56 protein-coding genes, 1 tRNA gene and 1 pseudogene (1 of these 58 running past the window's edge) are annotated in these 57,671 nt (G+C 33.9%); 14 read left to right on the top strand and 44 right to left on the bottom strand.

Features of this window, described 5'->3' with window-relative positions; genetic code table 11:
- The 6 genes from rrp4 to ACKI2W_RS01115 all read right to left on the bottom strand — a co-directional run.
- On the bottom strand, nucleotides 1-936 hold the 5' portion of the coding sequence (gene rrp4, locus ACKI2W_RS01140; RefSeq protein WP_407378658.1) for an exosome complex RNA-binding protein Rrp4. Its footprint begins 60 nt before the window's first position; only the first 936 of its 996 coding nucleotides appear in the window; the start codon lies at nucleotides 934-936; its stop codon lies beyond the left edge, outside the window.
- 27 nt (nucleotides 937-963) lie between these two features.
- Nucleotides 964-1,662, bottom strand: a complete 699-nt coding sequence (locus ACKI2W_RS01135) for a ribosome assembly factor SBDS (RefSeq protein ID WP_407378657.1) — start codon at nucleotides 1,660-1,662, stop codon at nucleotides 964-966.
- Nucleotides 1,663-1,696: 34 nt separating this feature from the next.
- Nucleotides 1,697-2,479 carry an archaeal proteasome endopeptidase complex subunit alpha gene (gene psmA, locus ACKI2W_RS01130; RefSeq protein ID WP_407378655.1) on the bottom strand — a complete coding sequence of 261 codons (783 nt, stop codon included), beginning with the start codon at nucleotides 2,477-2,479 and terminating at the stop codon, nucleotides 1,697-1,699.
- Nucleotides 2,480-2,695: 216 nt separating this feature from the next.
- Nucleotides 2,696-3,052, bottom strand: coding sequence for an Rpp14/Pop5 family protein (locus tag ACKI2W_RS01125; protein WP_407378653.1), 357 nt, complete (start codon nucleotides 3,050-3,052; stop codon nucleotides 2,696-2,698).
- Nucleotides 3,049-3,759, bottom strand: coding sequence for a ribonuclease P protein component 3 (rnp3, locus tag ACKI2W_RS01120; RefSeq protein WP_407378651.1), 711 nt, complete (start codon nucleotides 3,757-3,759; stop codon nucleotides 3,049-3,051). The genes ACKI2W_RS01125 and rnp3 overlap by 4 nt, the downstream gene beginning before the upstream one ends.
- A gap of 69 nt (nucleotides 3,760-3,828) precedes the next feature.
- Complete coding sequence (locus ACKI2W_RS01115; RefSeq protein ID WP_407378649.1) at nucleotides 3,829-4,422, bottom strand: zinc ribbon domain-containing protein; 594 nt, start codon at nucleotides 4,420-4,422, stop codon at nucleotides 3,829-3,831.
- A 384-nt stretch (nucleotides 4,423-4,806) separates the two neighbouring features.
- Here ACKI2W_RS01115 and ACKI2W_RS01110 point away from each other — a divergent pair, with 384 nt between their 5' ends.
- Nucleotides 4,807-5,091: a winged helix-turn-helix domain-containing protein gene (locus ACKI2W_RS01110; protein ID WP_292876215.1), complete on the top strand. Its 285-nt coding sequence runs from the start codon at nucleotides 4,807-4,809 to the stop codon at nucleotides 5,089-5,091.
- A 2-nt stretch (nucleotides 5,092-5,093) separates the two neighbouring features.
- On the opposite strand, the gene ACKI2W_RS01105 is transcribed toward ACKI2W_RS01110, so the two are convergent.
- The 16 genes from ACKI2W_RS01105 to ACKI2W_RS01030 all read right to left on the bottom strand — a co-directional run bounded on the left by ACKI2W_RS01105 (nucleotide 5,094) and on the right by ACKI2W_RS01030 (nucleotide 20,939).
- Nucleotides 5,094-6,083, bottom strand: coding sequence for a zinc ribbon domain-containing protein (locus tag ACKI2W_RS01105; protein ID WP_407378646.1), 990 nt, complete (start codon nucleotides 6,081-6,083; stop codon nucleotides 5,094-5,096).
- Nucleotides 6,084-6,983: a double zinc ribbon domain-containing protein gene (locus tag ACKI2W_RS01100; protein ID WP_407378645.1), complete on the bottom strand. Its 900-nt coding sequence runs from the start codon at nucleotides 6,981-6,983 to the stop codon at nucleotides 6,084-6,086. It abuts the gene before it with no gap.
- 11 nt (nucleotides 6,984-6,994) lie between these two features.
- Complete coding sequence (locus tag ACKI2W_RS01095) at nucleotides 6,995-9,256, bottom strand: OB-fold nucleic acid binding domain-containing protein (RefSeq protein ID WP_407378643.1); 2,262 nt, start codon at nucleotides 9,254-9,256, stop codon at nucleotides 6,995-6,997.
- A 10-nt stretch (nucleotides 9,257-9,266) separates the two neighbouring features.
- Nucleotides 9,267-9,665: a hypothetical protein gene (locus ACKI2W_RS01090; protein ID WP_407378641.1), complete on the bottom strand. Its 399-nt coding sequence runs from the start codon at nucleotides 9,663-9,665 to the stop codon at nucleotides 9,267-9,269.
- A gap of 185 nt (nucleotides 9,666-9,850) precedes the next feature.
- Nucleotides 9,851-10,216, bottom strand: a complete 366-nt coding sequence (locus ACKI2W_RS01085) for a desulfoferrodoxin family protein (protein WP_407378639.1) — start codon at nucleotides 10,214-10,216, stop codon at nucleotides 9,851-9,853.
- Between the two features lie 54 nt (nucleotides 10,217-10,270).
- A complete protein-coding gene (gene nifU / locus ACKI2W_RS01080) occupies nucleotides 10,271-10,639 on the bottom strand; it encodes a Fe-S cluster assembly scaffold protein NifU (RefSeq protein ID WP_407378638.1) in 369 nt (122 codons plus the stop codon).
- 11 nt (nucleotides 10,640-10,650) lie between these two features.
- On the bottom strand, nucleotides 10,651-11,835 hold the full coding sequence (locus ACKI2W_RS01075; RefSeq protein WP_407378636.1) for a cysteine desulfurase family protein: 1,185 nt from the start codon (nucleotides 11,833-11,835) through the stop codon (nucleotides 10,651-10,653).
- A 28-nt stretch (nucleotides 11,836-11,863) separates the two neighbouring features.
- Nucleotides 11,864-13,162, bottom strand: coding sequence for an O-acetylhomoserine aminocarboxypropyltransferase/cysteine synthase family protein (locus tag ACKI2W_RS01070; RefSeq protein ID WP_407378634.1), 1,299 nt, complete (start codon nucleotides 13,160-13,162; stop codon nucleotides 11,864-11,866).
- 253 nt (nucleotides 13,163-13,415) lie between these two features.
- Nucleotides 13,416-14,756, bottom strand: coding sequence for a cysteine--tRNA ligase (gene cysS, locus ACKI2W_RS01065; protein WP_407378632.1), 1,341 nt, complete (start codon nucleotides 14,754-14,756; stop codon nucleotides 13,416-13,418).
- A 33-nt stretch (nucleotides 14,757-14,789) separates the two neighbouring features.
- Nucleotides 14,790-14,861 (bottom strand) — tRNA-Cys (locus ACKI2W_RS01060).
- 70 nt (nucleotides 14,862-14,931) lie between these two features.
- A complete protein-coding gene (locus ACKI2W_RS01055; protein ID WP_407378630.1) occupies nucleotides 14,932-15,309 on the bottom strand; it encodes a transcriptional regulator in 378 nt (125 codons plus the stop codon).
- A 12-nt stretch (nucleotides 15,310-15,321) separates the two neighbouring features.
- The gene (cysE, locus tag ACKI2W_RS01050; RefSeq protein ID WP_292798978.1) at nucleotides 15,322-16,020 is read right to left on the bottom strand and encodes a serine O-acetyltransferase; all 699 of its coding nucleotides are present in this window, start codon (nucleotides 16,018-16,020) and stop codon (nucleotides 15,322-15,324) included.
- A gap of 130 nt (nucleotides 16,021-16,150) precedes the next feature.
- Entirely contained in the window at nucleotides 16,151-17,098 is a 948-nt protein-coding gene (cysK, locus tag ACKI2W_RS01045) for a cysteine synthase A (protein ID WP_407378628.1), read from the bottom strand.
- A gap of 123 nt (nucleotides 17,099-17,221) precedes the next feature.
- A complete protein-coding gene (gene nth, locus ACKI2W_RS01040; protein WP_407378722.1) occupies nucleotides 17,222-17,845 on the bottom strand; it encodes an endonuclease III in 624 nt (207 codons plus the stop codon).
- A complete protein-coding gene (aroA, locus tag ACKI2W_RS01035) occupies nucleotides 17,845-19,161 on the bottom strand; it encodes a 3-phosphoshikimate 1-carboxyvinyltransferase (protein ID WP_407378626.1) in 1,317 nt (438 codons plus the stop codon). Before aroA ends, nth begins: the two co-directional genes overlap by 1 nt.
- A gap of 74 nt (nucleotides 19,162-19,235) precedes the next feature.
- Entirely contained in the window at nucleotides 19,236-20,939 is a 1,704-nt protein-coding gene (locus ACKI2W_RS01030; protein ID WP_407378624.1) for a hypothetical protein, read from the bottom strand.
- 95 nt (nucleotides 20,940-21,034) lie between these two features.
- On the opposite strand from ACKI2W_RS01030, the gene ACKI2W_RS01025 reads away from it, so the two are divergent.
- A complete protein-coding gene (locus ACKI2W_RS01025; RefSeq protein WP_407378622.1) occupies nucleotides 21,035-21,598 on the top strand; it encodes a sugar O-acetyltransferase in 564 nt (187 codons plus the stop codon).
- A gap of 574 nt (nucleotides 21,599-22,172) precedes the next feature.
- On the opposite strand, the gene ACKI2W_RS01020 is transcribed toward ACKI2W_RS01025, so the two are convergent.
- From ACKI2W_RS01020 to ACKI2W_RS01010, 3 genes and pseudogenes are all read right to left on the bottom strand, one after another.
- Nucleotides 22,173-24,254, bottom strand: a complete 2,082-nt coding sequence (locus ACKI2W_RS01020) for a lectin like domain-containing protein (protein ID WP_407378720.1) — start codon at nucleotides 24,252-24,254, stop codon at nucleotides 22,173-22,175.
- A gap of 45 nt (nucleotides 24,255-24,299) precedes the next feature.
- Nucleotides 24,300-24,845: pseudogene (locus ACKI2W_RS01015) on the bottom strand (C1 family peptidase); the annotation flags it as partial.
- Between the two features lie 18 nt (nucleotides 24,846-24,863).
- Entirely contained in the window at nucleotides 24,864-25,190 is a 327-nt protein-coding gene (locus ACKI2W_RS01010) for a hypothetical protein (RefSeq protein ID WP_407378620.1), read from the bottom strand.
- 166 nt (nucleotides 25,191-25,356) lie between these two features.
- Between ACKI2W_RS01010 and ACKI2W_RS01005 the strand changes: the two genes are divergently transcribed.
- Entirely contained in the window at nucleotides 25,357-26,217 is an 861-nt protein-coding gene (locus tag ACKI2W_RS01005; RefSeq protein ID WP_407378619.1) for a hypothetical protein, read from the top strand.
- Between the two features lies 1 nt (nucleotide 26,218).
- Here the strand turns inward: ACKI2W_RS01005 and ACKI2W_RS01000 are convergent, their stop codons facing one another.
- A complete protein-coding gene (locus ACKI2W_RS01000; RefSeq protein WP_407378617.1) occupies nucleotides 26,219-28,933 on the bottom strand; it encodes a valine--tRNA ligase in 2,715 nt (904 codons plus the stop codon).
- Nucleotides 28,934-29,075: 142 nt separating this feature from the next.
- On the opposite strand from ACKI2W_RS01000, the gene ACKI2W_RS00995 reads away from it, so the two are divergent.
- The 3 genes from ACKI2W_RS00995 to ACKI2W_RS00985 are packed head-to-tail and all read left to right on the top strand — an operon-like array spanning nucleotide 29,076 to nucleotide 33,108.
- The gene (locus ACKI2W_RS00995) at nucleotides 29,076-30,785 is read left to right on the top strand and encodes an ABC transporter ATP-binding protein (RefSeq protein ID WP_407378615.1); all 1,710 of its coding nucleotides are present in this window, start codon (nucleotides 29,076-29,078) and stop codon (nucleotides 30,783-30,785) included.
- Nucleotides 30,782-32,587: an ABC transporter ATP-binding protein gene (locus ACKI2W_RS00990; RefSeq protein ID WP_407378614.1), complete on the top strand. Its 1,806-nt coding sequence runs from the start codon at nucleotides 30,782-30,784 to the stop codon at nucleotides 32,585-32,587. Before ACKI2W_RS00995 ends, ACKI2W_RS00990 begins: the two co-directional genes overlap by 4 nt.
- Nucleotides 32,584-33,108: a MarR family winged helix-turn-helix transcriptional regulator gene (locus ACKI2W_RS00985; protein ID WP_407378613.1), complete on the top strand. Its 525-nt coding sequence runs from the start codon at nucleotides 32,584-32,586 to the stop codon at nucleotides 33,106-33,108. Before ACKI2W_RS00990 ends, ACKI2W_RS00985 begins: the two co-directional genes overlap by 4 nt.
- A gap of 10 nt (nucleotides 33,109-33,118) precedes the next feature.
- Here ACKI2W_RS00985 and ACKI2W_RS00980 read toward each other — a convergent pair whose 3' ends face one another.
- Nucleotides 33,119-34,018 (bottom strand): hypothetical protein, encoded by a 900-nt coding sequence (locus ACKI2W_RS00980; protein WP_407378612.1) that lies wholly within the window; start codon nucleotides 34,016-34,018, stop codon nucleotides 33,119-33,121.
- Nucleotides 34,019-34,293: 275 nt separating this feature from the next.
- Between ACKI2W_RS00980 and ACKI2W_RS00975 the strand changes: the two genes are divergently transcribed.
- Nucleotides 34,294-34,653 (top strand): hypothetical protein, encoded by a 360-nt coding sequence (locus ACKI2W_RS00975; protein ID WP_407378611.1) that lies wholly within the window; start codon nucleotides 34,294-34,296, stop codon nucleotides 34,651-34,653.
- 25 nt (nucleotides 34,654-34,678) lie between these two features.
- Entirely contained in the window at nucleotides 34,679-36,337 is a 1,659-nt protein-coding gene (pheT, locus tag ACKI2W_RS00970) for a phenylalanine--tRNA ligase subunit beta (RefSeq protein ID WP_407378609.1), read from the top strand.
- 40 nt (nucleotides 36,338-36,377) lie between these two features.
- Here the strand turns inward: pheT and ACKI2W_RS00965 are convergent, their stop codons facing one another.
- The 5 genes from ACKI2W_RS00965 to ACKI2W_RS00945 form a co-directional block, all read right to left on the bottom strand.
- Nucleotides 36,378-36,614: a hypothetical protein gene (locus tag ACKI2W_RS00965; RefSeq protein WP_407378607.1), complete on the bottom strand. Its 237-nt coding sequence runs from the start codon at nucleotides 36,612-36,614 to the stop codon at nucleotides 36,378-36,380.
- A gap of 135 nt (nucleotides 36,615-36,749) precedes the next feature.
- Entirely contained in the window at nucleotides 36,750-36,896 is a 147-nt protein-coding gene (locus ACKI2W_RS00960; protein ID WP_407378605.1) for a hypothetical protein, read from the bottom strand.
- Nucleotide 36,897: 1 nt separating this feature from the next.
- Entirely contained in the window at nucleotides 36,898-37,296 is a 399-nt protein-coding gene (locus ACKI2W_RS00955; protein ID WP_407378603.1) for a secondary thiamine-phosphate synthase enzyme YjbQ, read from the bottom strand.
- Nucleotides 37,297-37,350: 54 nt separating this feature from the next.
- On the bottom strand, nucleotides 37,351-37,905 hold the full coding sequence (locus ACKI2W_RS00950; RefSeq protein WP_407378601.1) for a hypothetical protein: 555 nt from the start codon (nucleotides 37,903-37,905) through the stop codon (nucleotides 37,351-37,353).
- A 53-nt stretch (nucleotides 37,906-37,958) separates the two neighbouring features.
- A complete protein-coding gene (locus tag ACKI2W_RS00945) occupies nucleotides 37,959-39,161 on the bottom strand; it encodes a right-handed parallel beta-helix repeat-containing protein (protein ID WP_407378599.1) in 1,203 nt (400 codons plus the stop codon).
- A gap of 309 nt (nucleotides 39,162-39,470) precedes the next feature.
- On the opposite strand from ACKI2W_RS00945, the gene ACKI2W_RS00940 reads away from it, so the two are divergent.
- Nucleotides 39,471-42,842, top strand: a complete 3,372-nt coding sequence (locus ACKI2W_RS00940) for a right-handed parallel beta-helix repeat-containing protein (protein WP_407378598.1) — start codon at nucleotides 39,471-39,473, stop codon at nucleotides 42,840-42,842.
- 162 nt (nucleotides 42,843-43,004) lie between these two features.
- Nucleotides 43,005-44,456 (top strand): zinc ribbon domain-containing protein, encoded by a 1,452-nt coding sequence (locus ACKI2W_RS00935; protein ID WP_407378596.1) that lies wholly within the window; start codon nucleotides 43,005-43,007, stop codon nucleotides 44,454-44,456.
- On the opposite strand, the gene ACKI2W_RS00930 is transcribed toward ACKI2W_RS00935, so the two are convergent.
- The 6 genes from ACKI2W_RS00930 to ACKI2W_RS00905 form a co-directional block, all read right to left on the bottom strand.
- A complete protein-coding gene (locus tag ACKI2W_RS00930; RefSeq protein ID WP_407378594.1) occupies nucleotides 44,453-44,671 on the bottom strand; it encodes a hypothetical protein in 219 nt (72 codons plus the stop codon). The genes ACKI2W_RS00935 and ACKI2W_RS00930 overlap by 4 nt on opposite strands.
- Before the next feature lie 8 nt (nucleotides 44,672-44,679).
- The gene (gene rpiA, locus ACKI2W_RS00925) at nucleotides 44,680-45,366 is read right to left on the bottom strand and encodes a ribose-5-phosphate isomerase RpiA (protein WP_407378592.1); all 687 of its coding nucleotides are present in this window, start codon (nucleotides 45,364-45,366) and stop codon (nucleotides 44,680-44,682) included.
- A gap of 14 nt (nucleotides 45,367-45,380) precedes the next feature.
- Complete coding sequence (locus ACKI2W_RS00920) at nucleotides 45,381-45,818, bottom strand: UPF0179 family protein (RefSeq protein WP_292799020.1); 438 nt, start codon at nucleotides 45,816-45,818, stop codon at nucleotides 45,381-45,383.
- Nucleotides 45,819-46,862: an NAD(P)-dependent glycerol-1-phosphate dehydrogenase gene (locus tag ACKI2W_RS00915; RefSeq protein WP_407378590.1), complete on the bottom strand. Its 1,044-nt coding sequence runs from the start codon at nucleotides 46,860-46,862 to the stop codon at nucleotides 45,819-45,821.
- Between the two features lie 74 nt (nucleotides 46,863-46,936).
- A complete protein-coding gene (locus tag ACKI2W_RS00910) occupies nucleotides 46,937-48,160 on the bottom strand; it encodes an ATP-binding protein (RefSeq protein WP_407378588.1) in 1,224 nt (407 codons plus the stop codon).
- Between the two features lie 103 nt (nucleotides 48,161-48,263).
- A complete protein-coding gene (locus ACKI2W_RS00905; protein WP_407378586.1) occupies nucleotides 48,264-48,629 on the bottom strand; it encodes a hypothetical protein in 366 nt (121 codons plus the stop codon).
- 114 nt (nucleotides 48,630-48,743) lie between these two features.
- On the opposite strand from ACKI2W_RS00905, the gene proS reads away from it, so the two are divergent.
- Genes proS through thiD form a run of 3 tightly spaced genes read left to right on the top strand, consistent with a single transcriptional unit; the run spans nucleotide 48,744 to nucleotide 51,569 of the window.
- Nucleotides 48,744-50,150, top strand: a complete 1,407-nt coding sequence (gene proS / locus ACKI2W_RS00900; RefSeq protein ID WP_407378585.1) for a proline--tRNA ligase — start codon at nucleotides 48,744-48,746, stop codon at nucleotides 50,148-50,150.
- A gap of 9 nt (nucleotides 50,151-50,159) precedes the next feature.
- The gene (gene cofC / locus ACKI2W_RS00895; RefSeq protein WP_407378583.1) at nucleotides 50,160-50,831 is read left to right on the top strand and encodes a 2-phospho-L-lactate guanylyltransferase; all 672 of its coding nucleotides are present in this window, start codon (nucleotides 50,160-50,162) and stop codon (nucleotides 50,829-50,831) included.
- A 3-nt stretch (nucleotides 50,832-50,834) separates the two neighbouring features.
- Nucleotides 50,835-51,569 (top strand): bifunctional hydroxymethylpyrimidine kinase/phosphomethylpyrimidine kinase, encoded by a 735-nt coding sequence (thiD, locus tag ACKI2W_RS00890; RefSeq protein ID WP_407378581.1) that lies wholly within the window; start codon nucleotides 50,835-50,837, stop codon nucleotides 51,567-51,569.
- 26 nt (nucleotides 51,570-51,595) lie between these two features.
- Here thiD and ACKI2W_RS00885 read toward each other — a convergent pair whose 3' ends face one another.
- The 4 genes from ACKI2W_RS00885 to ACKI2W_RS00870 all read right to left on the bottom strand — a co-directional run bounded on the left by ACKI2W_RS00885 (nucleotide 51,596) and on the right by ACKI2W_RS00870 (nucleotide 55,634).
- Nucleotides 51,596-52,342: an ABC transporter ATP-binding protein gene (locus tag ACKI2W_RS00885; protein WP_407378579.1), complete on the bottom strand. Its 747-nt coding sequence runs from the start codon at nucleotides 52,340-52,342 to the stop codon at nucleotides 51,596-51,598.
- 9 nt (nucleotides 52,343-52,351) lie between these two features.
- Entirely contained in the window at nucleotides 52,352-53,092 is a 741-nt protein-coding gene (locus ACKI2W_RS00880) for an ABC transporter permease (RefSeq protein ID WP_407378577.1), read from the bottom strand.
- 105 nt (nucleotides 53,093-53,197) lie between these two features.
- Complete coding sequence (locus ACKI2W_RS00875; protein WP_407378575.1) at nucleotides 53,198-55,339, bottom strand: heavy metal translocating P-type ATPase; 2,142 nt, start codon at nucleotides 55,337-55,339, stop codon at nucleotides 53,198-53,200.
- Between the two features lie 25 nt (nucleotides 55,340-55,364).
- Nucleotides 55,365-55,634 carry a DUF6110 family protein gene (locus ACKI2W_RS00870; protein ID WP_407378573.1) on the bottom strand — a complete coding sequence of 90 codons (270 nt, stop codon included), beginning with the start codon at nucleotides 55,632-55,634 and terminating at the stop codon, nucleotides 55,365-55,367.
- 371 nt (nucleotides 55,635-56,005) lie between these two features.
- Between ACKI2W_RS00870 and ACKI2W_RS00865 the strand changes: the two genes are divergently transcribed.
- A complete protein-coding gene (locus ACKI2W_RS00865; RefSeq protein ID WP_407378571.1) occupies nucleotides 56,006-56,950 on the top strand; it encodes a CPBP family intramembrane glutamic endopeptidase in 945 nt (314 codons plus the stop codon).
- Between the two features lie 37 nt (nucleotides 56,951-56,987).
- Here the strand turns inward: ACKI2W_RS00865 and ACKI2W_RS00860 are convergent, their stop codons facing one another.
- Both ACKI2W_RS00860 and ACKI2W_RS00855 read right to left on the bottom strand, forming a co-directional pair.
- Nucleotides 56,988-57,317, bottom strand: coding sequence for a carboxymuconolactone decarboxylase family protein (locus ACKI2W_RS00860; RefSeq protein ID WP_292798269.1), 330 nt, complete (start codon nucleotides 57,315-57,317; stop codon nucleotides 56,988-56,990).
- A 180-nt stretch (nucleotides 57,318-57,497) separates the two neighbouring features.
- Nucleotides 57,498-57,671: DUF86 domain-containing protein (locus ACKI2W_RS00855; RefSeq protein WP_407378719.1), on the bottom strand; the 174-nt coding region annotated here is incomplete at its 5' end.

Raw genomic sequence — 57,671 nt, 5'->3', positions numbered from 1 at the left:
ATCTTTATTCTGATTTTTCTTTTTTAACTCTTCTATAACTTCATAAAAATCAGGCTTATCCTCAGCATCGTTTTCTTCTTCAGCTTCAACTTCAGCATCATCAGTTTCATCTTCAATCTCTTCGGATTCAACTTCATCTTCGGGAATTTCTTCACTTTCAGCTTTTAGTTTAGCTTCAGCCTCTTCCTGTTCCAATTCTTCCTTAAAGTTTTGAAGTTTAGGTTTTTCCAATACGAATTCCTCTTCGCTTTCTTCAACAGGCAATTCGCCATCGATAGCTAAACATAATTTATTTTTAATCTTATTGGTTAAACCTGAAGTATGAGCTTCAACCTCAATAGTACGGATAATTTCTCGAGTAAGCTGTTCCATGTCCTCATTTCCTTTAACCCAAACAAGACCATTCTGACCAACAACGATTTTACAATTGGTTTTGTTCTTGATCATGTTAATCATGGAACCTTTTTTACCAATCAGCCTAGGCACTTTTGTCGGGGAAATCTCTACAATGATTCCTCCCTTAAACTTACCTAAACCACGGCCTTTCAAACCAAGTTTGGCTTTTTTAACTTCATCGACATCGATTACTCTTAAGAAAAGCACATCTCCGACATCATATACTTTATTAAGTTCTTTTTTATCCCTACCGAACACTTCAAAAGCAGGTAAAATTCCGGAGTATGGAGAATTAATGTCTACATCCCACATTGAGAATCTAACATCATTAATCTTACCGATTACAACATCTCCTTTCTTAGGAACATATTTGCTTTTGAGAGGGATTACTCTAATTTTCTTATTTCTTAGAGAAACTAATCCGATTAAAGAAGAGCATATTTTGCCATCTTCTTTAAAAGTTCCTCTTCCTGGATAATAGTCATCGTCAGCTAATATTTGTCCAGGAATTACTAAATTTTTATCTTCCACATATATCATAAATATCCCACTCTATGAAAATGATTATTAAATAGTTTTTGTCTCAGCTTCACCACCGGAAATTTCAGCCATCTTAGCAGTGAACGAATTTTGAAGACCACCAGGCATTTCAACAATACCAATCCAAGATCCATCCTGTTGCCATTCCTCATTTATAATATCACCAAATCCATGAATAACAGAATAAGCACTACCTGCAGCAGAACCCGGTAAGCGAACAGCAACTTTAACTCTTTCAAATTTAATTGGAATAAGTGGTTTGATGGCTTTAAGGGCTGTCTGAACCTGCTGATTTACAGAAATGAATGGGTCAAATCTAACTTTTGCCTCATCACAAGCATTTTCAATTCTTTGAACCGGATGAGGAAGGCCGTTTTGAGGATTGATAGCCTCTTTAGCAATAGTATTTATGACCAGTTTCCTTTTATCAGCCTGCATTTGTCTTTTTTGGTCTGCAGTTAATTGAACAGTTCCTTTTTCAAGAATGATTTTAGAAACTTCAATAGGATCTGTAGTTTCAAAAATTTTATTCATAGCTTCATCAGAAGCTTTATCTCCTTTTTTGGAGTCTTTAAAGATTTCTACAACAGCTAAAAGATCTTCAATGGCAACATCCTGTCCATCAGGATTTCTAAATTCAGCTGCCAAATCAGGGTCAACCAATATCTCAAAATGTTCACCACTATATTCATATTTAGCTATTATTGCTTCATCCACATTTACCATTGAAATATCTCCCAACTAATAAATTAAAAAATATTTATTCTTCATCACTTTCTTCGGATTCTTCAGCATCTGCTTCCTGTTCATCTTCTTCATCTTCACAAAGAACATCTTCAATGTAAGAAGCAACATCATCTTTAGAAAGTTTTACGTATTTACCATCTTCTTTTTTAATGACAGCTATTTCAACATTATCTGAAGTAGTATCATGTTCTGTAGATTCATTGATCGCTTTAATAGCTAAAGCAATAGCGTCATCAATGGATAAATCATCTTTGTATTCTTCTTCAAAGATTTCCATTGCAGAAGATCTTCCAGAACCGATAGCAGTTGCTTTATATTCGATTAAAGCTCCACTAGGATCTGTTTCGAATAATTTGCATTTGTCATTATATACTCCACCAATAATTAAAGCAGAACCGAATGGCCTTACTCCACCGTTTTGGGTATATAACTGTAACATGTCACATAACTTTTTGGATAAAGTATCTACCCTAATTGGTTCGCTGTAAGTGATTTTATTTATTTGAGCTTCAACTCTTGCCCTTTCGACCAATGCCCTTGCATCAGCTACAAGACCGGAAGTTGCAGCACCAATATGTTCATCTATTTTGAATAATTTTTCAATAGATGAGGATTCTACTAAGGTAGAAGTAGTTCTTTTATCCACTGCTAAAACAATACCGTCAGGGCATTTAATACCTATAGAAGTGGTACCTCTTTTAACAGCTTCTCTTGCATATTCCACTTGGAAAAGTCTTCCATCTGGGCTAAATACTGTAATAGCCCTATCATATCCAGCATTTTGTAAAGGTTGCATAATATTACCTCACATTTAATAAATATTTATAAATATCAATTTTAAATTCAACAACTAAAAAATACAAAATTAAAACCAAATCTCCATGAAAAGGTACTTTTAATTTTAATCACGTAATATAATTAAAATATTTTTTTCTTTTTTCCATAAATCCAATTGTTATTTATATATTTAATATATTAATAAAGTTTTCTATTTTAAAATAACAAAAAGTAATTAAATGAATTTATAGCATCCTTTTATGGTGCCTGAAATACCGATGCATGAAATTGAAATCTGCTTTCTATTGAAATTATTAACCAAAGCCAAACTGGATCTGACTTCATCTTCAAAATCTCTCTGACATCTCAAAATTGCCTTATATCCATTATAATATAAAATATCAGAATTTTCAATAAGCTCAATAGTCCACAAATTGAATTGGGCAGTGTTATTCTCTCCCTGAAAACGAACACAAGCTTCCCATGCAATTGAAGTAAAATCGTTTTTAGTCAATTCATCTTCTGATTTGATATCAAAAACAAGATAGTGATTATGTTTTCTTTGGGATTTTGGAAGAACCTTAAGCTTCATTGGTCAACCACCTTAACGCCTGATAAAATCAAGTTTTTTCGTTCATCATTAAATTTTAAAATGTTTTCGGCTGTTTTAAATGAATCATTCACTTCCAAATCACTTAATCCGGTTTGTGCAAATACTGCCTTAAAATCCTGAACCGTCCTCATATCGAAAATGGAATCTGCTCCTGATGATAAAATTAAAGGAAATCCATATTTTCTATGTAATATATACAGGTCCCTGAAATTAGAAAGGATTTTAGAACGGTGTGAGAGATAAGACTTAAGAATATCCGTGAAAAACAGTTCAATAGCTACATTGTTTTCTTTGGCCTCACGGGCAAGGATATGATTCAAACCGGCATCGTATCTTTTCAGATAAGGTCTTGACAAAACATCAATCTGAACATTTTCCAGGGAAGTGCGGTTAATCTTTAGGTTTCCTCCTAAAACAGAAATGCAAGATGCTTTGTTTCTATATCTGTTTGTAATCTTTCTTACTTCAGAGGGATTGTTTGATTTAATGTATAATGTATAATCAATATCAATCTGGTCTTTTAAATTATCCTTAAGTTCGTCCTTAAAAGTTAAGGCATTATCAAAATCATTTTGATCATATGAAAAATTAATATGTTTCCATCCGTAGTTATGAGCCTGAATAGCTAATTTTAAATTATTTTCATAACTATCGCCATTAATATTCAAATCAAACATATTAATCATTTTAACATTCTATATTTATTAATTTTACTAAAAAAAGAAAATGTGATTTGAAAATCACAAAAAGTTAAGTTATTGATATCTATAGAAATCAACTTGCCAGCTGACAGTTTCATAATAATCGATTGTAAATGTCTGAGGGGATGAAGACGAATAAGATAATGAATTTGATCTGGTCTCAACGGCACTTGTTGAACCCCAATCGACACCTGCAGACTCCCCGTTAGAACCTGTAACATACAAATGATTTGTTGCATAGTTCTTAATTGGATATGCAGACAATTTAATCATTATTTCACCTGCCGGGACGCTAATTGACTGACTGCCGCTTCCCGAACCGGAATAACTGCCTATTAATTCCCATTCCTTGGTTTCACTCTGTGTGGATGAAACCTGAGAAGTTGTCTGTTGAGAATCATCACTGGAAGAAACAGAAGAATCCTGGGAACTGCTGGCCTGCACCTGCGCATCGCTGCTTTGAGCATTGTTCAGTGCAAAATATCCTATAGCTACTGCCAAAATAAGAATTATAATAACCAATGCAGCAATAATTATTTTAGAATTTGAACTTTCATTTTTTGCTGGCGCAACTTCTAAACTTTGTCCGCATTTACTACAAAACTTAGCAGTTTCCTTATTTTCAAAACCACAGTTACTACATTTCATGAAAATCAATCATCAAAATATTTTTATATTTAATAATTATTATTTCATACAAATTATATATTTCTATAATTAAAATTAATCTGGTTGAATCCATTTAAACACGATATTAACATATGATTAAAACTATGTAAAAAATATATATTTATTGTGTTTAAAATAATTACTAAACAATGTTTAATATAAAATTATAAAAAATAAACAAATAAATATAAAATATAATAAACACTGAAATATATAAAAATAATTAGCATTTTAAACACAAATAATATTTTGTTTTATAACATTAAAAATAAGAACATAAATGTTAGTTATAGTACATATATGTACAAAATACAATAGTAAAATTCTAAAATCTTTTATATTAGAAACTATAAACTAACTACTATGAGTAAAGAAAATGACGAGCTTTTGAAATTGAAATCATATGTTCAAATCTCAAAATATAGAGAAAAAACTTTAAAGTCTATTGGCGATGACGTAAAAATACCTACCAACATTGCTAAAGACAGCGGCATTAGAACAAACCATATTTCAAAAGTCCTTAGCGAACTTAAGAACAAAGAGATTGTAGAATGCATAAATGAAGAAGCTCGTAAAGGAAGACTTTACAGATTAACAGACACGGGAAAAGAAGTTTTAGATACTATAAAAGATAGTGAAGAAGATTAATATTAATCTTCAAATTTAAACTTTGTATCTTCCAACTCTTTCCTTGCTTCTTCATTATTATAAAAATATTCAAAACACCGAGCCATCAATAAAATAAGAATACTGATTTTTACTGAATCCGGAACTTCAACATCATCCATTTCAATTTCTTCTATTTCATAACATATTTTTCTAAATACATTAGGATTATCTTCCTTAAACTGTAATTTAATCAGTTCTCTAAGTCTTTCATCAATATAATTATCCAAACATGCTATAATATCCTTAGCAAATGAAATACCTATTAGAATAAACTCCATATTTAAATCAATGTCATAACCATGATATTCAACAAGATTATTGAAAGATGAGAAGTTTCTATAAGCATGGGGAATATATCGGTTTTCTACAGTATGTGCAAAAAACTCATTTACTCCAACTAAAGTTGGGGAAGACAAAAAGAAATCTATGAAAACCTTCAAATCAACGGATTTATTAACATTTAAAATTTTACACAGCAAGTTCAGGGACAATTCAAACAGCAAATAATGAGCCAGTTCATGAATGACAACACCAATCTGTAAGGAATCATCCAAACGGTCATCATAAAATATTTTTGTATTTTTAAAGTTTCCATGATCACTGCCGCTGGATTTTGGAATAACCGGCCTGAACATTTCAGCAATTTTAAATATCCTGTCTTTCGGCGTTTTTCCTGAAATTGTTGCATAATCCAACCTTTTAAAGATACTGTCTAAAATATTGTGATATTCATAATCTGAAATATTGGCGTTCTGAATTAATGAAAGATTATACTCACTGAACAGAACGTCTAAGCCCTCAATGCTTAGAGAAGAAATCTGCTTACCACATATATCACAATAATTATTGGAATCAGGATTTTTATGGCCGCAGAACGGACAGATATTTTCTTCAACAATATAACATCCGCAATTAGTACAGTAATTATTTTCATTTGAATTGAATGTACCGCAAACATCACACTGTTTCATTTAAACACCATTCCAGATATTTTTTATAGAGTCAACAGTTTTAGAAATTCTTTTTTCACGATTAACCGCTTTTTTAATATTTTTACCACAATTCGGACAGAATTCAGTATTGAAATCAACAATTTTTCCACAACTGCAGACAATTTTGGTCTTTAACCTGCGCTGATGATTTAAAGGTTTATTGCAAGAAGAACAGAATTCCTTGCCTATTGGATTTCTGGTTCCGCAAACACAAATAATTTCAGTCACTTCCTCTGTCAAGTCATTTCCGCAGTTAAGGCAGAAATCCGAGGTTATATTATTTAAAACAGAACAGACACATAATATTTTCATGCCGTTAATTTTTTCATATCTATCCAAAGGAAGGCCGCAGTTCTCACAAAATAAGCTACTCTGATCATTTTCCTTACCACAGCTGCAAAAGATAGGATTCTCATATTCAAAATTAAAATTAATAAATGATTCATCAATTTTATCTTCATGCAATTTACGGCCGCATTCCTGACAATATTCACTATCATAAGAGTTTAAAGCACCGCATTCACAGGTAATATCCATATTAATGAAGTCATTGATATCGAATTTAGGCCTTTCATACTTTTTTATGAAACGGGACAAACCTTTCTCAATACGCTTTACCTCACAATGATAACAGAATTCATTGTCAATATCATTAATATAGCCGCATTTGCATACGTCATATTTATAATCGACATTTTTCTCAATATATGGTGAAAAGTCTATTTTCAAGTCAAAAAAACCGATATTATATATTGGTGGAGTAAACATGTAATTATCATCACTATTTTTAAAAGCGGTTTTTCTGCCGCAGGAGGAACAGAAACCCTCATTAGGATTCAGTCTTTTTCCACAATTGGGACAATAATTCCAGAACTCCATAGAAATCAGATTTAAATTTTAGATAGCGATTTGATTTCATTGACTATTTCAGAGAGAATCTCTTCACCTAAACCTTCAATATATTTGACTGAACCTGCACATTCGTGGCCTCCACCATCTACACCTGCTGAAGGTACTTTAACTGCAAGATTTGAAACAATATCATTTACATTAAAGCCAAATTCCGCATTAACAGCATCAGTAGCCCTGAATACACCAAAGTCAGGCCCATGACCTAAAGTTACTATAGGCTTATCTTCTCCGATTTCATGAAGCATCTTATCATGAACAAAACCGCAGGTTTTTCCGGGAGCAGGGAAAGTGAACTTATGGGCATATTTCTCAACATCAATAATATTGAAGTAGATTCCATTGTCAAATTGAGTCTTTTTGATATTTGGAAGCACTGCCTTGAGCTGAGTGTCAATCCTTTTTTCATATTCCTTATATAAAGCATCAATTAATTTATAATGCTTATCAAAATTATCTACACCAAGAATCGTGTCCATAATCCCTCTACCATTCATGAATCTTAGGAAGTATGATTCAAAATCAATACATTCAGCCACTTTTGCCAAATGTTCCTTGGTGAAATCCTTTTCATATGCAAGCTGCAGGTATTGGTAAACCTCGCCGCATTCAGCACGATCGCCCAACGCTGCAATGGCCGGCAAATGCTGAATCAGCTGTTTAACATCAGGATTGATGATATGGGCAACCTCTGTCGCCAATGCACCTGCCGTTAACTGGGAATCTCCTCCGACCAAATAAGGATTTACATGAGTATCAACATATTCATCAACGGCAACGGTTGCATTAACTATTTCGCCGTCTTCCTCATCTACAGTAAGCAAATCTCCTGGAGAGTGGTGGTCTATAACAACAACTTCAATATCATAGATTTTAGCCTGCATTAATGCCACTATATCCTCTTCAGTTGAACCGTTATCCAAAAGAACAATCAACGGCAATTTCTGACCATGTCTTTCCTGATCTTCCAAAGCAAAGGACAAATCCTTTACAACATCTTCAAGCTCATAAAAAGGAGCTTTGGAAGGTGAACGTTTGAAATAGTAATATTGCGCATCATTGCTAGGATTTATTTCTTCTATTAATGGAACAACAGCCTTTTCCATTGCAACTCCAGCACAGATTCCATCGGCATCATTGTGATGTCTGAGCAGAATTGTCCTGCCATCAAGAATTGCTCTTCTGATTCTGCGGGCAGCTTCCCTCATCTTAGGTTTAAGTTTGTTTAAAATATCACTTTTGACCAAGAAATCAACATCTTCAGGTTCGGCTTTCTCATTTAATGCATCGTCTATTAATTTATGCAACTGCTCTTTTTTAGAACCGTCAAGTTTTGTCATTGAAGATGACTCGATTTGTGTTTTTCCGCCATGCTGATTCACATCACCAATAATCTCAACAGCATCCCCTTCAACGATTTCAGGATATGCTCTTACACCAGCCTCATCAAAAGCTGCAACCTCGGCAACACCGCTTTCATCAGTGACAGTGAAAATAGTAGGACCTGAAGTCTGCTGAACCTGCAAAACTTCCCCGTCAATGCGAACCATCCGACCCATCTTTTCATCCAAATCATTGATAACAGTACGAGGAATGGATTTTTTCAATCTGATAATTCTGTGATTTCTTACATAAGCGGGAGCAAAATCAATCTTGCCTTCTCTTGATTTGATGGAAGTTATAAATACGAATACCTCATCACCAACAGAATATCCGGACACTTCACCTCTCATCAATCCCCAGACATTATTGTTTAAGGTAACGAAAGCGCCGTATTTTTCAATTCTTGTAATCTTACCTTTGTATAGCTTATCACGGTCCATATCCCTCATTTCACATAATGGATCCAAGACATAAACATCTTTAACTTCATTTTCACGAGCGATACGTTTTTCCTCAGCTTCTTTTCTTTCCTTACGTTTAACTCCACATTCAGCACAAATATCATATTTTTCATCTAAAGGCTTACCGCAATCACGGCAAACATTTATTTGGCCTGTTCCTCCACAATAAGCGCAGTCTTCGTAAACTTCAACCTGACCTTTTCCATTGCATACTTCACATGGAATATCCTGTTCTGCACCCAAATCAAATTTAGCTCTAGCATTATTATTTACTCCTTTAAAATGATTTCCCACATCGAAGGAATCCTCTTCATATCCTGTTCCTCCGCAGCTAGAACATTCCTTATAATCTACAACAATAGATCCAGAACCATTACATTTTGGACAATTCTTTTTCAATTTAAAAACCTCATTTAAATAAATTTGGATTATCTTTAACCAAATCATTTCTGACTTTCTGGAATTCCAAAGCGTCATTCATCAATTCATTAGCTTCATATGAATAACTGTTACCTGTACTATTTTCATAATTCCTATAATAGTCAATAGATTCCAGCAGGTAATCAGTAGCGTTCATTTTAAGTTTAAGCTCCTCCAGTAAAGTATTGACATAACTCTTATAAACTTCATCATCCCCTGATGTGAAGTTATCCTTTATACTCGACAGTTGAGAAAAGCTTTTATTAAAATTATTTGATGCTGAAATAGCTTTATTCCTTGATTCATCATAATTTTTATCGTTCAATAAATCAACAGCTTCATTATAATCTGAATCACCTGCAGTAATACTTTCACTTATGTCAGGCATAATTTTATTGATAGAGCTTTCAGAATTATATAAATAAATTACGGAAGCTGAAAAAATAATTAAAATAACTATAAAAATTATTACTTTAGTATAATTTGACACAATTAATTATCTATTAAAAGATATTATTAAAACTTGTTATGAAAAAAAGAAAAAGAAAAATTTTAAGAAAAAAATCTTAAAATCTATTCGCTGGACCAGAGTCCGTGCAAGTTACAGAATGCAAATGCAACTATATCATCAGTAGAGTTAACAGTGAAAGTTGCTTCTGCGACATCTCCTGGTTTGAAGCATTTTGCATATTGTTCAGCGCCTGCTTCAACAACCAAGAACTGAATGTAGTGATCATCATCCATTGGGTGAGCTGCTTCACCGACTTTTACGGTTACTTTGTCACCGTCGATTTCAACAACAGGTTTGTGTTTAGGTGATTTGTCACCTTCAGTCTGTACAGGTATTTTAAGCATGTGAGTATCACATGTGTCACCGTCGTCTTCCACTAAAACTTGGATAATACTTCCACAATCATCGCATTTTAATATTTTTGCCATAATAAACATCTCCTTATTTATTATAGTAATGTATAATTTTAGAAGTATTTAACATTAATGGGTTTCGTAATAGTTTTCAATAGCTGCCTGAAGACCATCAGCCGCAAGGTTTGAACAGTGCATTTTGACTGGTGGAAGTCCATCCAACTCTTCAGCCACATCATTACGGGAAATCTGTAAAGCTTCGTCCAATGTTTTTCCAACGGCAATTTCAGTAATCATACTGCTGGTAGCAATAGCTGCCCCGCATCCGAATGTCTGAAAAGAGATGTCTGCAATTTTATCATCTTCAACTTTAATGTAAATTGTCATTAAATCACCGCAGGTCGGGTTTCCGACTTGGCCGACACCGTCAGCATCTTCCATTGGCCTACAGTTTCTTGGGTTTGCAAAATGATCCATTACTTTTTCACTATAATCCATATTAATCACTCCTATTTTCTTCCTACTACAGCATCATAATCTAAGTCATTATTCCATAAAGGTGACATACTTCTTAATCTTTCAACGGACTGGGCAATAGCCTCAACAAATTCATCAACATCAAAAACATCACTTTCAGGAGCAAGTGAAATTCTTAAAGAACCGTGAACATCAACAGGGTCAAGTCCCAATGCAGTTAATACAGGAGATGCTTCAAGAGTTTTTGATGAACAGGCAGAACCTGTGGAAGTCTGATATCCTTTAGAGTCTAAAAGAAGGATTAATGATTCACCTTCAATAGCTTTAAATCTGAAATTGATTACATTAGGTAATCTTTGGTCTCTGTCACCGTTCAAATAGGATTCAGGAATTGTGTCTAAAACTTTTTCAATGATTTCATCCCTGATTTTGGATAATTTCTCTGCATGTTCGTCCAGTTGACTGCATGCAAGTTCAGCTGCTTTTCCAAATCCGACAATACCTGCAACATTTTCAGTACCTGATCTGATTCCTCTTTCCTGGCCTCCACCATGAATGAGAGGAACTAATCTGACACCTTTTTTGATATATATTGCACCAACACCTTTTGGACCATTGATTTTATGAGAGGATACGGATAATAAATCGATATTCTGTTTTTCAACATCAACTTCCACTTTTCCAAAAGTCTGAACAGCGTCGGTGTGGAATAAAATTTTATTCTCACGGGCAATTTTACCGATTTCTTCAATAGGCTGCAAAGTACCTATTTCATTGTTTCCATGCATAATGGTAATCAATATTGTTTCAGGAGTAATTGCTTCTTTCAAGTCCTCTATTTTAATGATACCATTATCATACACCGGCAAATAAGTTACTTTGAAATCTAAAGATTCCAAGAAGTGCAATGTCTCTTTAACAGCAGGGTGTTCTATTTCTGAAGAAATAATATGTTTACCTTTTTTCTGCAATTTGAAAGCTACTCCTTTAATAGCCAAATTATCAGATTCTGATCCGCCGCTGGTAAAGATTATTTCATCCTTATTTGCATTGATGGAATCAGCTATCCTTTGTCTGGCTTCTTCCAATGCTTTTTTGGATTCACGACCGACTGAGTATAAAGTGGAAGGATTACCGAATTCATCTTTTAAATATGGTAACATCTCTTCCAAAACTTCTGAACTGATTTTAGTTGTTGCTGAATTATCCAAATACATCCATATCTCCCCCATTTATATATTATTTTTAAATTTTGTCTAAAGCCTGAGTTAAATCATCAATCAAATCATCAGCATCTTCCAAACCAATGGACAATCTGATGAAATCAGGTGTAACTCCGGTAGCTGCTTGCTCTTCAGGAGTCAATTGCTGATGAGTTGTACTTGCAGGGTGAATCGCTAAACTTTTAGCATCTCCAATATTTGCAAGAATTGAGAATAAATTCAAGTTTTCAATAACTTTTCTTCCTGCTTCCTCTCCGCCTTCTACACCGAATCCTAAAATACCTGCAAAGTGATCTTTCAAGTATTTTTTGTTGGTTTCGTAAGTAGGGTGTGATTCCAAACCAGGATAGTTTACCCATTTAACTTTCGGATGGGATTCCAGGAATTTTGCTACTTTCAATGCATTTTCGGAATGTCTTTTTACACGTACATCCAAGCTTTCAAGACCTTGCAAGAAAATGAAACTGTGTACAGGTGCTTGAGTAGCTCCTAAATCTCTTAATAATCTTGCTCTTGCTCTTACAGTGAAAGCTAAGTTTCCGAGTTCAGGCACGTCACCGAATGCATCCCAGAATACTAATCCGTGATAACTTGGATCAGGTTCTGAGAAATTAGGGAACTTTCCGTTACCCCAGTTGAATTTACCTGAATCTACAATGTATCCTCCAACTGCTGTTCCGTGTCCGCCAACGTATTTTGTTGCAGATGCAGCAATGACATCAGCACCATGAGCTAAAGGCTGTATTAAACCTACACCGACAGTATTGTCCACAATCAATGGAATGTCATGGATATGTGCAATTTCTGCCAATGCTTCAAAGTCAGGAACATCCAATTTTGGGTTACCGATTGATTCGCAGTATATTGCTTTTGTTTTTTCATCAATTGCATCTTCAAATGCCTGTAAATCCTGTGAATCTACAAATTTCACTTCTCTTGCTAAATCTTTGAATGTGTAATCGAACAATTGATATGTTCCACCGTAAAGATTGTCTGCTGACACTATGTTATCTCCAGGCTGGGTAATATTTAAGATTGCGTATGAGATAGCAGCAAGACCACTTGATGTTGATAAACCGGAATGTCCGCCTTCGATAGCGGCAATCCTAGCTTCAAACACATCACTGGTTGGGTTTGTAAGTCTGGAGTAAATTTGACCAAACTCTTGAAGGGCGAATCTTCTTGCAGCTTCGTCTGAATCTTTAAATACGTATGAAGTCGTCTGATAAATAGGTACAGCTTGAGCTCCAGTTGCCGGATCTGGTTCTTGACCAGCACGAACACCTAAAGTCGCTAATTTATAATTCTTTTCGTTACTCATTAAATTTCACCTTAATTATAATTTTTTAAAAATATGTCATATGTTATATGACATAATATAACAATAGTTATTTTTAATATATAAATGTTTTGATTAACCTAAAAATTAGGTTGAAAAATTAATAAACAATGTTATATTACAATATAACATAAGTTATTTAATGTATATAAACATTGTTATATTTTTTAGAAAAACAGTATCGAAAAGTAAAAAATCAAAAGAAAAAAAGAAATAGAGATTTGAAATCTCCGATTCAGTCATTTATTTCATAACCTAAACTGATTAGGTCATCACGTATTTTATCAGACAAATCATACTGTTTGGCTGCCCTTAACTGGGATCTGACATCAGTGATTAAATCCAGCAGTTCATCGGAACCGGCTGAAACCTCTTCCAGATTAAAGTCAATACCCAAAATAAATGATACGTCATCCAAAAATGATTTGATAGCTATTTTATCCTCTTGGGATAAATCAATATTCTTACAGTCATTAATCAATACAAATATTGAAGCAATAGCCTTTGGAGTGTTGAAGTCATCATCCATACTTCCAAAGAATTCATCCTTGGCAGCTTTTAAGGATTCCAAATCAGAGTGAGCATCACCAGATTCAACATCCAAAGAGGAATAGAATTTCTTAATCTTTTCCAAACTTTTTTCAGACTGGTGAAGTGAATCCTTAGAAAAGTCAATAGGACTTCTGTAATGGGTGGACAATACGAAGAATCTGAATGTGTCGGCATCCCAATCCTCCAACAATTCACGTATTGTGATGAAGTTATGGAGTGATTTTGACATCTTTTCTCCATTAACGTTTAAAAATCCTGTGTGCAGCCAGTATCTCACCATTGGAGATTTTCCGCTTACCGCTTCCATCTGAGTAATTTCAGCTTCGTGATGAGGAAATATTAAATCCAAACCTCCGCCGTGGACATCATACTGTTCGCCGAAGTAGTATTCTGTTATTGCAGTATCTTCAATATGCCAGCCAGGTCTTCCGTCACCCCATGGGGAAGGGAATACCGGCTCGTCAACGCCGTCACGTTTTTTCCACAATGCAAAATCCTGTTCATTTCTTTTAGTGGTTTGAACCAACTCCCTGTGGGATTCAAGCTCGTCGACTTTACGGTTTGACAGTTTTCCAAATTCCTCGAATTTTTCTATTTCAAAGTAAACTCCATCTTCACTTTCATAAGCAAAACCTTTGTCTATTAATCTTTGAATTTGGTCAATTATTTCACCAAGATGATCAGTTGCTCTTGCGAATAAATTAACGCCGGTTACATTTAATTTAGTCATGTCTTCAATGTATCTTTTTTCGAATTTCCTGGCTATATCATGAGCAGGAATTCCTGACTCTTTTGACCTGTTAATGATTTTATCATCAATGTCTGTGATATTTTGAATATAAAAAACAGCATAGCCTGAATATTCGAGATATCTTTTAATTGTATCAAAAGAAATATAGGTTCTTCCATGACCAATGTGAGCATCATCATAAACAGTAGGTCCGCAAACAAATAAGTTTACACGGCCTTTATTAATGGTTTCAAAATTTTCTTTACTACGAGTTAATGTAGAATAAATATCCATAAAAAATTCCTCAAAAATAAGTTATATAAATAGAGGCAAGTAAGGGATTTGAACCCCTGTTTCATGGTCTGCAGCCACGCACCTAAGCCACTCGGTTAACTTGCCATATAAAATTAAAGTATAATAAAATATTAGATAATAATAGTATATAAACATTACTAAAAATCTTAATATTTTATTCTTTTATCTCTGATCCCATACAGGATTGACAGTCATCACTTAGATTATCTTTATTAATACCTAATTGATTTATTACATCTGCAGGTTCAACATTCTTACAGATTGAACATGTTCTTGGAATTAAATCAGCTTTAGTAGATTCGCCTGTGGACAACTCTAATGCGAAATCTTTAATCATCTGTCTGACATAGTCATCCAATTTAATTCCGCTGCCTCTCTTATCGGTTATGTATTGGGATACTGCAGGCTGAGTAATATCCATAAGTTCAGAAACATCTTTCTGTTTCATCCCTAAATTTAACAATTCTTTAGCTAATTCTGATCTGATAGCAGGTATTACATACCACACTACAATTTCACAAGGCGGTTTCATAAAAATTATCTCCTATTTTTTTAGTTTGATTTTATCCAAATCCTCAGTATTTGTATCTTCTGTAAGACAAATTTCATTTTTCTCAAATAAAATTTTAATATGCTCATCATTCTCTTTAAGATGTTTTGTTAAAGTGTTAATAGCATCAGCAACAGGGTCAGGCAACTTATTGTGATCCAAATCAACCAAAGAGGTTCTTTTTGATTTGACAATTCTTCCGGGAACACCAACACAAGTTGATTCCGGAGGAACATCCTTCAGCACAACAGCGCCGGTACCGATTTTTGAAAATTCACCGACAGTAATGTTTCCCATCACTTTAGCTCCAGCACCTATAATCACTCCTCTTTCAATTGTAGGATGTCTTTTGGTTTTTTGGGTTGAAGTCCCACCAAGGATTACTCCCTGATAAATCAATACGTCATCACCGACTTCAGCAGTTTCTCCGACAACAACACCCATCCCATGGTCAATGAAAACACGTTTACCGAAAGTTGCACCAGGATGAATTTCAATACCAGTGAGAAATCTAGCTAAATTAGAATTCATCCTTGCAAGAAGCTTAAAAGAATGAGTCCAAAGATAATGGCTAACTCTATGCATTATAAGTGCATAAAATCCAGGATAGCATAAGAATATCTCAAGAGTGCTCCTTGCTGCAGGATCTTTATCCTTTATTGCTTGAATTTCACTTTTCAACCTGTCAAACATCAATAAAACCCAAAAAATTTAAATAAATAAAGATTATTAATGGCATACAAATATTATACCATATGTTATAATTCATTTAATATAAATATTTATACACCATGTTATATTTAAATGTTTTTTAGTATGAAGTTTATTCAAACAACCAATCTACAGAGAGATATCTTTCACCGTTATCCGGTAAAATAGCGATGATTCTTTTACCTTTATTTTCAGGCCTTTTAGCCAATTCCAATGCAGCAAATGTTGCCGCACCTGAAGAGATTCCTGAAAAGATACCTTCTTTTTTAGCCAATGCGAGTAAAGTATTACCTGCATCTTCATTAGCTACAGGGAAGATTTCATCAATTACACTTTCATCATAAATTGACGGTACGAAACCTGCACCAATTCCTTGGATTTTATGCGGTCCTTTTTCACCTTTACCTAAAGTTTGAGAGTCTTTAGGTTCAACAGCCACAATATGTACATCAGGAACTTCTTTTTTGAGGACTTTACCGATACCAGTGATTGTTCCGCCGGTTCCGACACCAGCAACAACAACGTCAACATTTCCTTCAGTGTCTCTTAAGATTTCCTGAGCGGTTGTCTTTTCGTGAATTTCAACATTAGCTTGATTATCAAATTGACCTAAAATAATAGCATCCGGATTTTGTTCAGCTATTTCATTAGCTTTAGCAATAGCTCCACCCATCCCTTCACTACCAGGTGTCAAGACTATTTCTGCTCCGAAAACTGCTAATAATTTTCTTCTTTCAACAGACATGGTTTCAGGCATGGTTAAGATTAACTTATAACCTTTGGCTGCTGCTGCAAAACCAAGTCCGATACCAGTGTTTCCGCTGGTAGGTTCAACAATGACGGAACCTTCTTTAAGCAATCCTTTTTCCTCTGCATCTTCAATCATTGCAACTGCAATACGATCTTTTACACTTCCAGTTGGATTGAATGATTCAATTTTTACATCTACTTCTGCGTCCAAGTCTTTTGTCAAGTTATTTAATTTAACGATTGGAGTGTTTCCAATAGCATCAGCAACGCTATCAAGAACTCCTCTTTTTAATTCAGGTACATTTACCATAGTTTTTATCTCCTAGTTTTTATTTTTTAAAAAGGCATATATAAAAGGGTAATTATAACAATAGTTATTTTTTTATAACCAATGTTATATAACATTGTTTTAATATATAAATATTTCTAAAAATCAGCTCCCATCATAGTCACACAAGTAACTGACAGGACACATTTCACATTGAGGAGATGTGGGCTTACAAATATTTTGGCCAAATTGTACCATCAAATCATTCAGTTTAATCCATAATTCCTTTGGAGCAATCTTGGATAATTCAATTTCCGTTTCATCAGGATTTTTGGTGTTTACCAGCCCCATTCTGTTGGAGATTCTATGAACATGAGTATCGACAGGAATTGCCGGAAGCTCAAAAGCAAATACCAGTACGCAGTTAGCGGTCTTGCGCCCAACACCCGGAAGCTTGACAAGCTCCTCCAAAGTGTCCGGGACTTCTCCATCATACTCATCAATCAAAATTTGAGAAACTTCCTGAATACGTCCCGCCTTGACGCGGTAAAATCCAGCCGGCTTAATCAGTTCCTGAACATCTTCAGTTGGCGCTTCAACAACTTCATAAATGTCTTTGTATTTGGCGAAAAGATTATTGGTTGCCTGGTCAGTATTTTCATCACGAGTTCTTTGAGACAAAATGGTTCTGATCAATACCTTATACGGATCATGGTCAAGAAAAACCCTAATTTCAAAAACATCATTCAGCTCTTCAACAATTTTGATAATCCTATCTGTTTTGCTCATCATACCAACTCCAATTCAAAACCGATTTCCGCCATTGCCTCAATAAAATTAGGGAATGACACATCAAATACTTCCCCATTGATTATTTCAATGTCATGCTTTAATCCAACCAATGAAAATGCCATGGCTAACCTGTGATCGCCGCAGGAATCAACAGTTCCTCCGTTAACGCCACCAGTGATGCTCATGCCATCTTCAAACTCTTCCAAAGTACAGTTCAGTTTTCTGAGCTGCTTGCATGTCGTGTCAATTCTGTCAGTCTCTTTTACACGGGCATGCTTTACTCCTGTAATGTTTGTAGTTCCCTCAGCCATTGCCGCTAAAACAGCTACGGTAATCAGCAAATCCGGAGCATTTGACAAATCAACATCAATTCCCTTAAGGTTGCCGTCAGATGATATTTCAACATAATCGTCATGTACTGTTATGTCTGCACCCATCCTTTCCAGTATTTCCAATATTATCTTATCCCCCTGTTTGGAATTTTTAAACAGGTTTAAAACTTTAGCATGACCTCCATTTATTGCAATTGCAGCAAGCAGATATGAAGCAGATGAATAGTCACCTTCTACCGTATAATCACAGGCATCATAACATTGCTTTTTCACCTTAAACTCATCAATTCGGCAATTCTGATATTCCTTAGCGCAATCCTCATGCTTAATGTAAAAACCTTTTAGAACTTTTACGCCGAATTTTTTCATTATGTCCAGTGTCATGTCAACATAAGGACGTGATTTGAAATCGGGCAATACAAATAGAGTAACTCCTTTTTCAGATAGAGGAGAAGAAATCAGAATTGATGAAATGTACTGTGAGCTGACACTCCCGGAGATATTTGTCTCACCGCCAGCATAACCGGGTTTTATTAATATAGGTGCTTTTCCGTTATCGTTAACGGATTTGGCATCAACTCCAAGATATTTTATGGAATCCATAATCAGATCCATAGGACGGGTCTTTAAGGAGTCATCACCTGTTAGGATAACTTCATTATCGGATAAGGCTGACACGCTGGTCATCAGACGCAATGTAGTGCCTGAATTAGCCAAATCTATCGGATTTTTGCTGGAGTTATGAAGCTTTCCGCCGGTACCGACAACTTCCAGAAAATCATCATTTTGAGTAATTTTAGCCCCTAACGCTTTGCAGACATTAATGGATGCCAAAGTGTCTTCAGAAAAAAGCATATCATATAATTTAGATGTTCCATTAGCCAGTGAAGCTAAAATAACTGCCCTGTGAGAATAACTCTTTGAAGGAGGCGCTTTTACAACACCACCAATATCAGAAATATTTTTTACCTTAAGTTTCATTTTTATCTAAAAATAGTTATGGATTAAATAAATAATATAATTTACCCAAAATTAAAAAAAAGTGTATGAAAAAATCATACAATAGAAAATTTAAAAGGATGATATCCATTTGCAAAAAATGGAATTTCAACAGTTGAAACACATCCATCACAAATAATACTAAACAAATTATTCTCAAAATCGAAATCAAATTCGACAATTGATGTTTTCAATGAAACTGAATGACGATTGAAATCAATGAAAGAATTGAAAAATGAATTTTCAATATTAGCACAATTATCCTCAACATCAAAATTAACCAAATATGGCATTTCACAAGCATCGGCAAAATCCTTGCCTTGATTTAAGGAAAATGAATTGATATGAATAACATTTTCAAAATTATTGAAACTTAAAGTATCCTTCACGAACAGATTTAAATCATCCACTGAAAAATTGAAAGATAACGCCTTCAAATCAATTAACTCCGCAAATAAGCTTGTTTTCCCGTAACATAGGATAAATTGATAATTTCCATCACAATCCAGTTGAATATTATAATCAATCATATTGAGCTTAAAATCATCATTCAGACCCGACGACAGCATATTAAATTTTGACTTATTCATCGAAATATCCATAAGAAACTTGAAGAAATCACTAATCTGGTCTGGAATGAACTTATCCAGTAAAAAGAAATTATAGACTTCTTTTAAGATACTAACTTCAATTATTTCAAAATGCACATAATTGCCAACAATTTTAAGGTAGGTGTCTATTAGGATAAATGATTGTTCGGCGAAAATGCTGCCGGTGAAATAGTCATGAATTATTTCATTCTGTCTGTTTGAAATAGAGCATATATCTTCACCATAATTGGCCTTATTTGAAATGAAATAAGAGTTTTTTACTATCAGTGAAGAGAAATACCCACCGAATATGGCACCACCATAATCTGCAGAATTGTATGCAAAATATGATGAATCAACTTCAAGCAAACCACTATTTTTATAAACGGCACCCCCAGCATATGTTGCTGAGTTATTTATTGCAACAACATTCGTCAAATATGACATGGAGCCATTATCATAAATAGCACCACCATATGATGCTTTTGAATTATTGAATAGCGAATAAGAAACGTTTAATTTAGAACAATCTGAATAAACTGAACCACCAAATCCAATAGCTGTGTTATTAATGAATTTTGAATTATGGATAATCGCCTTGGATACACTTGCGACATAAACTGCACCACCAGCATAAGTTGCATGATTATTAATGAAAGTGGAATTATCTATATCCGTAAGTGAAGCATGATTTCCAACATTAACTGCACCACCATAATCTCCGAAATTATTCTTAAGAATAGAATTAAATACAAAGAGCTTGGCATTATTCTTTATTGACAGATTGTTTAATGTCAAAGAGGATATGGATAAAAATCCCTCGGACACTAAAGAATTGCCAAAACCATTAATAACTGTCCCATTAGGTGACTGACCAATAAGAGTAATGTTTTGAATAGTTCTTGATTGATCCAAATAATACTCACCGTCGGCAAAATAAACTACAGACCCATCAACAAGTTTATCTGAAGATAAAAACTTATATGGTGAATTCTGAGTTCCATTACCATCATTCAATGATGAAGAATCAAAATAAATGTTATTTGACATTATCTGATTATCAGCATCAACAGATTGTGAATCCAATGAAGTGACATTATCATTAGCAAAGCTAATTGGAATACAGAATAATATTAAAATTATTAATAGAAACATTATGTATTTTTTCAATGAAAGACCTCCATGAATTCTACATTATATACTATAACCATTATCATATAAATATTACAATTAATTTAAGTAGAAAAAATTGGATAAGTTATAATATGAAAGAAATTGAAAAATTAAGAGCCGGGCTTGAATACTGTTTTGATGATGAGGAAGTGGCTGAATTAAAGCTTAATGCAGTTAAAAACTGTCAGATTTATAACAGTATTGATGAAACAGACAGACAGGCAAAATACGATTTTTTAAAGGAAATGCTTGGAAGCATCGGTGAAAATTCCGGAATTGAAAGAGGATTCAACTGCGACAATGGGAAAAACATCTTTATCGGGAACAACTTCGTTGCAAACTACAATGTGACTATCTTAGATGTCAAGGAAGTTTACATTGGAAATGATGTGATGATCGGACCAGGCACGACAATAACAACAGTAGGCCATCCAATCAATCCGAACGGAAGAAGAAAAAGGCTTGCACAGGCAAGTGAAATTAAGATTGGAAATGATGTCTGGATTGGTGCCAATGTTTCAGTACTGCCAGGAGTGACCATCGGAAATAATGTTATAATAGGGGCTGGAGCAGTCGTTAATCAGGACATACCGGACAATTCAATGGCTGTTGGCGTGCCTGCAAGGGTAATTAAAGAGATTGAGAAACCCATATAAATACTTTTTGTTATGAGTGAGGACAATTTTTATCAGTGAGCACAATATTCATCAGTGAGCTCAACAAGCTTTATATATGTAAATATTCATAAAAACAAACGGACATCTTAATTGATGTCCAATCATATACCAAAATTCAACAATTAGGTCTAATGGATAAACCATTAGATAAATAGGGTGAGATTATATTAATTAAAATAGGCTCATGTGAATCATTAACAACAAATTAAAGTGAAAGTTTTTTAAAAATGCTTTTCACTAACACATCACCACATACATTTAAAATGTATGTTTAATCTCACCCTATAACTTGTTTTATCATGATAATTATTTAAACTTTATTTTTAAATTAACAGCAACAATATAAGTAGTTTAGAAAAAAAATAACAACATAAGAACATTGTTTGAATTTGGAAAAAAACTTCTCATAATAAATACAATAGCAATCAAAATATAAGTGCAATGAGAAATACCGCAAATCCATTATATTATTATCGCATGCTTAATTCCATTAGGAATTCAAAAAAAGAAAATAAGAAGTAATCTATCTGATTACTCCTTTTTTAAAAACAATTTAAGAAGTTACATATATATTGTTAGCTATGCTTGATCCATTAAAACTTGAAGTAATTATATATTGCCCAGGACCTAAATTAATATTCAACCTAGCAATACCATTAATATCCGTTGTTCTATCATAAAACACCCCATTAATATTAAACGTCACCTTTTGATTTGAATAAGGATTACCCACATTATCAAGTAAACAAACAGAAAATGGTGTAGTTTCACCATACCTTTTTGTTAAATCATCGGCATATAAAATAGGTAAAACAGTAATAGTATTTGAAACCATACAACCCAAATATTCAGCAGTTATTATATAATTACCTGGAGACAAATTAATATTCAATTTAACATGTCCTGAACTATTAGTTTGACGAGTATAAATTACCCCATTAATATTAAAATTGACATTTTCACCCGCACCAACAGGATTACCTAAATCATCCAAAATTTTTATAACATACTGCGAATCATTCCTATAATATTTAACCAAATTATAATTTTCAATTATTCTAGAAAGAACAATAATATTATTTGAAACCACTTCACCATTAATAGGATTAATTGAAGTAATTATATACTCACCAGGATTCAAATTAATATTCAAAACTGCGGTACCTACATTATTAGTTGTTCTATTATAAAATACGCCATTTATATTAAAAGTAACTGAAGTATACTGCAAAGGATTACCTTGATGGTCCAAAAATGTAGCTTCAAATTGACTAGCATTACCAAAAATCTTCACCAAATCCTGAGAAATAATAGTAGTACAAATAGTCACAGTATTACGTATAATGACCGTTTGATTATTTTCATCAACATAGGATGTCGTAACATTATATATCCCAGAATTTAAACCCAATGCAATAGATACAGACCCACTTTCATTAGTTACTCTACTATAATCAACACCGTTTATAGAAATAATAACATTTTTTCCAACAACAGCCTGACCATTATTCATCAAAGTTACAACAAAACGAGTACCATTATGATAATACATCTCAATATCATAAGTTCTATAAATATCATGAGAAATACTATTCATGAATAAAATTTCAGAACTACTTACTGAATTAAAATTATTATCACCATTAAACTGAACATAAGCCCCATTATTTAAATTAAAAAATCCTGGAAGCTGAATAAAACCAATTCCATCAACAATAGAAACAGGATACGCTACATTATTAACAAACAAATTAACAGTCGTATTTACATACTCAGATGAAAACAACACATTAACAATAGTACAATCGAACACATCATCATAAGAATAATAAGAAGACATATTAATATCACTCTTACTAATCAAAACATTTTTTACACATTGTGAAGAATTATAATCATAATCACTGAAATAAGCCTGAACATTACTATTTCCGATATTCCTAAAACGAACTGTTACATTAGCATAACCATTTACAACCGGAACAACATAAACATCATCACCAACGACAAAAGTAACTTCACCCTTTAAAACACTATTATTCATAGAATCAATAACCCTAGCACTAATATCCACATCATCAAAAACATTAACTTCATCCGCAACAATCAAATCTAAACAAGTATCTAAAGGATTATGAACAGTGAAAGCCTTAATACAAGCAACACCGCGAACAGAATTGATTGAATATGTTGTTAAATCATACCAATTATTACCATTATAACTAAAAAAAGAAACATGATTAGGATGATGAACACTAGTTAATTGAATATCCGGACAAATACCAAAGTGTACATTTGAATTATCTTTTGACAACTCAATAGACACAGTGAAATTATCCCCAATATTTAATAAAATAGACTCATCTAACAAAATTGTATAATAACCTTGATTATTCATAAAACCTGACTGATTTAACCTAGAAACACCATTTACAGAAATTTCAATAATATAAGAAACATTTTCATCATAAAAATAAGTAGAAACAGCAGATAACAAATCATTACCCTCAGAACAGAAGGCATTCTTTATCCATAAATTATCAGTGCCTCCGTTAGCACGAAATGAACGTGAATCATACTGATAATTACGATTATACTTATTAGTATCATTTAAAACAAAAGTATAAGTTCCCAAACTCCATTTATTTTGTAAATAATAATCATAATATGAAATATAGAATAAACCATTATCCCCAAAAGATTCACCCCAACTATTTTTACAAATCCATGCTCCATTAGCAGGTGCTTGATAAATAAAATTTTCTTTTGAAAAATTATCATCCCAACCAATAATGCTTACAGCATGCCCATCATCAGTTGAATTACTTTGACTATAATAAGAAAAAGTAACCTCATTATAAAAAGAAATATCATGATTATAAGACAATGCAACAGCACCATAATTAAAAATAGCTTTTTTTATATTATAAGTATTATTAAGAACAAATAATACATTTTGTACATGTATTTTACTGTCAAATAAATCGATATTTATTGATGATAGATTATAGGGATCTTCACTTTCCATTACTGGACCTAACCAAGAAGTAAGATAACCTATAGCCATCAAATCAATTCCTCCTTGATTAACAACACTATTAGATATTCCATAATTTGATGAATTACTCATAATATTTTTCATATTATTTTCTGAAAAATCATAATTAAATGATTGATTAATTTTTAAAATATTAGATTCTAATGTAGATATCGCTGCAAAAGCCCAACAATTACCACCATTTCCCTAATTTTCAATATGAGAATAAATATTATTATTCAAATAATAACTAGGTAAATTTGAAGAATAATTATTAGTAAAACCATCAATAATCGTATAATTTTCATCACAAATTATTAAACTACAATAATCACTATTTGTACCCAATTCAATATTCTGATTAGATGACAAATAATCATCAGCAATTACAATTTGCTCACCACAAATATTCTCAACAAAACCATTATCCATTTCTATTTCAGTCACATTATCAATATCAGATGCGTTAACCACACCAACACAAAAGAACATGAAAAGTAAACAGGAACACAACAAAAATTTTTTGTAAAACATGCAAAAACACCATAATTGATAAATAACGATATAATCAATGTGATTAAAACTTTAATTGATTATAATAATATGTGATATATAATTTACAATATAAATAATATTATGATAACATGAAATAATTTATATATGGAAAACATGTAATATTATTATAACAAAGGAGGGTAAAATGAAAAAAATTGTAATTATTTCAATATTATTGATATTAATATCCATATCTTGCATATATGCTAATGATAATATCGAAAATAACACAAATGAAACATCCAACAAAAAATATTATGTAGATTACCACTATTATTTTTATGAAAATGGAACTACCGGTTATATTGATCCTTGGAACAATGAAATCAACCACAAGACACCAATATTAAACCAAGAACAAATTAATTATTATATTGAAAATGGGGATTTCTCATATGCACTAGCATATCTCAAATATGCTAATGCGCACGGAAAAAATTTAACATATGATGAAGTATATAACGCCGAAGGAATACATGGAGATTACAAAAAAACAAAAGATTGGATTTTTTATAATAATGGAACAGTAACCCGGAATATTACCCTGTATTATGAAAATGGAACTAATAAAACTATACCCTACTCAACAACATATAAAACATCAATTTTTGGTACCGCGCAATGGATAGATGTACCATATGCATTTGAAGATGATAGACCAGTAATTACAATAGAAAGTGATTTAATACGACGTGCTGATGGTGTTTTTTTTACGGATGAAGAAATAATTGTAAGAGAAAACTCAACAACGAATCAAACAATGGATATAAACAATTTAACAAAAGATAATACTTCAATAAACAACACAAACACAACACAACACAAACAAACAAACAACACAAACACAACACAACACAAACAAACAAACAACACAAACACAACACAAACAAACAATCTAAAACCAATTATAAGTGCAATGAGAAATACCGCAAATCCATTAATATTATTATTGATTGCATGCTTAATTCCATTAGGAATTCAAAAAAATAAAAACAATAAGAAGTAATCTATCTGATTACTTCTAAAATCATATCTAAGTTTTCAGATTGCAAGATATCAACCTTTTTACCTGATGCTCCCACAATCTCTTTTTTAATATTCAACATATCTTCACTTACTACCAGTTCATCGATAGCCAGTTCATGATTTTCAGCCAATATTGAATCGATTTCATCCAAAGGAGTTGATTTCAGATAACCGATGATTTTACCTGCATCCCCTTTGAATTTAGGTCCGATTTGAGACATGTCAGGTTCCACTTCAATGATTTTTTCGTGAACTTCAGGTTTTCCGGATTTGATAGCCAAATCTTTGATTTTTAATGTACCTTCAATATCATCAGCAAAGTCTTCAAAGATGCTTATTAACTCATCATCTGTGGTGTAGACATTTACTTCTGCAAGTTCAGCATTTAATGGTATTTTTGAAGCGGATTTGAATCTTCTTACTTCATCAATCAAATCAATAGTGGTATCACCTTTGCTTTCAAATTCTTCACTTATGAGTTCACTAATCACTTCAGGCCATGAAGTGGTGTGTATTGATTCATCAGAGAAATATTGATAGACTTCTTCTGTAAAGAACGGTGCAATCGGAGCTAATAGTTTAAGTGAAGTTTCCACAACAGTTCTTAAAGTATATTTGGCTGCACGTCTTGATTCGTCGCTGACATCACTGTATAGTCTGTATTTTACAGCTTCGATATATTCGTCACAGAAATCATGCCAGAAGAATCTTTCTATTGATGTGATTGTATCTGCGAAGTTATATTCGGCAAATGCATTATCCACTTTAATGTTTAGGCTGTTTAATTTAGATAGAATCCATAAATCAAGAGGTCCCAAATTATCTTTAACTTCATCATATGATACTTCCTCATCGAATATCTGCATGCTGATAAATCTGAATGCATTCCAGAATTTTCTCAGGAATCTGTATCCGTGCTTGATGTCTTTCCAGTCAAATATTACATCAGATCCGGGAACACTGTTTGCTGCCCATGTCCTTAAGGAGTCTGCACCGTATTTTTCAATTACCTCTTCAGGCCCGACTACAAACTCAGGCCTTGATTTACTCATTTTGTTTCCGTCCTCACCGAATACCATACCATTGATTACGATATCATCAAACGGTTTTTGGCCGGTTAAAGCAAGACATCTGAGCGTTGTATAGAATGCCCATGTACGGATAATGTCATGTCCCTGCGGACGGATATTTGATGGAAAATGATTGATGTAATCCTCATCAGGCCATCCTGCAATGGACAACGGTGAAATTGATGAGTCCATCCATGTGTCCAGAACATCCTCTTCAGGGATGAATTCTTCGCATCCGCATTCGCAGGCATGTTTAGGTTTGTCTTGGGTCGGATCAATCGGCAAGTCTTCAACTTCAGGTAAAATTACAGCTCCACAGTCCTTACAGTACCATACAGGAATTGGGGTTGCAAATATTCTTTGTCTTGAGATACACCAGTCCCATTCCATTGAATCTGCCCAGTTAAGCATACGGGATTTCATATGTTCAGGCACCCATTTCATCTCATCGGCTGCGACTTTGGTTTTTTCAATCAAGTCTCTTACAGCTACAAACCATTGTTTTTTAACGAGAATCTCAATAGGAGTTTTACATCTCCAGCATTGCCCGACATTTTGATCTACCTGTTCCTGTTTTAACAGGTATCCTTCACTGTCCAAGTCTTCTATGGTTTGTTTTTTACAGGTCTGAAGGTCCATTCCTTCATATCTTCCGGCAGCTGAGGTTAATGTTCCGGTTTCATCGATTGCATTGATGATTTCCAAATCGTATTTTTGAACCCAGCTTACATCAGTTTTATCCCCAAATGTACAAATCATTACTGCACCTGTACCGAATTCAGGATCTACTTCCTCATCTGCAATGATTTTTACTTTCTGATGTGATAACGGAACTTCAACGTATTTTCCTAAAAGGTGAGTGTACCTTTCATCTTCAGGGTGAATTACAACGGCCACACATGCAGACATCAATTCAGGACGGGTGGTTGCAATTAATATGCCTTCATCTGAAGAGTCAGCCTGTTTTCCTGATGCCTGTGATGATGCAATATCCTCATAGGAATCTTCAACCGCAGGAGGGAAATTGACATAGTTTAAGAATGTGGTATTGTCTGAATATTCAACTTCCGCAAAAGCAATAGCTGTTTCACAACGAGGACACCAGTTGACAGGGTGAATTCCCTGGTAAATCAGTCCTTCATCATACATTTTTAAGAATGAATATTGGGTCTTTTTCATGTATTCGGGAGTCATTGTTACGAATTCACGACTCCAGTCCTGTGAATAACCCATTGCCTGCATCTGTGCTTTCATTTTAGCAATGTTATCAGTAGTTAAATCAACACAATATTCTCTGAATTTTGCACGTGAAACATCATTTTTCTTGATGCCGTGAGTTTCTTCAACCTTTACTTCAGTCGGAAGACCGTGGCAGTCCCATCCCTGGGTGAATAATACATCATTGCCTTTCAGTCTTCTGTATCTTGCGTTCATATCAATGTAAACCCAATTCAATACGTGACCCAAGTGAATTGAGCCTGTTGGGTATGGAGGGGGAGTATCGATTACATATCTAGGACGAGAGCCATCTCCAATGTATTTGTAGATTTCTTCATCTTCCCATTTCTTCTCCCAAACCTTTTCTTTTTTGAAATCATAGTCTTTAGGAATTTCTTGGTTTGACATAAATTTTCTCCTAATTATAGATAAAAATAATATTATTAGATTTATAATTTATTGTTTATAAAAATATTCAATTTAACGTTCAAAACATTTATATATGATAAAAGTATAATAGGTACCTATAAAAAATAATTTGGAGGTACCTATGAGAAATATCTTAAGACCGCTTAAAAGCAGGATTCCGCAAATAATATTGGTTATAATCTTTCTGATAGTTCAGGCATACTGCAACCTTACGTTACCGTCATACACTGCAGATATTGTAAATATTGGTATTCAAAATGCAGACATTGACTATATAATGAATACAGGCATGATGATGTTGGCAATGGTTGGAATTTCAGTTCTGGCTGCAGTTTTCCTATCATACTTTTCAAGCAGAATTTCATCAGGATACGCTAAAGACCTGAGAAAGATAGTTTACAGGAAAGTTCTTAAGTTTTCAAACCATGAACTGAATGACATATCAAGATCATCACTCATCACCCGTACAACAAATGACATCAATCAGATTCAAAGTGTTATTGGCATGGTATTGACAACACTGCTGTTTGCACCTATTCTTGGAATAGGAAGTGTCATTAAAGCATTTGAGCTTGGAACAGACCTTTCATGGATTATTCTAATCACGTTCATAGTCGTTGCATCACTGCTATTGATAATTATTACAAGAGTATTGCCTTACTTTAAGATAACACAGGAAATAATTGACAAGATGAACAGGACTTCAAGAGAAATCCTGCTTGGAATTCCGGTTATAAAGGCATTTGTAAGACAAAAGACAGAACAGAAAAAATTTGAAAAAATAAACAGGGAATTTGTTGACGTTAACTTATATGTCTACAGAAGAATTTTCATTTTGATACCGTCAATGAGTTTGATTATGAATGTAATGATTGTACTGATACTGTATTTCGGTGCATACAATGCGCTCAGCTCATCAATTTTAACCGGAGACATTATCGCATTCATCCAATATTCAACACAGATTGTAACATCCTTTATCATGATGGGAGGATTTTTAATCATGCTTCCAAGAATCATCGTTTCAGGAAGACGTGTTGCGGAAGTTTTAAACACTGAAATCACGATTACCGACGGGGAATTAACGGAAATTAATGATAAGCCTACTTTGGAATTCAGAAATGTTTCATACAAATATCCGAGAAGCGAAAAAGAGACCTTGAAAGATATCAATTTTAAATTGGAGCCTGGAAAGACCACAGCAATCATAGGAGGGACAGGAAGCGGAAAATCCACAATCCTCAACCTGATTCCACGTCTTCAGGATCCGACTTCAGGAGAGATATTAATTAACGGAAAAAACATTAAAGACTATACTTTAAAAGCGTTAAGGGATAAAATCAGCTTCACTCCCCAAAAAGCCATTCTTTTCCAGGGAACAGTTAAATCAAACATGCTTACAGGAAAGGATAATGCAAGCGACAGCGAAATTGAGGATGCATTGAAACTAGCACAAGTCGATTTTCTTGATTCAATATACGACAAAGTCTCACAGGAAGCGTCAAATTTCTCAGGAGGACAGAAACAAAGACTGTCAATAGCCAGAGGAATAATTGGAAAGCACAGCTTTTACCTGTTTGACGACTGCTTCTCAGCACTGGACATGAACACGGAAGCGAAAGTCAAAGACAACCTATACTCACTGTCAAAGGACTCCTCCATATTGATTGTATCACAAAGGATTTCAACAATAAAGGATGCAGATGAAATTATCGTGATGGACAACGGCGAGATAATCGACAGAGGAACACATGACGAGCTGAATGAAACGTGTGATGTATATCATGAGATAGTATCTTCACAAATCGACAGCATGGAGGTGACATTATGAGCCCGCCGCCAGCAAGAAGAAAACCTCCTGAAAAGGCAACAGACAACAGAAAAGCAATAAAAAACATACTGTTCCTATTGAAAGACTATAAACTGAAAATAGTTCTCACCGTAGTGTTCGGTATTGTTTCAACGGTGTTCAGCGTCATTTCACCGTTATTGATTGGCCTTGCAACGACCACAATATTCGATGGAATAAACAGAATCATGAATAATACCGGAACGATAGACTTCAATTCATTATTATTCTATTTAAGCGTGGTCGTAGTCCTTTATATCATAAGTTCAGTATTCTCATACCTTCAAAGCTATGTGTTAATTGACATATCAACAGACATCAGCTATAATTTGAGATTAAGGATAATGGAAAAGATCACCTCCCTTGCAATGGACAATGTTGATGAAAACAAAAGGGGAGACATCCTGTCAAGAATTACAAACGATGTGGATTCACTCCAAAATGGAATTACACAAGCTTTCCTTCAGATGCTGACTGCAATAATAACAATCATAGGCGTTTTTGTAATGATGCTCTACATCAATGTATGGATGACGCTTGCAACAATAATACTCGTGCCAATATCATTTTTAATGATAATCATTGTTACAAGATACTCTCAAAGCTATTTCCTAAAGCAGCTTGTCTTTAAAGGCAGTTTAAATGCGCAAATCGAAGAGACGTTTACAGGCCATGACATTATACGTGCATTCAACCAGGAGGAAAAATCAATTGAGAAATTCGAACAGGACAATGATGAATGGTACACCCAGGAATGGAAATCACAGTTCTTCTCAAGCCTTACAGGTCCTGCAATGAACTTCATTTCAAATTTTGCATATGTTCTGATTGCAGTTCTTGGGGCAATATTCGTGCTTGAAAAAGCAATAGCTGTTGGAGACATTTTGGCATTTTTCCAATACATCGAAAACTTCACAAGACCAATCCAGCAAATTACAAGGGTAATGAATCTTGTTCAAACAGCAATGGCTGCAACCGAAAGGATATTTGAATTTCTGGAACTTGATGATGAGGAAAACCCATCAGACAAACAAATAAATGATATTGAAAATGAAATCACCTTTGAAAATGTAAGCTTCGGATACAGTCCAAATGAAAAAATCATTAAAAACCTGTCATTCAATGTCAAAAAGGGTGAAAAGATAGCTATTGTCGGAGAAACAGGAGCAGGTAAAACCACAATCGTCAAACTGCTTATGAGATTCTATGATATTGATGATGGAGAAATAAAAATTGATGGAGTAAACATTGAGGAATACGACAAACACTCAATAAGATCACTTATCGGAATGGTTCTGCAGGATTCCTGGCTGTTTTCAGACACCATTGCAAACAACATCCATTACGGAAAGCTGGATGCAAGCGATGAGGAAGTGAGGGAAGCTGCAAGCCAGGTTTATGCTGATAACTTCATAAAGCAATTGCCTGACGGATACGACAGCTTTTTAAATGAGGATGTAGACAACATTTCCCATGGACAAAAACAGCTCCTAACAATTGCCAGAACAATACTGTCTTCCAAAAAGATATTGATTCTGGATGAAGCAACATCAAGCGTTGATACAAGAACTGAAAAACTGATTCAAAAGGCGATGGACAGACTTATGGAAAACAGAACCAGCTTCATTATAGCTCACAGGTTATCCACCATCAAAAATGCAGATAAGATTTTAGTTATCGAAAATGGTGAGATAATAGAATCCGGAAACCATGACGAACTGATTGCCAAGAAAGGATATTATTACAATACACTAAACACACAGAATAAGGAGAATATAATATGAACAATGAATTGTTATATCTCAAGCTCTTCAGATTAAGCCATATGATGGATATAAACAATAAACGATGCAATGAAAAGACAATAACTAAAGGCCAGGGCAGAATCTTGATGATTTTACAGAAAAAAGATGGAATATCAACAAAGGATCTTGCCGAGATAATGGATATTCGGGTAACATCCTTAAATGAAACACTCAACAAGTTAGAACAGAAAGGATATGTGAAAAAAGTAAAATCTGAAAGTGATAAAAGGATTTTACTCATATATCTAACAGATAAAGGCCGTGAATTTGAATTCATAAGGCTGAAGGATGCGGATATTTTCAACTGTTTGAATGAAAAAGAAAAGGAGGAATTCGGCGAATATCTGAATCGTGTTACCTTAACATATCACAACAAAATGAAAACTAAAAATCCCGAATTTGAAAAAATGTTTAAACACAGACAAGAGCTGTTTAAAAAGCATTTTGGTGACATTAAACCTGATGAAACATGGTTTTTAAACAAAAAAAATATTAAATAATCCACAAGGATTATTTAATGTTTAATACACTTAATCTAGGCAATCCAGTAATTTCAACAATATCCTCAGTCGCAAATCCTTTACGCACCATATTTCTAGCAGTTTCAAGCTTACCTTCTTCTCTTCCTTCTTCTCTTCCTTCTTCTCTTCCTGCCTCTTCTGCACGACATAACATTCCGTCGATTCTGGCATTTATTATATCCTGACTTGTAACTTCAACTTCTTTTTTTGTCATGTTTAAACCTCTCATAGCTTTTTTAATGTTTTCTTCAGTATTTAGATGTTTTCCAGACCACAATATTAAGCATTTTCTTAAAATTCCCAATAAATTCTCATCAATAATCAAATTATTATATATTCCAATTAATTCAATGATGATGTTTTCCATATTCTGGTTTGTTCTGTATGTTGGCATCCAAATTAAGTCTAATGCATCATATGCATTAATTACTTGATTGTTTTGTATTTTATATTTTATATTATTTAATAGTACTGATTGCTCTTTTTCTTTTGAGTTAATCCATGTGGGATTATACAACAATGTTGGACTTGCATAATCCACTTTGAATTTTGGTATTCGTCCTGTGTTGAATATAAATGGATGTACGAGCTTTTTTGTAGCAGCATGCAGCACGGTTTGATATTGAAAATTTCTGCGCATCAAATCCTCAGTTATATTAGTGTGATGTTCAATGTGAACAACATCACCGTTTTTTAGAAGATATGCATAATCAATATTCAAATCCCTAAAATCCTGTGAAAGATATCTTTTAGGTAGTAATTCTACGATATCCTTAAGATTTGTGAGAAATTCCGTGAATTCTTCAATTTCACTATCACAAATACTAAAAATCTTATCTTCCGTATCGTATTTGTTAGGGAGTGATGAATCAACTAACCTATTATCCATATTTTTTCACCTCGAAAAATGAATTAATAAACATGTTAATATTGAACAAATAGATATATAAACATTTCTTTTTTAATATAAAAAACAAATAAACTAAATTTTTACAAACTAACGAAAAATAACCGGCTAAAAGCAATATTGATATGAGAATATAATATTAACATATGATGATAAAATTTCAAACACAGGACAAAAATTGAACATCAATAGATAAATATATTATATTTAATAATCATAAATAATTATATTATAAATTTTTAAAGGACTGTTAAATAATGCACTTACTATGGTTTTACGTTGCAATTGTTTTAGCTTTAAGCGATATCCTGCACACACAACTGATGTGGAAAGTATTGAATAACTTTTACATCATATTAGGTGGTTTAATCTATCATTCCGTAGACAATTCCCCTTTAAAGACATGGGTAGTCCATGAATTGATGGAAGCGGCATTTCACTTTGTTGTCTTGTCAGTTGTATTCCTATCACCGACAGTAGGTATTTTAGCAGCCACAATTCATTTTATAATAGATGTAAGCCACACATTCTTAATTGGCCATATGGGCGAATTGGAACACAGAGCTCTGCATTTTTTAATTGAATCAGTATTTTTCATTTTAATTTATGGATTGTAAATAGAAAATTAATGGAGTATATTAAATGCCAGTTATTACATTCAAATACCAAGATTTAAAAGATTTAGGAATAGATATGGAAAAAGATGAGTTAATAGACACATTGCCTATGATGTCCAGCGACATTGAGGACTTTGATGATGAAGAAATCAAGGTGGAATTCTTCCCTAACCGTCCGGACAATTTATCTGTTGAAGGAGTAGCCAGATCTTTTAAAGGTTTTATTGGTCAGGAAATTGGTATTCCAAAGTATGAAATTACATCCTCCGGCGAGAGTGTTATTGTGGAAGATGCTGTGGCTGAAATCAGACCTTACATTGCTTTTGCAAAAATAGATGATGTCGATTTTACCGGAGACAAACTCAAATACATAATGGATTTCCAGGAAAATCTCCATTGGGTAATCGGCCGAGACAGGAAAAAAGTCGCTATCGGTATTCACAATGCAGATGTTGTAAAAGCTCCATTCAAATACATTGCAACCCCTAAAGAGAAAAATGCATTTGTTCCTCTTGAAAAAGATACTCCAATGACTCCAAATCAAATTTTAACTGAACATGACAAAGGTAAAGATTACGCTCATCTGATTGAAGATTTTGACAAATACCCTTTGATTTTAGACTGCGACGACAATATTCTTTCAATGCCTCCAATCATCAACGGTGAGCTGACCAAAATCAAGGAAGACACCAAAAACATCATTGTTGATGTAACAGGTACTGATGAAAGAGCAGTTAATCAGGCATTGAACATTATCTGCTGTTCATTTGCGGAAGTCGGCGGAAAAATAAAAAGCATGGAAGTTAAATATTCCGACAAAACTATCGTCAGTCCTGATTTGACTCCTCAGGAAATTAATGTCCATGTAGACACTGCAAATGAACTGATTGGTGGAATCAGCCTGAATGCTGAAGACATTAAGGAACTGTTATTCAAAGCAAGATTCGATGCTGAAATACTTGATGACAATGAACTGAAAGTTTATGTTCCTGCATACAGAGTGGACATTTTACATGAAGTTGATATTGTGGAAAACATTGCTGTACAATACAGAATTAACTCAATTGAAGCTGAATTGCCTGATATCAATACTGTTGCATATGAAAATGACTGGTTTAAGGCAGAAGGAACTATCCGTGAAGTCATGGTCGGTTTAGGCTTCCAGGAAGTAATGAGCTTAATGTTAACCAATGAAGAATCACATTACGAATTCATGAAACAGACTGAAGAAGACCACGTTCAGGTAGCAAGACCAATTACAATCGACAGAACCATGATTCGTACCAGTTTAATCAACAGCTTGATGGAATTTTTAGAAGACAACAAACATGAAGACCTGCCTCAAAAGATATTTGAAATTGGTGACGTTTTATATATGGATGAATCCAGAGAAAACAAGGTCAGAACTTCCAAAAAATTAGCTGCATTGAGCTGCCACTCAACTGCAAACTTCACTGAAATCAAATCAATTGTAACTAGCGTTCTTTCCAATTTAGGCTATACAATGGAAATAGCTGACAGTGAAAATCCGTCATTCATTGAAGGAAGAGCAGCTGATGTGATTGGTGAGGCTGAAAACGGATCCATTAAAGGATTCTTCGGTGAAATATCACCGGAAGTCATTACAAACTTCACATTAGAATATCCTGTTGTTGCATTTGAAATTGAGTTTATTAACAAATAACTCAGTTTTATCTTTTAATAGATGGAATCAACAAAATATTTCATTGATACAGAGTTCTTTTTAAGTCTAAGGCATTTGTCCTTTCATTTCCTTTACCCAAAGCTGCTAAATCATGGATTTTAGGCATTTCCTCTTTAAAAGTTAGTATAACTCTACCATCACTGTCGATATCCCATCCAACAATAGTATCCTTTGTTATATTGAATTTTTTCCTTATTACAGAAGGTATTGTTGTCTGATTGTTCGCACATATTTTTGTATTTGCCACATTAATCATATAATCACCTAACTATTACTTTAATATTAATTATAATTTAAATCTAATCAGAGAGGTCTGATAAGTAATATTTTATTAGCCATTGTTATATACTATTAATGAAATAAAATATTCATTGAAATTTATTAGAAATATTCAATACCACGTCTTTTTCATCTGCACATCTATCTGTTCATAACTGACATTTGCATTATGAGTAACATCAAACGGCAAATTAGTTAAAAGTATTGCTATTACAATGACCAAAACGACAAGTATTAAAATTATCAACCACTTTTTCATTTTAATCACTTATGAATTTTAAGTTGACTGTCCTATTATTTCTCGGCCCGTCCAACTCAACAAAAAATACTGACTGCCAGGTTCCCAGGTCCAACTTTCCATCAGAAATTGGTAATGTTTCACTTGAAGAGAGCAAAAATGATTCAAGATGAGATTTCGCATTGTTATCAATGCAGTCATGCTGCCATGAATGCCTATCTGAAATCAAATCATTCAGCATCAATTCAAAATCTGCCAAAAGGCCTTTTTCATTTTCATTGACAACAATAGCTGAAGTGGAATGCCTGGAAAAAACATTTACAATACCTGAATCAATATCTATCTCCTGATTAATCATAGAGGTGATATCAATTATTTCAAAATGCCTGTTTGAATTTAGAATAATTTTTTTAGATGACATTATTAATTAATTTATAAGAACTAGTATAAAAAATAAGAAAAAAAAGAGTTAATTTTAATCGAACTCATTTTTACGTCTATATCCATATAAGAATACTGCAACGATAAATAGAAGCGCCAATACAATTACAATTGAATTGTCCTGCAAAGGATTTGCTTTTTTACTAACCTGTGATAAATCATAGGCAGTTCCCTGATTTTCAGAATCTCCTGGAGAAGATGAATCACCGGAATCGACACTTCCTGATTCAGCAGCATTTTCCTGACCTTGTGACTGTTCTTCTTCACCGGTTTGAGAACTGGACTGTGATAATATATCAGAACTGTTTGTACCGTAATTAGCTATAGCAGTGCCTTGATTATTTGATACAGTATTAGTAGAATTGCTGTTCACATTTAAAGAACCTTCATTTGAAGAAGATCCTCCCTGACCATCATTGGATCCGTCAGTTGAATTTGATGAACCGCTGTTGGAACCTGAACCAGATGAAGAACCTGACCCTGTTCCGGAGCCGCTTTCACCATTAGAATTAGAACCTGATGAAGACCCACCGTTATCGCTGGAAGAAGGAGAATATTTTTCTACAGTTTCCTTACGGTAATCAGGCACTTTTTCACCATGTTTTATTTCAACTTCATGGCTTTGACTTGAATCCGTTTCAACTACTCCTTTACCGTTTTGAATCTTAACACTGTATTCCTTGCCGTCAACAGTAATCTTTTGGTCAAAGAATGCGAAATCGTTACAGGTTCGCCGTCTTCATAAATCTGAATACCTATACCGTTAGATATGGATGTAAAATCCATAGTTAATATCTTTGCAAGAAGCATAGGACATATAAATGTATGTACATCATCATTTGAATCGAAATAATTAGGTCCTAACTTGAACTGTTCCTTTGACGGGTTGTTTTTAGCCTGGAAATTTTCATTATGCATTAATGCATTATATGAAATGTCAGGTTTTTCTTTGTTGACAGTTTCATACTCTTCACCGAACAAAAAACCGTTACCAGTTTCAAAACCACCCAATTCAGAATCAGGGTCCATACGGTTGAATTCCAATGTATTATACATGAATTTATCGCCGCTTGACTGTGCATCCATATAAATACCATTAATATTCTCATAAACATGATTGTAAGTAACATTATTATTGGAAGACCTGTTGTACATTGAAATTCCATTGAATGAATTGAAGAAGATCTCATTCCACCAGATATTTGATGAATACATGTTTGATGTTTCAATTCCTGATCTTCCGTTGTTTCCTATGGTGTTATTGAATATTGAAATGTTTCTTATATCCTGAACCTGAATACTGTTTAAAACGGCATCATGAACATAATTATTGTTGATTTGAACATTATCTGAGTTTTTAACCAAAATATTGTTTACTGCCTGAGAAACAGTGTTATTTTCAACAATAGTATTAGATGATTTATCTAAAATGACAGCATAATCAGCGCCGGCAGCAATTATATTGAATCCTGATAGGATACTGCCTGAACTGTTTTGAGTAAAATAGAATCCGAAAGTATTGTCAATGCCTGCCTTTTTATTGGCGGAAGGATTGACGTTTATTGTACTATTTTTATTTGAAAAGATTTTCAACTGTTTGTCGATGATTAAGGAAATATTATCATAACTTTCGGATGTGAATTCAAATGTATCCCCATTACTAGCGTTGGAAATAATCGTTTGAATTTCATCATTAGACAAGTCTGAAGTTATAAAATAATTTGTTCCATTGTTAAAATTCTCAATAACATCACCATCAATTGCAGAAACAGTAGAAATCATACATAATGTAAATAAAAATATGAACAATATATTAAATACAATGTTAAGTCTTTTTATATTCATAAAAACTCTACTCTCGATATGTATTTTAAATCATAACAATTTAACTGATTTACACTTAGATTTATTAATCGTTATGCAATATAAAGTTTTGGAAAACAAGATTGAAAATAAGGATATATAACTGTTTATTCTGAATAACAATCAAATATAACATAGTTATGAAAATTTATTTAAGTAGAAATTAATATACAATATACCATTAAATGTATATCGAAATAATATTTTTTACATTTAATAATATTCAAATCGAGGAATAATATGGATACTAAAAAAATAATTTTATCAATATTTTTAGTTTTTATTGTCCTTATGAGCTCAAGCATGGTATTTGCTGAAGACATATCTGACGACAGTTCTTCACAAAGCGATGTGCTTGCCGTAAGCGAAAATGACAATATTCAAACATCTTCCGAACAGACAATAAGTGCTGGTTCAAACAGTACAACCATTCAAAATACCATTAATGGCATGTCAGACGGAGATACATTAAATTTTGAACAAGGAACATATACAGATATTTGTATATATATCGATAAAAGCATCACAATCAACGGAAACGGAGCAACCTTAATCGGATATTCATCTCCAGGTGCAAACAATACAAATATCCCTGAAAAAGTTAGAGCAACCACTGCTGAAGGAGGATATGCTGTTACAAACTTTGCGACGGTATATTTATTAAATGCAGAAAATATTGCAATGAGTGGATTGAAAATTGTAGGTCTAGATGATTCAATCTACTCCAACGCAGCATTATACCTCAGTCAAGCAAAAGGAGTAAAAATTGACAACAACACAATCGAAGGTTCATCCTGGGGTATTTACATGACAAGCTCCCCTGACGGAACTGTCTCCAACAACCTGATTGAAAACCAGAAAACCACAGGATTTTTAAACTTCGGTTCTGCCAGAACTTTAATTACCAACAACACCGTAATCAATGCTAAAAACCACGGTATTGACGTAAGACACGGAACCGGACCAAACGTACAGGTAATCAACAACACAGTAATCGGCTCAAAAGAAGGAATCTATCTCATGCACTCCAAAGGCCATACTGCAACACAAAACACACTCATTAACTGTTCAATCAGTTCAATAACCTGTTACGGTTCATCTGCAGTTAACTTATATGACAATACAATGTACAAATCAAGAATTGGCGTATTGTTAGGTGGAGGATTCTCAGACATTACAATCGGAGAAAACAAATTCCAACTGGATAACTTGCCATTCCCTCCAACATTTGTCTATTATGTAGCAACCGCACAGTCAGCTTATCAAAGTGCAACCAACGATATTGGAGTTTATACTGATTCAAGTTCAACCAACGAAACTTACTCAAACATTACAAATATTCCAACTCCAAAAGAGATTGTAATCGATTATGACACAATCTTAGCTCCAACAGGAACCACATACAACGTTTCTGCTGATGCAAGTTCAACAGAAATACAATCAATCATTGACTCAATGACTGATGGAGACACTTTAAGCTTTGCTGAAAATGCAGTATATGAAAACATTTCCATTTACACAGATAAAAACATCAAAATACTCGGTAACGGTGCAACATTAATCGGATATGATAATCTCAACAAGGAAAATGTGCCTGAAAGAGTAAGAAACCAAAGCAGTGAAGGCGGATATGCAATTACATATTATGCTGTATTATACACATTAAACAACACAAATGTTGTTATTTCAGACTTAAACTTCATAGCCAGATTCCCTGGATACAACACTGCAACTGTAGGTGCAACAACCGAAGAATATAAGACCGCAGGAATTTTTGCTGACACAAGTACTAACTTAACAATAACCGGATGTGACATTGCAGGCGCATCATTCGGTATATTCCTGCAATACTCCGGAGATTCAGTCATTACAAACAACAAAATCCATGATCAATACACAAACGGTATGATTAACTTCGGATCACCTAGAGACATAATTGCAAACAACACTATTTCAAATGTTGTAAACCACGGTATTGACGTAAGACACGGAACCGGACCAAACGTTATTGTATTCAACAACACCATCAACGGCGCTAAAGAGGGAATCTATCTTATGCACTCCAAAGGACATATGGTATACAACAATACCATAATGAATGCTAAAATAGCTTCAATTACTGCATACGGATCTGAAAACGAATACATCTTTAACAACTCCATGATTAAAAGTAGAATTGGTCTTTTACTTGGTGGAGGATACAAAAATGTAACTATCGGTCCAAATACTTATAATTTAGACTCCTTACCATTCCCACCAACATTCGTAACATACATTGCATTTGCAGACAGTAAATACCAAGGAGCAAGTCAAGTTCAGGGAACATACAGTGACGGTGCATACTTACCTCCTGCTACAATCATAGCTGAAGATTTAACCTGCAATTCAACCAAAGTCAACTATGACGTAATCTTGAAAGATTCATCAGGTATCGAAGTAGCTAACGGAACCTTAAACATTGAATTGAACGGAGAAACCTATACTGTTGTCACAAATGAAAACGGTACAGCAAGCATTGAAGCAATCTTACCAAATGGAAACTACACTGTAGTTGTAAACTTTGATGGAAATGATAAATTAGGTAAAAAAACCGAACAAGCAATCATTTCTGTAGACAGTCCTAAAACAGTTGACTTATCAGCTCCTGAAATTGAACTGTATTACAAAAACGGTACAAGATTTATAGTAACATTAACTTCAAACGGAACTGCAGTAAGCAATGAAACTGTTATCATTATGCTCAACGGCGTAAACAACACCCGTAAAACCAATGAAAACGGCACCTGTTCAATTGCAATTAACTTAAATTGCGGAGAATATGATGCTGTTGTTTACTATAACGGCAGTGACAAATACGACCCTGCAATAACCAATTCAAAAATTACTGTTTTAAGCACAATTTCTGCAGAAGACGTTACAAAAGTCTACAGAAACGGAACCCAATATTATGCTACTTTCACCGATGGCGAAGGTAACCCATTAGCTAACGGTACTGAAGTAAAATTCAACATAAACGGTGTAATGTACATACGCAAAACCAATGAAAACGGTACTGCTAAATTGAACATTAATTTAAACCAAGGTACCTACATATTAACTGCAACCAACCCTGAAAATGGTGAAGAAACTGCTAATACCATTACAGTCATTCCAAAAATCGTTGAAAACAGTGATTTGGTTAAATATTACAGAAACGATTCACAGTATGTTGTTAGAGTTTTAGGTGATGATGGAAACCCTGTTGGTGCAAACGAAACCGTTACATTCAACATAAACGGTGTGATGTATGAAAGAAAAACCAACGCATCCGGATACGCTAAATTAAACATTAACTTAAATCCTGGAACTTACGTTATCACTGCAATGTATGGCGGAAGCCTTGTTGCAAACAACATCACAGTTAAACCTGTTTTATCAGCTGAAGACGTTTCCATGAAATATCTTGACGGAACTCAATTCAAAGCAACATTGCTTGACGGTCAAGGCAGTCCGTTCGCTAACCAGACCATTACTTTCAACATCAACGGAGTATTCTACAACAGAACAACCGACAGCGAAGGTATAGCCAAGTTAAACATCAGATTAATCGCCGGAGAATACATTATCACATCAATGTATGAAAACGGCGCAGCAATCGCAAACAAAGTTACAATTACTTCATAAGTGAATGAACTATCATTCACTTCTTTTTTTAATTTTTTCGTTAACCTTAAAAATTCATCAGATTAAGGAATAACTAAATTTAAAGCTAATTTTTAGTTAAAACTAAACAATAAATAGAATACTTTAAATATAACTAGTTTTAAAATAAGATTAAGTGATTGTATGGAAAAAACAAATTATTTAATAAGAGAAAACAACACCCAAAAAGTCTATCTGACAGAAAATACCATCGACATAATTCCTTTATTAAATGAAACTTACCCATATATTATTAATTCAATGAATGATGAGCATTTTATTCTAAAAAGTGAAAAATGCAATTTATTTAAAGAATTAGTTTATGAAAATAAGGTGGTTGGCTTTTGCTCCTATGATTTTTCAAGAGAATTTATGACGGCTGCCTTAAATAACATTTACATATTGCCTGAATTCAGAGGAAATGAATTGTTTTTAGAAGAACTTCAAAAAACCATGGAAGAACATAATAAACCAAGCATTATCGAACCTACAAGGCATATAGTTGAATTGTTAATTAAATATGGCTTTGCTAAAAGGATTAATGAAAATATTGTCGCCAGCGCCATCGAATTCATAGTTCCCGGAGCGCATGTGCTGACAAACAATGAAATCGAAAATGAAGAGGAACTATCGACCCATTATTATGATTTAAATATCTGCGCCAGCATACACCTGCTGGACACGGAAAAATGCACAATAGCATATAGCCTGCCATTAAATGATGATATATTAAGATATGACTGCATCGAAAACAGATCCAAACTTAATGAAGAATATTTCAAAAACATCAAAGATGCTTATGTGAATAATCAGGAAGAAATACTTGAAATTTTAGTTGATTTGGAAGAAAATCTTCCTGTGAAAACGTATTCTATCGAAGAAGTGATTGGAACTGAAGAAGAACTGTCCATGTATATTGAAACATTAATTGATGATGCCCACATCACACATGGCCAAGCATTGCAAATCAGGAATCAATTAAAAGAAGAATATGAGGCAGGAATGCTTTTAAATGAATCACTGCTAATCAGATTAGCATACCTGTTTAATGTCCCTGAAGAGCCAAGGCTGATTACCCATGATGAAAAATGTCCGTATTGTGAAATGCCTATTGATGACCATGACAGATATTGCCATTACTGCGGAATCAACTTAAACTATAATCCGGATGATGTCGAAGACACACTAATCAGCTCCATTGACCAGTTCAACAATAATCTGAATATTTCAGAAGACATCAGATACATTGCATATAAATTTCTGAAAATGATAAATGAAAACATAAACTTTGAATATGCCATGTTTATGAGCCAGAGCAATTACAGTATTGACTTTAACATATTGAAAAAGTTTCTGGATGAAAACAAGCTCATTAAAAATAATAAGATAACAGATGAAGGAATTAAATTTATAAAAAATCATCCATTATACTACTATGAAAAATACCAAATGGATATTGTGGATTACACCAAATTTGAAGAATATTTCTGGCAGAATTCAGATTTGGACGGCAAAGAAATATGTTTAAGATTCCTGGATAAATATGATGACGAATATATTGATGAAATAAAAGAAGAAATTAAAAAAAGCCACTAATAGGACTTTCTTTTTGATAATGCAATATATACGATGAATATTCCAACCAATAATAGGACTATTTGTGGGAAAATCGCAAATATAATAACTGGAATTAACTTTAACTCAGCCAGTATCCACAAAATAGCATATATGATAATCACGATTCCCAAGAGAAGTAGGAATTTGTTCAGATAGCTTCTTATTGTATATTCATCTAAACCTGGAATAGGCATCAAATCACCTATAACTCTTTAGTGCCGTCAGATGTTCCAACAATTACACGGTCGACCATTTGTGAAAATATTCCGTTTTCAACAACACCAGGAATTGAGTTCAAATCAATTTCCAAATGTGCAGGACTTTCAATCTCATCGAATTTGGCGTCAATTACAAAGTTACCGTTATCCGTTATTACAGGACCATCTTTTCTTTGGGCCATTCTGATTTCGCATTCAGCACCCATATCCTCCAAAGCCTGAATGACAACACGGGATGCATCAGGAATTACTTCTACAGGCACGGGAAAAGTTCCTAAACTTTCAACAACCTTAGACTCATCCACGATGACAATAAATTCCTTTGCGGCATAGTCCACTATTTTTTCTTTGGTGTGTGCTGCCCCACCACCTTTAATAAGATTAAAGTCACCGTCAACTTCATCTGCCCCATCAACAGACAAATCAATGTCGTTTTCTTCCAAAGTGGTAATTGGGATATTCCATTTTTTAGCAAGCAGTAATGATTGGAATGAAGTAGGGATTCCTTTGACTTTTATTCCTTCTTCAACCATCCTCATACCAACTTTTTCAATGAAATAATGTGTTGTAGAACCAGTTCCTAATCCTAAAACCATTCCATCTTCCACATATTCAGCAGCCTTATATCCTGCGTTCTTTTTACTGGAGTCATTTTTACTAGCATTTTTCATAACAAACACCAACATTAAATAACAAAGCCTAAAGTAAGTTTATTAAGAATTAATCCTTTTTTACAGCCTTCCTTATGTTTTCCCTGATTCTTTAAAACAATACATTTATCATTTTCGATTAAACCTTCAGGGAAACACAGGTCATGATATTCACAATAATCATCACAATCAGGAGCATTATAAGTGAAAGTTGATCCTTCAAAGATATTTTTGGAAGTGGTCAGCACTTCAATTTCAGCTCTTTCAACTTCAACAGGAATTACCGCATTTTCTGCATGAATCGGACATTTCTGCTCATTATCCTTGACATCAGTAATCACATATTTTCTGTTTACTTCCAAACTGCCTACGCAAGATGATTTGAATCTGCAACTTTCACATTCTTCAGCCGGACCTAAGAAAACAAATTCTGTTCCTTCACTTGCCAAATCCTTACCAATCAATGTAATCATCTAAATCACCTCAGTATTATGTGCCAATTCATATGCGGCATCTTTTGAAATTCCGTTATCTCCCAAAATAGTATATCTGTCAGGCCTTATTTTATGAGCCATCAATAATGCTTCAATAACATCCTCATCAGAAATTCCCAGTTCCTTAGCGTTAATTGGTGCTCCGACAGCTTTAAGACAGTCCCTTATGAATTTCCAGTCATCACCATAAAGAGCCATCATCAATATGCTTCCGACACCACACTGTTCCCCATGCAATTTAGGTTTTTCAAGTATCTTGTCGAGAGAATGTGAAAACATGTGTTCAGATCCGCTGGCCGGTCTGCTGGAACCTGCAATGCTGATTGCGGTACCGCTGCTGAATAATGACTTCATAACAATCCTGGCACTCTCTTCAAGTCCAGGCTTGATATTATGAATATTGTTTGTAATCAGTTTAGCAGACATTATTGAAAGTGAAGCCGCAGATTCACTATACTCGACAAATTTCAGCCTATGAGCCAATTCCCAATCCTTGACTGCAGTGAAATTGGATATCAAATCGGCACAACCTGCAGACAAAAGTCTGAATGGAGAATTTGCAATAATATTACTGTCCCCAATAAGGGCAATCGGTGCATTGGCCTTAACGGATGTGGATCTGTCAGGATTTTTAATTGAAGCTAAAGGAGATACAATACCGTCGTGTGAAGCTGTTGTAGGCATGGAAACAAAATAAACATTCTTATTGAAAGATGCGTATTTTGCAACATCAATTATTTTTCCTCCGCCAACACCGATAACAAGAGTATCGGAGTCAATGTATTCTTCCACTTCACTTACACTTTCAAATGAAGCATCATCAATAATTTTGACATCAACTTCATAATTATTCTCTTCAAGGTTTTCAAGCACATATTTGGCTCCGGCATCATAAGTATGATGGCCTGTGATAATTAAAGCCTTTTTTGACAGGTGCAAACCTTCTAAAATCTCAGCGGTTTCATAGATGACGTCAGGTCCTATGTAAACCTCACGAGGCATTTGTATTTTCCTATGATTCATAAATATCTCCTAAAAAAATAACTATACATTTTTATATATGAAATCATTATATTAAATAACTTTTCTTTTGAAGTTTAATAGAAAAATTCCCTTAAGAATTTAATTATATTAATATGCTCAATCCCTTCCATTGAATAATCTTCTTTATCCATACTTAAAACATACTTGGGATAATTATCTTTTATTAACATTAATGGCCTGAATTCACGTTCCTTAACATCATCATCTTCCAAATGATAAGCTACCTGAACATAGAACTTCTTATTATTTTTTCTACAAACAAAATCAATTTCATAATCGTTAAAACAACCTACAGTAACTTTGCAATCATTTCTAAGTAATTCAAGATATATGATGTTTTCAAGAATTTTACCAACATTTCGTTGCTTTTCTTCAAGTTGAGATTTATAGAAACCCTGATCCATCAAATAATATTTTTTAGACGCCACAATTTCCTTTTTACCCAACAAATCTTCTCGTGTAATTTTTGAGAATATATATGCATTTTCAAGATAATCCAAATAATTATAAATTGTTGATTTTGTGATTTTCAAATCATGCTTTAGATATGTGTAAACTGAGTGAGCAGAGACTAAATTCCCGATATTTTCAACAAGAAACTTCGTGATTCTATTAAAAAGACCAATGTTTCTTATTTCAAAACGTTCCACAATATCATGCAAAATTATTGAAGAGTATAAATCATTTAAGGAAACTTCTTTATGATTTTTTGAATCTATTGTAACAGGCAAACCACCATAATTAAGATATTCATTGAAATAATTTTCAATTTCAGTATTCAATTCATTGTTCGATAATGGTTCTGAACCCAATTCTTTTTTATAATCAATGAACTCATTGAAAGAAAAAGGATACATTTCTATTGATATATAACGTCCTGTCAAGAATGTTGCAAGTTCTTTTGACAATAGTTTTGAGTTTGAACCTGTTATAAAAATACTTACATTAGACAATTTAAAATAACCATTAATGCTTATTTCCCACTCGGAAACATTTTGAATTTCATCAAAAAATAAATAAGTTTTGTTTTCATGATTTTCAAGAAAATCCAACACGATATCATCCAATTGTTCTCTGGTCTTAATATTATTATATTGTGGGAGTTCAAAATCAATTAAAAGAATATCCTCTTCATTAACACCATTATTTATTAAATAGTCAATGATTAAACTGAAAAAATAGGATTTACCACATCTTCTAATTCCAGTTATTATTTTAATCAAATCTACATCAATGAATGTGCTAATCTTATTCATATATAATTTTCTTTCAACCATTATGCAATCTCCAAACAATTATTTTATAAAAGACTATTTATTAAAAATTACTAAAATAGTTTTCTATAAAATACTATTTATTAAAAATTACTAAAAAAGTTTCCTATAAAAAACTATTTCCCAAAAAACAACAAAAAAGTTTCATATAAAAAACTATTTTTTTTTCATGATCCCATGGATTATCATCAAACCAAGGTTCAATACCAGTCTTTTCAAAAAACGCATCATCCCAAGTAGGATCATAGTTTGTCTGTTCCTCATAAGGGTCAAAACTATATGATGAATAGTTTGATCTTCCATAATAATTTGAATTAGATCTTTTTGTTTTTGAAAAAGAATTCTCTGATGATCCAACACCTGAACAGAAAGCACCAACTAGAAGAAAAACTGCAATACCGAATATAAAACCCAACAGGTCAGAAAACCAATTGGAACTGTAATACAATGCACCAGTGATTAAACTAATCATATTTAATTTTGTGTATTAACTGTTATTAAAATATTTCTATTATATTAATTCGAAAGTAATTATATAACTGATTAGAGACTAATATATTAATATTATAAATAAAATTTAGGTGATATGGTGGAAAATTTTAGCGAATGGTTTCATGACATTTTAGAAGAAGCAAATATTACTGATTCAAGATATCCTATCAAAGGAATGGCAATTTGGATGCCTTACGGATTTAAAATAAGAAAATATATGCTTGAACAAATCAAAGAACTTTTAGATAAAGATCATGACGAAGTTTTATTCCCATTACTCGTTCCGGAAGGAGAACTCGCAAAAGAAGGAGAACACGTTAAAGGATTTGAAGAGGAAGTTTACTGGGTTACAAAAGGTGGAAGAAACGATTTAAATGAAAAATTAGCTTTAAGACCAACCAGTGAAACTGCAATCTACCCAATGTATGCATTATGGATTAGGTCACATATTGACTTGCCAATCAAATATTATCAGGTAGTCAACACATTCAGGTACGAAACAAAACATACCCGTCCGTTAATACGTGTTCGTGAGATTACAACATTCAAAGAAGCACATACTGCTCATGCAACAAAAGAAGAATGTGACAAACAAATTGAAGACTTTATTGAAATTTACAAAGAATTCTTTAACAGATTCGGAATTCCTTACCTAATTTCCAAAAGACCTGTATGGGATACATTCCCTGGTGCTGACTATACGATGGCTTTTGATATAATCATGCCTGACGGAAAGACCTTACAAGTAGGTACAATACATAATTTAGGCCAGACTTTTGCAAAAACATTTGATATCACCTTTGAAGATAAAGATGGAGAACACAAATATGTTTACCAGACCTGTGCAGGAGTATCCGACCGTGTTGTTGCATCAATCATTGGAATTCATGGCGATGAAAAAGGTTTGCGCCTTCCACCAGTGGTTTCACCTAACCAAGTCACAATAATTCCAATTTTATTTAAAAAAGGAAAAGAAGAAGTCATGGCAAAATGTCTGGAAATTAAAGAGTCACTTGAAAATGCAGGACTTCGTGTAAACATCGATGACAGGGACATCAGACCTGGAAAAAAATTCTACGACTGGGAATTGAAAGGAACCCCATTGAAACTTGAGCTAGGACCAAGAGATCTGGAAAACAATATCACCATAGCAATGAGACGTGATGAAGGAGAAAAAATCAAACTGGCTTTAGATGACTCCCTAGTCGATAACATTAAGGATTTGCTTGACAAATCTTATGAAAACCTTAAGGATTCAGCATGGAAGTTCCAGGAAGAACATATCAAGTTCACAGAAAATATGGATGAAATCGCTGATTTGATTGAAGATGGAAACGTTGTTGCCGTTAACTGGTGCGGTGATGAAGACTGCGGCAAACAGATTGAAGAAAAAACAGGTTATGACGTTTTAGGAACTTATAAAGATGCTGAAGATGGAGCCAAATGTATTGTTAGCGGAAAAGACGCCAAATATGTTGCATTAATTGCAAAAACCTATTAAGTGATTTAAATGGATGATATTTACGCAATAATACCTGTCAGCAAATTCAAAAATGCCAAAACAAGATTATCTCCCTTTTTATCTGAAGAAGAAAGGGAAAATCTCCTAAAGGCCATGCTTCATGATGTTACAGACACATTAAAAAAACATGTTGACAGGATATTCATCATCAGCAGGGATGAGGACGTGTTGAGCTATGCCGAAAAGCTGAACCTTGATACCATTTTAGAGGATGAAAATTCCAATCTTAACAAAGCCTTAAAGCAGGCAATGAAATACTGCAAAGGAAAAGCGAAAAAGGTTATTATTGTCCCGTCAGATGTGCCATTAATCGGAAAAACCAATGTCCAGATGCTAATTGATGCATCAAAAAGCCTTGACTTTATCATTGTCCCATCAAAAGGCGGTGGAACAAACATGATAATCATGAAGCCAATGGCGATACACACCAGATTTGAAGGTTTCAGTTATGAGGAACATCTTCAGGCTGCCGAAAGGAAAAAACTGAATCCTCAGGTTCACGATTCATTCTTTATGGCACTGGATGTCAATACCGCACAGGATTTGGGTGAAATCATGATTCACGGCAAAAAGACACACACAAGAAAATATCTGAAAGAACTGAAAGTTAACGTCGAGCCTTTCCGTGGAAGCGAACGTTTAAAGGTTACCAGAGGATGAACAATGGTAGTGATGTCAATTGCAGGTGTTGACCCGTCAGCAGGTGCGGGAGTCTTTGCGGATTTGAAAACATTTCAGGCAATAGGCGTTTACGGATGCGGAGTTGTAACTGCACTAACCGCCCAAAATCCAAACAGAGTCTTTTCAATCAGCCCTATTGATGTTAATTACATTGAAGAACAGATTGATGCTGTTTTGGATGCATACGACATCACCTATATTAAAACAGGAATGCTTTATTCCCCTGAAATTATCGAACTGGTCGGAAATAAGATTACTGAATATAATTTAAAGGCAGTAATTGATCCGGTCATGGTTGCAACATCTGGAGGAGATTTGACAAAAAACGATTTGGCCGATGCTTTAAATAAATATCTGCTTCCGAAAGCCATTCTAACCACACCAAACATATCTGAAGCTGAAAAACTAACTGATTTAAAAATAAACTCGAAAGAAGATGCCATTAAAGCAAGTGAAAAGTTTCCATGCGACGTACTGATTACAGGAGGACATCTTGACGGTATCAATACAATGAATTTTAGTGGTGAAATTACCATTGAAAAGCAGGAACTGCTAAAAAGCGATAATCTTCACGGAACAGGATGCAACTTATCTTCTGCAATAGTTGCATATCTTGAAAAAGGAAACAATTTGAAAACATCCTGTTTGAAATCTTTTGATTATGTCTATGAAGCCATTAAAAATGGAGACTACGGCACATTAATAGCAAAAATTTAAAAAAAGTAAAGAAAATAGCTTTAAAGCTATTCTTCCATATCTAATTTATCAACGATTGATTCCTGAAGAGCTAAAAACTCTTGGGATTCTCTTTTTCTTGGCCTTTCCAAATCAACATCAATGATTTCATGGATTTTACCAGGGTTTTTGTCAAGAAGGACAATCTTGTCTGCAAGATACACTGCCTCATCAACATCGTGGGTTACAAAAACGATTGTATTTTCAAACCTTTGCCAAACTCCTATTAGCTGTTCCTGAAGCTTGTGTCTATTTTGCATATCCAATGCAGAAAACGGTTCATCCATGAGCAAGATTGGTGAATGATTAAGCAAAGATCTAATAATTGCGACCCTTTGTTTCATACCACCTGAAAGTTCATGAGGATAGCTATCTTTAAAGTCCAGTAAACCGACACTTTTAAGATATCTTTCTGCCGCCTGAATGTTTTCCTCTTTGGAACCTCCTGAAATCTCAAGACCGAATGTTACATTCTGCAGAACAGTCAGCCATGGGAACAGTGAATACTGCTGAAAGATTACTGCCCTGTCACCGGACGGTTTTTCCACAACTTCCCCATTTGCTACGACTTCACCGGAAGTAGGATGATCAAGACCTGCAATCAAACGAAGAAGAGTTGTCTTACCGCAGCCGGACGGTCCAAGCAGACATACCAGTTCACCGTCTTTAATATTCAAGTTAATGTTTTCCAAAACAGATAAGTTCTTTCCTCTTCCATCAAAGGATTTGTTAATATTTTTAATTTCAATTGACATTCAAGACACCTACCAGAAAATCCTTTTTTGTGCAAGTCCGAATACATAATCCAGGACCAATCCAATTAATCCTATAACCAACATACCGACTACAGTAGTACCTGTGTCAAAGAGGTTTGTAGCCGTTAAAATCATATAACCCAATCCGCTGCTTGAACCAATCATTTCAGCGGAAATTGTACACATCAATGCAATTCCGACACCGACCTTGAGTCCTGAAACGATATATGGAACAGTAGAAGGCAATATTACTCTTCTTAAAACATTCCAGTCATTTGCACCTAAAGTCTGGGCGGATTCTATCAGCACCTTATCAGTTCTTTTTACACCGTCAATAGTATATACCAAAATCGGGAACACACAACCCATAAAGATAATGAATACTGCCGGAACGGTTCCGATTCCAAACCACAAGATTGAAAACGGAATCCATGCAACAGGAGGAATTGGCCTTAAAATACTGATAACAAAGGATGCCAAATCTTCCAAAGTCTGATACCATCCAAGAATAATTCCCAAAGGAATGGCAACAACAGAAGCTAAAATCAGACCACAGAAAACTTTGAATAAAGTATCTACAGTATTTTTAAGCAGTTTTCCAGATTCTATAATATTGATTGCTGAGAAAAATACATCAACAGGACTTGGCAATACGTAAGGCCTTATTAAATGAAGACCACCTGTTATGACGTACCAAAAAATAATGATTGCAATCGGTAAAATAAACGGTAAAATTTTTCTTTTATTCATCTCATCACTTAACTAAAAATTTTATACACAATTAGATTTGAAACTTATTATATTAAAAGTTTAAGAAAAAATAAGAAAAAAATGTAGAAAATTAATTCTACATAATTAAGCGGCATCCGCCACTTCGATTGCTTCAACTTGAATTTCATTAGGGTCTCTGTCATCAAGCACGGATTTTGTACTTAACGCACCGAAAAGCATTGTGGATAAGTTATGCACCATTGAAGATGTTGCAGGAGTGATAACACCTAAAACTCCCAGTACAAGCAGGGTACCGTTTACAGCAACGATTCTGCGATAGTTTGTATTGATTTTATCAAACATTCCTGTACTTAACTTTCTCAATGTAATTAAGTCATGCAAATCATCTGAGAGAAGTGAAATGTCTGCCACTTCACGTGCTATATCTGATGAGTTTTTCATGGACACTGAAACGTCAGCCGCTGCAAGGGCAGGTGAGTCGTTTATTCCGTCACCGACCATGATAACAGTTTTGCCTTCAGCTTTAAGCTCTTCAACAATTCTTGACTTGTCTTCCGGAAGCACCTGTGAACGGTACTGCGTGATTCCTAAAGCTTCAGCGCTTGATTTGGCTCCGCTTTCACTGTCTCCGGTAAGCATTATAACATTTTCAATGCCTAATGACTTAAGCTCCTCAATGACATATTTTGCCTCTTCACGCACAGGATCATCAATGCAAATCAGACCTTCAAGCTTTCCGTCGATTGCCATGTAGACTACAGAATGCTCATTTACTTCTTTTTTGATTTTCTTTTCCTGAGTTTTATTGATTTTAATACCCTCATCATCAAACAGGAAGTGTCTGCTGCCTATCACAACACGTTTGTCGTCATAATGGGTAGCAATACCGTGAGCTACGATGTATTCCACTTCACTGTGGTCTTCCTCATGCTTGATTCCTTCCTCTTCAGCCTGTCTTACAATAGCTGTTGCGATACTGTGTGCAAAGTGCTCTTCGATACAGGCAGCCATTCTCAAGATCTCTTCCCTGGTGTACCTTTTGGTCATCGGGAATACATGAACGACCTTAGGAGAAGCATTTGTCAGAGTTCCTGTCTTGTCAAATACAATGGTATCTGCGGTAGCATATTTTTCAAGGAATTTTCCTCCTTTAACCATCATACGGTTGTCTGATGCTTCACGCATTGCAGATATGATTGACAATGGAGTTGTAAGCTTGATTGCACATGAAAAATCAACCATCAATACGGACAATGCCTTTGTGGCATTTCTAGTAAAGAGATATGTCAGTGCGGTTGCAAGGAAACTGTAAGGAACAATTGAATCTGCCAGTTTTTCAGCTTTGCTTTGTGCATCGGCTTTTAGCTCTTCTGAGTTTTCAATAAGGTCAATGATCTTGTTAAGTCTGGTTTCCTTATTGATTGAATAAACCTCAACAATAATGTTTCCTTCCTCAATTACTGTTCCGGCATGGACTGTTTTGCCAGGTCTTTTGTGAACGGCCAACGGCTCTCCTGTCATTGAAGCCTCATTAACCATTCCTTCGCCGTCAACTACTTTTCCATCCACAGGAATTACATCGCCCATGTGGATTTTGATTTTATCTCCTTTTTTAATATCCAAAGCAGGACATTGCTCTTCTGTACCGTCATCATTTACTAACCATACGGTATCAATATTCAATGCCAAACTGTCCTTAAGAGTGCTTTTGGCTTTCTGTACAGTATAGTCTTCCAATGCATCAGAAATGGACAGCAGGAACATCATGGAACTTGCAGGTGCGAAATCTTTCATATATAATGCGCCGGCAACTGCCGCTCCATCAAGAAGTGCCACATCAATACGGAAATCAGTAAGACTGTCCAATCCTTCCCAGATGTATCTTGTAGCTCTCAATACAGTTAATATATTTTTAAGCCTGATTGGGAAAAATATCCTTCCGAATAACCTGTATCCAATCATTTTAGTTAATTTCAATATAAAGTCATCAGTGATTTCTTTTGAAAGCTGAAGCTGAGTTGCTTCTGCTTCAAACAGATCATCCAATGTGATGGAATCCAAAATCTTGAAAATTTTATTTTTGTTGGAAACGTCATCATAATAAATCAGAATACTTCCGTTTCTGTGTGATGTGTAAACCTCATGGATAAAATCATTTTCCAAAAGTAATGAAGCAAGACCATAGCCTTCCTTTTGAGTGAAAGCCCATTGGCCTGAACGAACCCTCAGGCGGGTTCCTTTATCATACATTACTTGATATTTCATTTTTCTTACCTTGATAAAAAAAATCTTATTCTTTGTCTTCTTCAACGTAAATTTCTTTTTTGACTTCGGAGTTTGCGTCGACAACGATGTCTTCTGCGTTTTCTCTCATGTCCTGGTAGCATTCTTCTGCATCTTTTTTAGCAGCTAATACTGCTGCCATACCTTTGGTACATGATTCTTTAACAGCTTCTGATTCTAAGATTTTTTTACCAATTATAGCGGTTGCAATTCCACCAGCAAAAATAAGTGCATGTTTATGTTTCATTACAGTGTCAACATATTCTTTTTTAATCATTTTTTCAATCTCCCGTAATTTTTTATCTATTGGAAAATGTAAATTCCAATAACATTATTATTTTTATTGACAATATTATTTAAATTTTAGGCAAACCTAAAACATATGTAATTTTTACGCATACATAAATTTTAACTTTTGTCTAAATTATGCATTGTCTAATATAATATTAAATAATAAGTAATATATAAAATATTCGATTTTTAATAAGTTTTAGGCCAAACTAAGAATAATTATTAGGCTAAACTTAATTTAAATTTACGTGCATCAAAATAATTTTTAGTCATTCCAAAATTAATTTCATGATTCAAACAAAAACTTTATTAACAATTAAGTTAAATATAAATTACACTATATTGGAGATTAAAAAAATGGACGAACATAAAGAAACATTTTCAAAAATCGGCTTTAACTATTTGCTTCTGGCACTGATACCAATAATATTTCAAATCATCATAGCAAATATTGTATCCTTGGTTGATGTCAATCTGTTGAATGACATTAACATTCAGACAATAATAGGATCCATAACTAGCTATATCCTCATATTTCCGATTTTTATATATCTGATGAGAAAAATCGAAACCGTGAACATCGATAAAAACAGACTGAATGTTATAGGTTTTTTAAAATGCATATGCATAGCAATAACTCTGATGATAGCGGGAAACCTGATTGGAACGGTCATAACCACACTGATTGGAAACACAATGTCCAATGAAGTTATAAACCCCGTAGAACAGCTGATTGAAAATTCAAGCATCTACATTAACCTGCTAATAATATGCACAGTGGCACCAATCTTTGAAGAAATATTTTTCAGAAAGATTCTAATCGAGAGAACAATTAAATATGGTGCGAAACTGTCCATAATTTTGTCCGCATTAATCTTTGCACTCTTTCATGGAAATCTGAGCCAGTTTTTCTATGCATTTCTCCTTGGAGGATTTCTGGCATATCTCTACATAAACACAGGCGAAATCATATACCCTATTATAATACATGCCTGCGTGAACTTCTACGGATCTGTAGTCAGCATATTTTTCAGCTCAGCAGCAGAAAACATTGCTCAGGGAATAATGAATATCTGTGACATTGGAATAATTGCACTTTATTTCATAATATTGGTTTCGGCTCTCTTTGTTGGACTATATGAAATATTTACGAAATACAACAAAATTGAATTGAATGATTCAAAAAGAGAGACTTATCTTGAAAAACCAGCGCAAACAGTGCTTGTAAATGCAGGAATGATTTTATTAATAATATACTTCATTTTAAAAATATTAACATCACTAAATATAATAGTGATTTAAAAAAATAGTAAATAAACTTCAAAAATTAATTTGAAGCTTAATCCATAGTTTCCAATACACTGTTTAATATCTGCAGGGATTTTGAAAATGCAGGCATACCTGAAGTCAATAATACTACCCTTAAAACATCAACGATTTCATCTTTGCTGATGCCTAACACTTCAATAGCACTTTTGATTTGTTTTTTGGTTGCTCTTGGATCTGCACGGGATGCTGTAATTCCAATAGCTATTAATTTTTGGGTTTTGTAATCCAGGATTTTTCCATCCCACACAGTTTCATTCAAATCAGACACAAGTTCATACAATTCAGGATATTGATCTTCCAATTCACGAATACCTTTTCCGTAATATACATCGCCTTTCATATTAACCTCTCTCCAAAATAATTTTAATTAATTAATGATTTAATTTTTAAGTTATATATAATTAATAGCTATTTAATTAATACCCGCATCTACAATACTTAAGCAATGCAATAACACAGGTCGTTGTTGGAAACATAATACAAAATCAAAAAAAAACTGTTAAAAAAAGTAAATGGATTGTTACAAATTGATATTTTTCAACTTAACTAGCTTTTCTTTTAATTCAGGAACTTCAACTGTCAATGCATACCACATAACATCAAATTCTGCGGATTCATATTTATGAGTCATGATATTACGCATATCCTTAATACTACGCCAAGGAATATGATTATAATTTTCTTTAAAATCATC

It is taken from the genome of Methanobrevibacter sp., from assembly GCF_045603845.1.
In the GTDB taxonomy this organism is placed as follows: domain Archaea; phylum Methanobacteriota; class Methanobacteria; order Methanobacteriales; family Methanobacteriaceae; genus Methanocatella.
Note: the sequence above shows the minus strand (reverse complement) of the source record. Positions and strands in the feature narration are given on the sequence as shown.

Coding starts and splice junctions, on each gene's coding strand:
- nifU (WP_407378638.1), bottom strand. CDS start 10,639: ATGGATTATAGTGAAAAAGTAATGGATCATTTTGCAAACCCAAGAAAC.
- proS (WP_407378585.1), top strand. CDS start 48,744: ATGGTGGAAAATTTTAGCGAATGGTTTCATGACATTTTAGAAGAAGCA.
- aroA (WP_407378626.1), bottom strand. CDS start 19,161: ATGAAACTTAAGGTAAAAAATATTTCTGATATTGGTGGTGTTGTAAAA.
- ACKI2W_RS00975 (WP_407378611.1), top strand. CDS start 34,294: ATGCACTTACTATGGTTTTACGTTGCAATTGTTTTAGCTTTAAGCGAT.
- ACKI2W_RS01070 (WP_407378634.1), bottom strand. CDS start 13,162: ATGAGTAACGAAAAGAATTATAAATTAGCGACTTTAGGTGTTCGTGCT.
- ACKI2W_RS01075 (WP_407378636.1), bottom strand. CDS start 11,835: ATGTATTTGGATAATTCAGCAACAACTAAAATCAGTTCAGAAGTTTTG.
- cysE (WP_292798978.1), bottom strand. CDS start 16,020: ATGTTTGACAGGTTGAAAAGTGAAATTCAAGCAATAAAGGATAAAGAT.
- ACKI2W_RS00905 (WP_407378586.1), bottom strand. CDS start 48,629: ATGATTAGTTTAATCACTGGTGCATTGTATTACAGTTCCAATTGGTTT.
- ACKI2W_RS00875 (WP_407378575.1), bottom strand. CDS start 55,339: ATGAAATATCAAGTAATGTATGATAAAGGAACCCGCCTGAGGGTTCGT.
- ACKI2W_RS01055 (WP_407378630.1), bottom strand. CDS start 15,309: ATGAAACCGCCTTGTGAAATTGTAGTGTGGTATGTAATACCTGCTATC.
- ACKI2W_RS01115 (WP_407378649.1), bottom strand. CDS start 4,422: ATGAAATGTAGTAACTGTGGTTTTGAAAATAAGGAAACTGCTAAGTTT.
- ACKI2W_RS00870 (WP_407378573.1), bottom strand. CDS start 55,634: ATGATTAAAAAAGAATATGTTGACACTGTAATGAAACATAAACATGCA.
- ACKI2W_RS01100 (WP_407378645.1), bottom strand. CDS start 6,983: ATGGAGTTCTGGAATTATTGTCCCAATTGTGGAAAAAGACTGAATCCT.
- cysK (WP_407378628.1), bottom strand. CDS start 17,098: ATGGTAAATGTACCTGAATTAAAAAGAGGAGTTCTTGATAGCGTTGCT.
- ACKI2W_RS00945 (WP_407378599.1), bottom strand. CDS start 39,161: ATGAATATAAAAAGACTTAACATTGTATTTAATATATTGTTCATATTT.
- ACKI2W_RS00880 (WP_407378577.1), bottom strand. CDS start 53,092: ATGAATAAAAGAAAAATTTTACCGTTTATTTTACCGATTGCAATCATT.
- ACKI2W_RS01125 (WP_407378653.1), bottom strand. CDS start 3,052: ATGAAGCTTAAGGTTCTTCCAAAATCCCAAAGAAAACATAATCACTAT.
- ACKI2W_RS01085 (WP_407378639.1), bottom strand. CDS start 10,216: ATGGCAAAAATATTAAAATGCGATGATTGTGGAAGTATTATCCAAGTT.
- ACKI2W_RS00965 (WP_407378607.1), bottom strand. CDS start 36,614: ATGATTAATGTGGCAAATACAAAAATATGTGCGAACAATCAGACAACA.
- ACKI2W_RS00935 (WP_407378596.1), top strand. CDS start 43,005: ATGGAAAAAACAAATTATTTAATAAGAGAAAACAACACCCAAAAAGTC.
- ACKI2W_RS01000 (WP_407378617.1), bottom strand. CDS start 28,933: ATGTCAAACCAAGAAATTCCTAAAGACTATGATTTCAAAAAAGAAAAG.
- ACKI2W_RS01005 (WP_407378619.1), top strand. CDS start 25,357: ATGAAAAAAATTGTAATTATTTCAATATTATTGATATTAATATCCATA.
- ACKI2W_RS00980 (WP_407378612.1), bottom strand. CDS start 34,018: ATGGATAATAGGTTAGTTGATTCATCACTCCCTAACAAATACGATACG.
- ACKI2W_RS01105 (WP_407378646.1), bottom strand. CDS start 6,083: ATGAAACAGTGTGATGTTTGCGGTACATTCAATTCAAATGAAAATAAT.
- pheT (WP_407378609.1), top strand. CDS start 34,679: ATGCCAGTTATTACATTCAAATACCAAGATTTAAAAGATTTAGGAATA.
- ACKI2W_RS00960 (WP_407378605.1), bottom strand. CDS start 36,896: ATGAAAAAGTGGTTGATAATTTTAATACTTGTCGTTTTGGTCATTGTA.
- ACKI2W_RS01135 (WP_407378657.1), bottom strand. CDS start 1,662: ATGGTAAATGTGGATGAAGCAATAATAGCTAAATATGAATATAGTGGT.
- ACKI2W_RS01110 (WP_292876215.1), top strand. CDS start 4,807: ATGAGTAAAGAAAATGACGAGCTTTTGAAATTGAAATCATATGTTCAA.
- ACKI2W_RS00860 (WP_292798269.1), bottom strand. CDS start 57,317: ATGAAAGGCGATGTATATTACGGAAAAGGTATTCGTGAATTGGAAGAT.
- ACKI2W_RS00990 (WP_407378614.1), top strand. CDS start 30,782: ATGAGCCCGCCGCCAGCAAGAAGAAAACCTCCTGAAAAGGCAACAGAC.
- ACKI2W_RS00985 (WP_407378613.1), top strand. CDS start 32,584: ATGAACAATGAATTGTTATATCTCAAGCTCTTCAGATTAAGCCATATG.
- ACKI2W_RS00865 (WP_407378571.1), top strand. CDS start 56,006: ATGGACGAACATAAAGAAACATTTTCAAAAATCGGCTTTAACTATTTG.
- rpiA (WP_407378592.1), bottom strand. CDS start 45,366: ATGAAAAATGCTAGTAAAAATGACTCCAGTAAAAAGAACGCAGGATAT.
- ACKI2W_RS00930 (WP_407378594.1), bottom strand. CDS start 44,671: ATGCCTATTCCAGGTTTAGATGAATATACAATAAGAAGCTATCTGAAC.
- psmA (WP_407378655.1), bottom strand. CDS start 2,479: ATGCAACCTTTACAAAATGCTGGATATGATAGGGCTATTACAGTATTT.
- nth (WP_407378722.1), bottom strand. CDS start 17,845: ATGAGCAAAACAGATAGGATTATCAAAATTGTTGAAGAGCTGAATGAT.
- rnp3 (WP_407378651.1), bottom strand. CDS start 3,759: ATGATTAATATGTTTGATTTGAATATTAATGGCGATAGTTATGAAAAT.
- thiD (WP_407378581.1), top strand. CDS start 50,835: ATGGTAGTGATGTCAATTGCAGGTGTTGACCCGTCAGCAGGTGCGGGA.
- ACKI2W_RS00910 (WP_407378588.1), bottom strand. CDS start 48,160: ATGGTTGAAAGAAAATTATATATGAATAAGATTAGCACATTCATTGAT.
- ACKI2W_RS00920 (WP_292799020.1), bottom strand. CDS start 45,818: ATGATTACATTGATTGGTAAGGATTTGGCAAGTGAAGGAACAGAATTT.
- ACKI2W_RS00915 (WP_407378590.1), bottom strand. CDS start 46,862: ATGAATCATAGGAAAATACAAATGCCTCGTGAGGTTTACATAGGACCT.
- ACKI2W_RS00995 (WP_407378615.1), top strand. CDS start 29,076: ATGAGAAATATCTTAAGACCGCTTAAAAGCAGGATTCCGCAAATAATA.
- ACKI2W_RS00955 (WP_407378603.1), bottom strand. CDS start 37,296: ATGTCATCTAAAAAAATTATTCTAAATTCAAACAGGCATTTTGAAATA.
- cysS (WP_407378632.1), bottom strand. CDS start 14,756: ATGGATATTTATTCTACATTAACTCGTAGTAAAGAAAATTTTGAAACC.
- cofC (WP_407378583.1), top strand. CDS start 50,160: ATGGATGATATTTACGCAATAATACCTGTCAGCAAATTCAAAAATGCC.
- ACKI2W_RS00940 (WP_407378598.1), top strand. CDS start 39,471: ATGAGCTCAAGCATGGTATTTGCTGAAGACATATCTGACGACAGTTCT.
- ACKI2W_RS01090 (WP_407378641.1), bottom strand. CDS start 9,665: ATGCCTGACATAAGTGAAAGTATTACTGCAGGTGATTCAGATTATAAT.
- ACKI2W_RS01025 (WP_407378622.1), top strand. CDS start 21,035: ATGAAAGAAATTGAAAAATTAAGAGCCGGGCTTGAATACTGTTTTGAT.
- ACKI2W_RS01010 (WP_407378620.1), bottom strand. CDS start 25,190: ATGTTTTACAAAAAATTTTTGTTGTGTTCCTGTTTACTTTTCATGTTC.
- ACKI2W_RS00885 (WP_407378579.1), bottom strand. CDS start 52,342: ATGTCAATTGAAATTAAAAATATTAACAAATCCTTTGATGGAAGAGGA.